Consider the following 48,966-nt stretch of genomic DNA (forward strand, 5'->3'; position numbering starts at 1 on the left):
CTCAGCACCGCGCCCACCGGCACGATCCCGCCACCGAGCGCCTTGGCGAGAGTAAGAATGTCCGGCACCACGCCGTCGTGCTCGGCTGCGAACATCCGGCCCGTCCGGCCGAGCCCGGTCTGCACCTCGTCGAGTGCCATCAGCACCCCGTGCCGATCGCAGATCTCCCGCACGCGGCGCAGGTATCCGTCGGGCGGGCACACCACTCCACCCTCACCCTGAATCGGCTCCACCAGAAACACTGCATAATGCCCGGGTGTCGCCGCCAGGGCCGCGTCGAGCGCATCCGAATCCCCGAACTCGATATGATCGAATCCCTCGACTGGAGCGCCGAAACCGTTCTGATACTTGATGTTTCCCGTCGCAGACAAGGCACCGAGGGTCTTACCGTGGAAGCTGTTCGCGGTGGTCAGCACACCCAGCCGCCCGGTGTGCGCTCGGGCGATCTTGAGCGCGACCTCCGTCGCCTCGGTACCACTGTTGACGAACGTCGTTCGCGTCAACCCCTCGGGGGCCATGCGCCCCAACCGATCTGCCAATTCTCCGGCCGCGCTCAGCACCGAGGGCTGCACGAAAATTGCCTCCCCGCTGCAGCGAACGTCGTTGACCGCCTGCCAAATCGGAGTGGGACCGTGCCCGAACGGAAGGGCTCCGTACGCCCCCGCGAAGTCGAGATAGCGTCGGCCCGAGGCGTCGAACAGGACCGTCCCGTCGCCGCGCACGTACTCGCGATCCAGGTTCAGCGCAGACAACAAGCGGTACAGTTCGGGATTGACGTGCTCGGCAAAGCCCGATCGACCGGACCGGGATTCCAGCACGGAAAAATCGATAGTTGTGTCAGTCATGACCAGCATGCTCCGTTTTCATCGGATCCACCCCTGGCTGTCCGAGCGTGAAAATGGTTGTCCCGAACAACCAGGGCTCGTCCCAACCAGGACGCAAACGCGATGGTAGCTCGGCCCGAAGTCGGTGAGAGATGGCCGAAAACGACACGAAAAAACCCCGTCCACGCAGGGCTGCTGCGTCGAACGGGGCTTGATCGAGCTACTGGTCGGAGCGACTATTGATCGTCGATGGCCGAGAGCTTCCAGGAGCCGTCGACCTTCTCCATGTTCACCGTCAACGGGCCCTCGGCGCTGCCCGACGCGACGCCGTTCTGCGTGGCGCTGATGTTCACATTGGCGAGCAGCTCGGCCTTGTCGTCCTCCAACCGCGTGACACCGATATCCGTCACCATGGCCTCGGTACCCGTACTCGTTTGCACCACAGCAGATTTGGTTGTCTCAGCGGTGGAGTTGAACTCGTCGAGCATCGACTGATTGAGAACAGCGCGGGCCGCATCGAAATCGGCATCGATCGTCTCGGCCTTGTACGTGTACAGGGTCTGCAGCGCATCGGTCGCAGCCGAGGTGACCTCCTGGGTGGCCGCGGAATCCACCCACGCCGCATTGTCGATCGTGGCGAACGGCTTGAACGCGGCAACGGCAGCGAACGCGCCGAGCACCACGGCAATCACCGCGACGACGATCACGTGCTTGTAGCCGATACCCGACACCGGTGCGGAGGACGAGGCGCTTGCGATGGAGTCGGCAGCAGGCTTGTCGACCGAAGGCTTCTCGGTTGCAGATTTGTCGGTTGCAGGCTTGTCGACCGAAGGCTTCTCGGTTGCAGACTTGTCGGTTGCAGGCTTGTCGACCGAAGACTTCGCGAGTGACGGCTTCTCGGTCACAGGCTTGTCGGTTGCGGGCTTGTCGAGAACCGGCTCGGTCGGCGTCGTAACGGCCTGCGACTCGGCGGCCGCCGATCCCTCGGCGTCGGTCGACGCCGTGTCGGTGTCGGCTGCAGTCGGCTTCCCGGTGCCGGCCACCTTGCGTCGAACCTTGCTGGTGGTGGTGGGTGGAACGATCTTGCGACGCTGGGGAGGCACTACAGAACTCCTTCGAAACTCACTTCGGTACAGACGGAAAACACCACTGCCAGATTCTCAGTTACCGCCGGAGTCCGGCTCGGGAGCAGGCGTCGCGTCCGTACCGGGGTCGGCCGCATTCGGATCGGCGGCATTCGGATCGGCGGGGCCGCCCGGTTCGTTCGGGATGACGGGGTTGGTGCTGGGGTTGTCGAGCGAGATCCGCGAACCGATCGGGTCGACCTTGTTGGTCTTCCACACCCCGTCGATCTCTTCCATGGCCAGGCTCATCGTCAGCTTGCTGCGCTCGATGCGGTCGGGCCAGGTAGTGGTCGTCGCGATGACCACGAGAGCGGTGGCGGTGTTCTCGTCCGTGCTCAGCTCGGTCAACGTTCCGTGCAGCACCTCGGCGTCGCTCTTGGCACCGGACTGACGAACCTGGTCGGTGATACCCGACCGCGTCTGCTCGAGGTCGTTGAGCATCAGGTCGCCGGTGATGGACGACTTCATGTTGTCGAACGACTGGTCGATGTTGGCCGCGTCGACAGTGTTGAGGTTGACGGCCGCTTGCTGAGCGCCGGTGAGAGCAGAGTCGCGGGTGTCCGCGGTGGGCTTCTGACTCAGCAACGCATTGCCCCAGCCGTATCCGAAGAACACGGCCGCTGCGAGGGCCGCCACGGCGATCACCGTGACGACGGCAAAGAGGATTTTCGCGGTCTTGTTACGCCCTGGAGTCGCTGAGGACTCCAGGGCTTCGGTGCTCGAGTTCACACTTTCCACCCTACTACTCGGTAATATCCGGCCGAACCACTCTCGGCCCGACGATAGTGCTGAGCAGCAGTTCCACCGATTTCACTACTTCGGCGTGACGCCGATCAGCGGTGCCAACTGGGTGGCAATGGGGTTGAGGTTCAGCTTCTCGGGATCGACCTTGGGCTTGAGGTCCCACGGCTGCGGCACGTCCGGATCGGCGAACACGATTCGGTTCGCGCTACGAACACCGGTGACGCTGCCCTGCGGCGTAGCGCAGTTCGCATCGAGGTTCAGCGGGTAGTTCTCCCGCGTCTCGTCGAAGTTCGGATTCTTCCGCTTCTCCTCGTCCAGGATCGCCTGGCTGCCCTCGTAGCCGACGGTGCACGGCGGCGGGTTGTTGGTTTCGAGCAACAGACCCTGATGGATCGTGCCGTCGTCCGGGACGATCGTCGAGATACCGGCACCGAGTGCAGGCAGGAACGTCAGGAACGGACGAAGCGCAACGTACCGAGGTTCGGCCTGAGCAGCAACCAGGGCCAGGTTGTTGATATCGGTCGTCAGAGCAGGACCCGCATCGGTGATGAGGCCACCGAGCTGGTCGCCCGCCGCAGTACCGGTATCGATCAGGCGACGGATGTCCGGATCGCTCGACTTCAGCTGAGCCGTCACCTCGTCCAGGCTGGTACTGAACTGTCGAATCAGGTCCGACTGCTCGGACTGCGTGTTCAGCACCGGCACCGCATCGCGAACCAACGCGAGCGTCTGCGGCAGGGCCTCGTTTCCAGCCTCGGAGATGTTCCCGAGCGAATCGACGAGAGAAGCGAGATCGTTGCCCTTACCGTCGAATGCGACGCCGAGCTCGTTGACGACTCGCGTCAACGTCTCCAGCGGTACCGACCGAACCAGCGTGTTCGTGTTGGCGAGAACCTCTTCCACCGGCACCGGCGTGGTGGTGTCGGCCTGCGCAATCTGTGACCCTTCGACCAGGAACGGGCCCTGATCGGTCTCGGGCTGCAGGTCGACGTACTGCTCACCGATTGCCGATCGGTTGGCCACGACGGCCTTGGTGTCGGCAGGGATGTCGGGGCCACCGTTGTCGAGCATGAGCGCGACTCGGATGCCGTCCTCGGTCAGTTCCAGATCTCCGACGGTTCCCACCGGGACACCTCGGTAGGTGACCTCGGCGTTGGAGAAGATGCCACCGGAATCGGCGAGGTTCAGATCGACCTGGTACTGCCCGAAGCCGAGCATGTTGTCAAGTCGCACGTACTTGGCACCGACATAGACCGACCCCAGTACGGCGACCACGACGAAGAGGACCAATTGAATGCGAACCAGTCTCGATCTCACTGTCCAACTCCGAATCGCTCGAGCAGATCGTTCAACGGTGCGAACGGATCGGCCGGTGCGGGCGCGGCGGCCGCCGCTGCCTGCTCGTTCGCAGGTGCACCAGGGCCGGGAACCGGTGACGGGATGATCGGCGGCAACGGCAGCAGCGAGATCGTCGGCCAACCCGGGCGCGGTCCGTTGCCGTTGTAGTACGGATTCGACGGGTCGACGACGGGCAGCGTGTTGCCGTACTTGGGCTGGATGTAGACCGGATCGCCCTCCCCGACGCCGAAGTTGCGCAACGCAGTTCCGATCGACAGGTCGAGCGAAAGGAACAGGTTCGCCGAGTTGCCCTCGATGATTTTCTCGGTGCCGTCCGCGAACGGCAGGGTGGGGATCACCGCGAGCGAGCTCACCACGTCGTCCGCCGAATCGGCCAGGGCCTGGAGCGTGGGGCGTAGTGCCCGCAGGTCCGCGATGAGATCGTCCTTGGAACGGTCGATCACGTCGGTGCCGACGGCTCCGAGACGGTCGAGCGCTCCGAGCATCTCGGTCAGCTGCGGGCGCTGCTGCTCGAGAACCTCGGTGGCGATCGGCAAATCCTTCAGCACTGCGTCGATCTTGTCGGTCTGCGTGTTGACGCGGCCGCTGAGAGTGTCCAGCCCGTCGATGGCGCGGGTGATGTCGTCACGCTGCTGGTTGAGGCCGTCGATGAGGGTGTTCGCTTGCTGCAGAAGCTCTTTGGTTCTGCCTTCGCGACCGTCGAACGCCGTGCTCAGTTCCTTGACGATCGGCGAGAGCTGCCCGACACCGCCGCCGTTGAGCAGCAGCGAGAGCGCACCGAGTACCTGTTCGATATCGGTGGCATGGCGGGTGCGATCGAGCGGGATCGTGGCCCCGTCCTGCAGACGCGCTGCTTCCTCGTCGCCAGGAGGTGCCGAGAGCTGCACGAACTTCTCGCCCAACAGGTTGGTCTGTTGCACCGATGCGATCGCGTTGGCCGGAAGGTCGACGTCGGAATTCAAGATGACGTTGACGTCGGCGGTCCAGCCGTCGTTCGGGACCGTTATCGAGTCGACGCGGCCGACCGAGACGCCGTCGACCTTCACGGTCGACTGCGGGACGAGGTCCAGTACGTCGTCGAACTGCACCGTCAGGTTCAACGGGTTCTCACCGACGTCGGCACCGCCGGGCAGCGGTATCGCGTAGATGCCGGCCGACGAGCATGCTCCGGCCGACAGCGCCACCACGCACGCACCGGCTCCGACCACCAAAGAACGCTTCACTCGAGCTCGATTCCGATTCACAGAGGCTCTCACTGTCCCCCACCTCCGATGTACGACTGCTCCAGTCCGGGCATCGAGCTGTTTCCGAGCCTGGGCGAGACGACGCCAGGCACGGTGCCCGGCACGGACACGTTCTGCTCGATGTCGTTGGTGAGAACGCCGAACGGCAGCACGATCCGGTTCTGGTCTTTGATCGGGGCCTGGATCATCGTGGTGATGTTGGAGCACTGATCGATGATCGGCTGAATCTGCGCACCGAGTGCTTCGAAGCGCGGATCACCGGGAACCAGCTTTCCGAGATCGATGAGCTGACACAGGGTGCCGAGCGGATCCTGGGTCTCGTTCTGGAGATTGGCGCGCGTGGCGAGCGTTCCCGACTCGGCGTCGTAGGCGTTTACCAGGTTGCTGATGGCCAGCGGCAGCAACGTGAGCGTTTGCACCAGCTGCTCGCGGTTGTCGGCGAGTGTCTGCGTCGGAACCGTGAGACCGTTCGCGGCATCGGTCAGTTGGGTCCGGTTGTCCGCGACGAACGTCGCCACGTCGCCGAGCGAGACCGACAGCTGTTGGAGTGCAGCTCCGAGGTCCTCTCGCTGCCCCGACAGGAAACCGGTCAGGTCGGCCAACTGGGTGTTGAAGTTGCGTACCTGCTGATCGTTGACGGCCAAGGCGCTGACGAACGTCTGCAGGTTCTTGATCGTGTCGAACACGTCGGTGCGCGAGTCACTCAACGTTCGACCGGCGGCCGAGAGCTGGGTGATGCTGTTGCCCAACGCTTCACCGTTGCCGTCGAGGTTGGCTGCACCGGTGTTGACCAGATCTGTGAGAGCGCCGTCCTTGTTCGCGCCGTCCGGACCGAGGGCGGTGGACAGGTCGTCGATGGACTTGTACAGCTCGTCGACCTCGACGGGTGTTGCGGTTCGATCGCGACCGATCGTCGCGCCGTCGGCCATGGTGTCGCCGCCGGTGTAGGCGGGTGAAACCTGGACGTAGCGGTCGGCGACGAGCGACGGGGTGACCTGCACGGCCTTTGCGTCCACAGGAATGTCGACCCCACGGTCGACGCGGAGGACGACCTCCACGTCTTCGCCTTGCGGCGTCACGGAGTCGACCGTACCGACCTTGACGCCAAGCACGCGCACCTCCGAGCCGGAATAGATGCCGATCGACTTGTCGAAGTAGGCGGTGATCTTGGTCGTTCCGGCCCTGGTGAACAGCCACCAGCCGGCGACCGCGAGGACGAGCGCCACGGTCACGACGACGGCGATCAGCGCGAGCTTGTTCTTGCTTCTCGGTGCTGTCTGCGTGTCTGTCATCAGTTCCCCGCCAACGTATCGAGCGAGGGCTGGCGGTAACCAGGTATCAACGGAACTCCGGGCGGTGTGAGGTTTGCCAGCGTGATGTCTATCCACCGGCCGTTGCCGGTCAGATTCGTGTACAGCCGAATGAACGGTTCGTACAGCTTCAGCGCACGGTCGAGGTTGTCGTTGTTGCGCTGCAGGATCTCGATGGTGCCGTTGAGCTGCTGCAACATCGGGTTGATGGTGGCCTCGTTGTCGCGAACCAGGCCGGTCAGCTCTTGCGACACTCGCTGAGTGCCGGTGAGCAGCTGCGAGATGGCCTGCTGCCGATTGTTGAGCTCTTCGAGAAGCGGGCCCGCGTCGGTGATCAGTTGGTTGAACTGCTCGTTGCGGTCGGCCAGCACCTTCGAGGTCTCGCCGGTGGCCTCGAACAGCTTCTTCAGTTCCTCGTCACGGCTGGCCACGGTCTGCGATAACCGAGTCACACCGTCGAGCGAGGCACGGATGTTCGCAGGCGTCTCGGAGAACGCCTCGGACAGGGTCCGCATGCTCGTCGCCAGCTGATCGGTGTCGATGTCGCTGATGGTCGAGGCCGCAGCGGAGAACGCGTCGATCACGTCGTACGGGGACGTGGTGCGCTCGAGCGGAATCGGGTCCTTGGGGCTCAACGTCTCCGGACCGCTCGGGTCGAGCGCCAGATATTTCTGCCCCAGCACAGTCTTGATGGCGATGGCCGCTCGCGACTCGTTGCCGACCCAGGCGTCCTTGACCGTGAAGTCCACGAGCACCCGGTCGCCGTCGAGACGCACATCGGTGACCTTGCCGACCTTCACGCCCGCGATACGGACCTCGTTGGGCGGCTTGAGCCCTGCTGCCTCGCTGAACTCGGCGGTGTACACCGAACCCGCACCGATGATCGGGAGCCGGTCGAGAAAGAAGACCGACATCGTGGCGAGCAGGATGATTGCGATACCTAGCGCACCGATGGTGGCCGGACTACGACGAGATTTCATTGCTTGATCCCCCCAGCTTTGCAACGCGCTGCGGAGTTCGTGTACAGCGGCTGGTTGACGGTCGGCAGCCCGGTCGGCAGATTCAGATTCGGCGAACTACCCGGTCCGGCGACGATGTCGATACCGCACAGATAGAAGGTGAACCAGGATCCCTGCTGGGCCGTGCGAATGAGCTTCTCGAGTTTGACGGGCAGAATTCCGAGGACCGTGTCCACGTCGTCGCTTCGTCGGTTGACTGTCTCGGCCAACGTGTTCAACGCAGTCACCGAACCCTGGATCGACGGCCTGGTCGGCTCGAGCAGGTCGGCGGTCGCGTTGGTCAGGCCGGCGAGCGACGTCACGGCGGAGCCGACGACACCACGGTCGGCCGACAGGCCCGAGACGAGCTGCTGCGTGTTGACGATCAGGCTGTCGAGCTGCCCGTCGTTCTGGTTCACCGTCTCCAACACGTTGTTCAGATTGGTGATGACCTGCCCGATGACCTGATCCTTGTCGGCGACGGTGTTGGTCAGGGTCGCCGTATTGGTGACCAGTTCGTTGATGGTGCCCGACTCCCCCTGGAACACCTGAATGATCTGGTACGACAGCTTGTTGACGTCATCGGAGCTGAGCGTGGTGAACAGCGGGCGGAAGCCGTCGAAGAGCGTGGTCAGGTTCACCGCAGGCTTGGTCCGCTCCAACGGAATGGTGGCACCGTCGGTGATCTTCCGACCCTGATCTCCCGAACCCTGCTCGATGGCGATGTAGCGCTGGCCCACCAGGTTCCGGAATCGGATGGTCGCCGTCGAACTGGCCGGGAGCCAATCACGACTGCTCAGAGTGAAGTCCACCTTGGCTTCGCGCTCGTTGGCGATCTCGATCTTGTCGACCTGGCCGACACGAACGCCCGCGATACGAATCTCGTCGCCCTCGTTGAGAGACGTGACGTCCGTGAACACAGCCGAGAACTTGGTGCCGCCGCCGCCGCTGGAATTGGCGATGGTGAAGGCAAGGGTGGCCGTAGCAATGATCGTAATCACGGCGAACACGACCAACTTGATGATCGGCGCGAGAAGGCCTCTCATGGCACGGTCACCTCCACTCCTCTCAGTGCCGGTGCGCCGATAGCGGCCGCCCACGACGGAATACTGTCCGGTGCAACACCACTCGCCTGTCCGTAGATCACGGCCAGAGTGTCGCGCTCGAAGTCGGAGCCCTCGTAGCTCGCCGGCTGCGCGGATGCGGAGACGGCGGGAACGATGGAACTCTGGGCAGACTTCGGTGGTCCCTGTCCTTCGATCACCTGCGGGCCCGGGTTCCGGGTCGGCACCTGGTAGGAACCGTCGTTGATCGAGCCTCCCGGATACTGCGGGAAGAACTCCCCCGGCGCCGCGGGCTCGAAACAGGTGGCTCCGCGATCGTCGAACAAGCGCGGCTCGTCCTGGTTCGGCAAGTAACGACCCTTCGGGTTGACGAACGGTGCGGAGACGTTGATGCCGGGGTACTCGTCGCCCTCACCGAGTACGACTTTTCCGCGCCTGGCACCTTCGGCGAAATAAGTGAACGTGCAGCCGAACGTCGGGGAGAACTCGGCCAGCAGCTCGAGCGCTTCCCGAGAGTTCGCGGCCAATCCGATCAGGTTCTCGGAGTTGGTCTGTAGAAAGTCCGCAGTGGTGTACGACGCCGAGGTCAGGGAGCCGTACAGCGTGTCGAGGCTGGACTGCCGCTCGACCACGGTGTTGCCCGTCGTCCGCAAGTTGTCCAGCGCCGAGACCAAGTCCGGTGCCGCGTCTGCGTAGGTCTGCGAGAAGTCGGCCAGCCCGACCAACGTCTGCTGGATGTTCGGCAACTCCGTGTTCAGACCCGACACGATGTTCGTCAGGTTGTCGATGGTCTGGCCCAGTTGCTCACCGCGCCCGCTGAGGCCCTGCGCCAACGACCCGAGGGTGTTCGCCAGATCCTGTGGCGGAATCGCCTGCAGCAGTGGAAGCAAGCCGTCGAGCAACTGCCCGACCTCGATGGCGTTTCCGCTGGTGTCCTGTTTGAGGACCGTGCCCTCGGAGATCGGCGACGCCGCATCGTTCTCGGGCACGATCAACGAGACGTAGCGCTCACCGAACAGTGTCTTGGGAAGCAACCGTGCCGTCACGTTCGACGGAATCAGCGGTGCCTTGTCCGGATCGATGGCGAGCTGCGAGGTCACGACGCCGTCGACGGTGGACGCCGAGCGCACCTCGCCGACGATCATTCCGCGCACCTTGACATCCGCGTTCATCGGCAGCGCGTTGCCGACCGAGTCGGTTTCGAGGCTGACTTTCACCACATCTTTGAACGTCTTGTTGTAGGACGTGATGCTCCACCCCAGGAACAGGATGAGCACCAGGAAGAACGCCAAACCGAGGAGTACTCGCTTCAGTCGCGACGGCGAGTCGATCATCCCGCAACCCTCACTGTGGTGGTCGTGCCCCAGATGGCGAGGCTCAAGAAGAAGTCCAGTACGGCGATCGTGACGATCGCGGTACGAACGGCACGGCCCACTGCGACGCCGACACCGGCAGGTCCGCCAGAGGCGTGGTAGCCGTAATAGCAGTGGATCATGATCAGGACGAAGGCGAATATCAGCACCTTCAAGAACGAATACAACACGTCTTCCGGAGGTAGGAAGAGGTTGAAGTAGTGGTCGTAGGACCCCGTGGACTGCCCGTTGAAAATGGTGCTGATCCCTCGGGATGCGACGTACGACGCCAACAGCCCGACGATGTACAGCGGGATGACGGCCACGAAGCCTGCGATCATGCGGGTGGTCACGAGGAACGGCACGCTGGGTACGGCCATCACCTCGAGCGCGTCGATCTCCTCGGAGATTCGCATGGCACCGAGCTGGGCGGTGAAACCACAGCCGACGGTGGCCGAGAGTGCCAGTCCTGCGACAATCGGCGCGATCTCACGGGTGTTGACGTACGCGGACAGGAATCCGGTGAGCACGGAGCTACCGAGCTGTTCGAGGGCTGCATAGCCCTGTAGACCGACGACGATGCCGGTGAAGCCGGACATCATCACGATCACGCCGATGGTCCCACCGATGACGGCGAGCGCACCGCTGCCGAAGGTGACCTCCGCCAGCAGGCGGAGCACCTCCTTCTTGTAATGCACTGCGGTCTTGGGAATCCACCCGATGGCCCGCAGGTAGAACGACATTTGCTCGCCTGCGCGGTCGAGCACGTTGAGCGGGGCGTTGCCGACGCGCTTGACGCGCATCAGCGTGCGGTCACCGCGACCTCTTGCGATCGTCATCGCGGTTACGCTCCCTTCGCTGGGACGACCTGGAGATAGACCAGGGTCAGGATGAGGTTGGCGAAGAAGAGCAGCAGGAACGTGATGACAACCGTCTGGTTCACTGCCTCGCCGACGCCCTTGGGTCCGGGGTTGGGATTGAGGCCCTTGTAGGAGGCGATGATGCCCGCGATGAGTCCGAAGATTGCTGCTTTCGCCTCGGCGACATACAGATCCGGCAGCTGGGCCAAAAACGAGAACGACGCCAGATATGCACCGGGGGTGCCGCCCTGAAGGATCACGTTGAAGAAGTAACCGCCGGCGATGCCGACGACCGAGACCAGGCCGTTGAGCAAAAGTGCGACGAGGATCATCGCGAGCACTCGGGGAACGACGAGACGATGTACCGGGTCGATACCCAGCACTCGCATGGCGTCGATCTCCTCGCGGATGGTGCGCGAGCCGAGGTCTGCAGTCACAGCAGAACCGGCAGCGCCGGCCACCAGCAGTGCGGTCACGATCGGACTGCCCTGCTGGATGACCGCGAGCACGCTGGCCGCACCCGTGAACGACTCGGCACCGAGCTGCTTGATGAGCGATCCGGTCTGCAGCGCCACGACCGCGCCGAACGGAATGGCGACGAGCGCCGTCGGCAGAATCGTGACGCTGGCGATGAACCAGGCCTGCTCGATGAACTCGCGGAACTGGAACGGCCTACGGAAGGTGTTGCGAACCACCTCGACGAACAGTTCGACGATATTGCCGGCTTGTGTCAGAGCGGCGCTCGCCGGAGCGAACGTGGACTTCTTCGATCCCCCCATGTCTGCTATTGACCCCGACCTTGTGTTGGAGCTTGGTAGCCCTGCTGATCATGACCTTGCCCGCTGTAACTCTGCTGGTCGTAACTCTGCTGGTCGTAACCCTGGTGGTCGTAACCCTGGTGGTCGTAACCCTGGTGGTCGTATCCCTGCTGGTCGTAACCCTGCTGGTCGTAACCCTGCTGCTGGTCTGCATACGCGGGGTAACGCTGACCCGGGTCGGTGGTGTCGAGGCTTTCCTGGATCGCAACCTGGGCATTGTGCGGCAGGGTGTGCATGATCTGGCGGACGCGCTCCTGCCTACGCCCGACGGCTTCGCGCACCGGAGTTCCGGGAGTGGCCTTCATCTGCGGCACGATGCCTTCGACGTCGTCGACGCCGCCGGCGTGGTGGCCGGCGTCGACCATGGCCTGCTCCTGCGCCATCTGCGCCTCGTCCTTCTCCTCCGACATGCCGATCGGACCGATCATCGTTCCGTTGAGGAACTGCTTGACTACCGGCTCGTCGCTCGTCAGGAGCACCTCGCGGGGGCCGAACATGACCAGCTGGCGACGGAAGAGCATGCCGATGTTGTCGGGCACCGTCCGAGCGAGGTTGATGTTGTGCGACACGATCAGGATCGTGGCGTCGATCTCGGCGTTGATGTCGATCAGGGTCTGCGAGATGTACGTAGTGCGAACGGGATCGAGGCCGGAGTCCGGCTCGTCGACCAGGATGATCTCGGGATCGAGAACCAGAGCGCGGGCGAGACCGGCGCGCTTACGCATACCGCCGGAGATCTCGCCGGGCAGCTTGTCCTCGGCACCGAGCAGACCCGTCAGTTCCAACTTCTCCATGACGATCTTGCGGATGTCGGACTCGGACTTCTTCGTGTGCTCGCGGAGCGGGAACGCGACATTGTCGTAGAGGTTCATCGAGCCGAACAGTGCGCCGTCCTGGAACAGCACCCCGAAGAGCTTCCTGATCTCGTAGAGCTCACGGGAGGAGCACTGCAGGATGTCGGTTCCGTCGATGAATATCTTGCCCTGTTCGGGACGCAGGAGGCCGATCAAGGACTTCAGGAAGACCGACTTGCCGGTACCGGAAGGACCGAGGAGCGCACTGACCTCACCCTTCGGCAGGGTCAACGTCACGTCCTGCCAGATCTTCTGTACCCCGAAAGACTTGGTCAATCCCTCGACCGAAACCTCGACTCCCACGCTGACCTCCACAATTCGTACACATCGACCCGGATGTGGGTTGTGTCACTGTATCCCATGCACGTGTCCGCACCGACACGGGAGCTTACCGCCCAGTAAGAACTTCCCCGAGTCAGGCTGTAGAGCTTGCATCAGTGTGGCTCATCTCACGCGACACGGTCGGCGACTCGCCAGAACTGTGACAAGTCCCTGCGTCACAAAGCTGTGACACGCCACAAACAATGACCGCCGAAACCCTTCGGAATGCTTTGGACTTCGGCGAAACCGAGTAAACAGGGGCACAAGGCCGGTGTCACGCGATTTGCAGGAGTCCGTGATCGATCACAACGGTGCACCCCGTGCGGTGTCCGAGAACAGAAGAAGGGCCGTCCCACCGAGGTGGGAACGGCCCTTCTTGCGCTCGTGCGTTCAGAGCACGAAGCACGACTGCAACGAAGCGGTCCTACTTGACGGAGATCTTCGCGCCGGCAGCTTCCAGCTTCTCCTTGGCGGCGTCGGCTGCGTCCTTGGCAACCTTCTCCAGAATTGCCTTCGGAGCGCTCTCGACGAGATCCTTGGCTTCCTTCAGGCCCAGGCCGGAAACGACCTCACGGACGACCTTGATGACCTGGATCTTCTTGTCGCCGGCCGACTCGAGGACGACGTCGAACTCGTCCTGCTCTTCAGCAGCCTCGGCGGGGGCTGCGCCGCCGCCTGCAGCAGCAACGGCGACGGGGGCAGCTGCGGTGACCTCGAAGGTCTCCTCGAATGCCTTCACGAACTCGCTGAGCTCGAGGAGAGTGAGCTCCTTGAACTGGTCGAGCAATTCTTCGGTGCTGAGCTTCGCCATGGTGGCGGGTCCTTCCTGTAAGTACCTAACCGCTGATCCGCGGCATGGTGTTGATGGTGTGGAGCTGAGCTGTACGCCAATACCAGCGGATCAGCTTTCGGCGGGAGCTTCCGCCGGTGCTTCTGTTTCTGCAGGTGCCTCGGCTGCGGCGGGTGCGCCGGCAGCCTTCTTCTCCTGCAACGCGAACGCCAGACGCGCGAACTGCGATGCGGGAGCGTTGAACAGGCCTGCAGCCTTCGACAAGTTGCCCTTCATGGCGCCGGCGAGCTTGGCCAACAGGATTTCGCGCGACTCGAGGTCTGCGATCTTGTTGATCTCTTCCACGGACAGCGTTGCGCCGTCCATGTAGCCGCCCTTGACGATCAAGGCCTTGTTGTCCTTCGCGAAGGCCTTGATGGCCTTCGCTGCGTCGACCGGCTCGCCCTTGATGAATGCAATGGCGGTCGGTCCGACGAACAACTCGTCGAGGCCGGTAATACCTGCCTCGGCCGCTGCGCGCTTGACCAGGGTGTTCTTGGCGACGGAGTACGTGGCACCTTCGCCGAGCGCACGCCGGAGCTGAGTCAGACCGGACACCGACAGGCCACGGTATTCCGTGACGACGGCAGCCGTCGAACCCTTGAACTGTTCGGTGATCTCCGATACTGCTGAGACCTTTTCGGGCTTTGCCATACTTCGCCTCCTCTCGTGGGAAGTTGTGTCGATCGCGAGAGGGCCGGAAAACGACGAACGCCCCGGCGCAAGAAGCACACGGGGCGTGAACGAGCAGGCAGTCGCGAGGACTGCAGACAGGTTCCCTACCTCGTTCTCCTGCGTGGGCCGTCCGACACGATCTCGGACCTTCAACCGCGCAACTCCCGGAAGTGAATCCTTCGAGAAGGCGGTGACCAACGGTCTTGGGTAGAACTTGATTGGGCGGTCTGGACCGGAGTGCGAGCACTCGTGATCCGAACCGTTGTTCAGGTTACAACATCCTCCGCGTCAACTCCAAAACGCTGGGCTATTGCCGCACTCCGTAGACGACGAGGTTGCGCTCGTAACTGCCCACCGAGGCGTCGAAGTCGCCCGAGCACGTGATCAGCCTGATCTCGTCGGTGGGCACCGCCCCGAAGACCTGCACCGTCGGGAACTCCACTTTGCCGTAGTCGCCGACCCGATCGATGCGGTAGTCGACTCGACCACCCGTCCCGTCCCCCACCGTCACGACATCTCCCGGTCGAAGCTCCGACAACCGATCGAACACTGCGGGACCGGTCGTGGAATCCACGTGCCCGGCCAGCACGGTAGGACTACCGATCACGCCCGGTCTGCCGCCGCCGGTGAACCACCCGACGTCGTCGTAGTCGCTCGGCACCTCCATCTCGCCGTTCTCGGTGAGATGGAGGCCGATCAACGGCTCGTCGAGGTCGATGGCCTCGACGCTGAGCCGGGTCGGTGCCTGCGCCGCGAAATCCGCCGTCGGGCCCGGTCCCGGCAAATCTCCAGCGGTCGAGGACTCGGTCGCTGGTGCGGCAGGTGGTACCGAGGTAGGTGTTGGTGCGGCAGGTGGTGATGGTGCGGCAGATGGCGGCGGTGCGGACGTACAGCCCGTCACCACCACCACTGCCGTAACAGCAACCAGGAGCCGAGATCTCAGCTGCGTGCCGTTCCGCTGCGGCGAGCAACCAACGTCACTCCCGCGATCGCCGTTGCACCCAGGACTACTGCGCCGAGGGCAACCGCGCCGACGACGGGCACCGCATTACTGGAGGCCGAATCGGACGCCGCGGCCAGAGCCGAACCGCCACCTCCGGTGGCGACGGAGCCGACCGGAATCTGCGTCAGCTGTCCGCGTACCGCTCCGGCCACGAAGTCGACGGTGTGGGTGTCGGCCGCGAAGCCCGCCGGATTTGCTTCGATCTGGTCCAGCGTGAATCCGGTTCCACTGTCGGCGTCGGCACCGGCCGGCGTCAGGCCGGTGGTGAACGGTCCCTGCATGCAGCCGGTGCTCGAACGTGGGCCGTCACCGATCGGCGTCGGGTTCGGGAACGCCAGACGCGGAGGTCCCGCAGCACCCGCCGCCGCCTCGTGAATGTGCGTGGCGGTCTTGGCCGGGCTCATGTAATCGCCGGTGACGCCGTCGAGCGCGATGTCGTAGCAGACGATGTCGAGATCGGAATTGATGCGCAGCGTGAACGTGCCCGTCGCGCCCGGCTGGCCCGGAGTGGCGACACCGTCGCCGTTCACCACCTGGTCGGGAGTTGCCATCGCGGTGAACGCGCTGGTGAACGAGTCCGGTTCGGCAACGGGGGTATCGGCACCGGCCGGGGCCGCGGTGAACAGCATCAGTGCAGCGGCCGTGCCGCCGACGACTGCGGTGGCGGTGCCGCGGACGGACATGGTCGGGCGGGTGATCGAGCGTCTGGTCATCTCGTGGGCCTTCCGTGGGAGCATCGGGCAGGCGAGCCCGTGCAGAGGTGTACGACGGTCGATGCCACGATGTTCAAAATTCGGTAAAGAAATACTCCAGTCTCGGATATGAACGTCCGGGGGTCCGTCGACGTAGTCACTGTCATGAGCATCGGGAGCGTGATCGAACTGCACTTCGACGTCGCTGCCGCGTACGACGAGCATGCGTCGGCCATGCTCGGTTTCGCCGTCAACGCACTGCGCGACCGAGCGCTTGCCGAGGACTGCGTCCAGGAGACGTTCCTTCGCGCATGGCGGGCCCGGTCCCGATTCGAGCCCAGCCGAGGAGCGCTGCGTACCTGGCTGTTCGCCATCGAGCGCAATGTGATCGTCGACGTCCAACGGTCTCTGAGCAGAATGCCGAAGCCGGCGTCGGAAAGGATCGAGGACCTCGACCGACGATCGGTCGCGATCTCGCGTGACACCAGTCCCGACGTGGACGAGCGACTGCGCATCATCGCCGCGCTCGCCCTTCTCTCTCCCGATCATCGGCAGGTCGTCGTTGCGGTGCACCTGGCGGGAACCACCTATGCGGAACTGTCCGAGTCGACGGGCGTTGCCGTACGAACATTGCGCACTCGCGCCTTCTACGCACTGAGGGCGCTGCGAGACCATCTCGACGGACAGGAGGAAGCATGAACGCCCGAGACGATCGCCGAGCCGAACTGATCGCCGCTGCCGTCGGCGACGACCTCGACGACACCGAGGCCGCCGAGCTACGCGAGCTCGCAGCATCCGATCCCACCGTCGACAGGGACATCGCCGAACTGCGCGCGCTGACCGGGACTCTCGGTCGTCGCGGTCCGACCGAACCGTGGCTCGAAGCATCGACGTCACCCGACCTCCGCGCCCGAGTTCTGGGTACGTCACCCGGCTCTGCGTGGCCACCCCAGCGGACACGTGGACCGCGCAGATCGGCCGGCCTGGCGGCCGCCGCCGCGATCGCGGGGCTGGTCGTCGGCAGCGGCGTCGTGCTCGGTATCGACGCCTCTCGACCGCAACCCGAGGATCCACCGGCCGCGATCACCGGACCTCCGGGAACCCTGGGTGCCTACGAGCAGGTCGCTTTCACCACGAGCATGCCGAGCGTGGACATCGAGGGCGGCCTCGTTGCGCACACGTGGGGCACCGAGACGTTCCTCGACATGGACGGCGTGTCCGATCGAGGCCCGTACGAGGTCGTCCTCGTCGATCGGTGGGGCACCGAACTCCCGTCCGGCACGTTTCTCGGTAGCGACGTCACCATCGAATGCCGCATGAACGCGGCGGTACTTCGCGGCGACGTCACCGAGATCGAGATCCGCGGCGCGGACGGCTCGCTGCTGGCGTCGGCTCAGTTGCCGACCACCTGACGATTCCGCGTACCGGGCCACCAGTTGCGCTCGCCGAAGAGCTTCATCATCGCCGGCACCAGCATCATGCGCACCAGCACGGCGTCGAACAGCACCGCGATGGCAAGAGCGAAGCCGAACTGTTTGAGCTCGAGCACGTCTGCGGTGAGGAAGCTGGCGAACACGGCGATCATGATTGCGGCGGCGGCGGTGATCGGCCTGGCGGTGTGTTCGATGCCGTCGACGACGGCGACGTCGTTGCTCGCTCCCCGCACGAACACTTCTCGCATACGGCCGATGAGGAACACCTCGTAGTCCATCGACAGACCGAAGACCACGGCGAACACCGTCACCGGTAGATACACCTGGATGTAACCCGGGCTCTCGAAGCCGAGAATGCTCGAACCCCAACCCCATTGGAAGACGGCGACGGTGGCACCCAGCGCTGCCCCGGTGACCAGCAGGTTCATGGCGACGGCCTTGAGCGGGATCACCACGCTGCGAAACACGACGGCCAAGTAACAGAGAGAAAAGGCCAGTACCGCGGCGACGACCCAGACGAACTTGCCGGAGATCTCCTCGGATGCGTCGACCACCAGCGCGGTGGTACCGCCCACGGACACGCTGGTGCCGTCCACGTCACCGGCGAGAACTGCCTGAGAACGCAGGGTTTCGACGAGGTCGGCGGCCTCCGTCGAGTCGATCGGGACCGACGGGACCACGATCAGCAACGACCGGCCGCCCTCGGGTTGCGCCAACGCGTAGGCGACGCGATCGTCTCCGCGCACGGAGTTCGCGAACGCGTCGACCGTGGCGATCTGCTGCGGTCCCAATGGACTGTCGTCCTCGCCGGTGAACACGATGGTGATGGGCGAGATGGTGCCGGGCGCGAACTTCTCGGTCAGGACCGTGTTGGCTCGTCCGGACGGTTCCGCGCTCAGCGCCTCGGCACCGAGATCGACCCCGTACGAGATCGAACCGATGGGAACCAGGCAGACGATGAGGACGGCGGCGGATGCGACCGTGTAACGCCAGGGGCGCTCGATGACGTGCTGCGCCCACCGCGACCACCACGTGGGAACTGCGGCGTCGTGCTCGTCGACCGAGGGAGGTTGGAATCGTCGCGGCAGCGACCAGGCCCCGATGCGCGTTCCCAGCACCGCGAGAAGTGCCGGCAGCAGGGTCCACGCGACCACGACGACGGTGGCGATGGTGAGCGCGACGACCAACGAGATGCTCTGCACCGCAGGGACATCGACGATCGCGAGGGCTCCGAGTGCGATCAACACGACCAGACCGGAGATGACGATGATGTGTCCGGCGGTGCCCATGGCCGCCCCCACCGCGCGCTCGGTCCTGTCCGAATCTTCACCGGGTCCGGCCCGCCCGATCTCCTCCCGGAACCGACTGACGATGAAGAGTGCGTAGTCGATTCCCAGACCCAGACCGAACATCGCCGCCACCGTGGTGACGAGAACATCGAAGGTCATCACGTTGGACAGCAACGCGAACATGCCGAACGCCGCCAGCACTCCGATTCCGGTGGTGACCAGCGGCACGATGCCCGCGACCACGGAACCCAGCGCCAGAACCAGCACCACGAAAGCGATGGGCAGACCGATGCTCTCGGCCCGCACGGCGTCCTCGGATTCGACGCGGGTGAGATCGACGGTCATCGGCGAGTAGCCCGTCACCGCCACCTCGACGCCATCACCGGACGCACCGCCGATCATCTCCTGCACGCGTTCGGCCACTGCGATCCGATCGCTGGCCTCTCCGCCGATGCCGACGAATGCGAGCGCCGAGGTCCCGTCGTCGGAGATCGTCGGGACGAATCCTGCGCTCTCGTAGGGGTCGACGACACGCAGTACGTCCGGTGACTGCCTCAGTGACGAGACGACCTCGGCCACCCGTGCGCGAAAGGCCGGGTTCCGGCTGTCCACCGAATCCGAGGTGAACGTGACGACGAGCTGTTCCGAGCCGAAGGACGCGAAATGCTGCTCGACCAGTTGGTCGGCGCGGCTGGATTCGGTTCCGGGAACGGAGAAGTTGGCCCCCACCAGGGAGTTCTGCAGCGCTGGGTACAGAATCGCGGATCCCACCGCCAGCAGCGTCCAGATCGCCAGCACCACCCAGCGTCGCCGCGCGACCAGTCGACCCCACCGGTCGCCGATGTTTCCGCAGCTCACCTGCGGGTCGATTCGCGAGATCGTGTCGGTCATCTACGTCAACTCCCGGCTGAAGATGCGGTACGTGCGGTGCGGAGCGAGTTTCGTCCGGGACAGGACCGAGCCCTTCATCCACGGACTGTCGTCGAGCACGGGAGCCGCTTCGACGCGCGTGAACCCGAGATCGCGCATACGCACCGACATCTCCATGATCAGCAGAGAGGACACGGCTCGATCGGGGCAATCCGGATCGACGAACAGCATGTCCACCCGCACTCCGTCGATGACCTCCGTGCGACCCGGACGCTTGACGTGCCACAGCGTCACCAGGTCTCGTGCCCAGCGCGACTTCAGGTGCGACGCCTTCGCGGCGGCCTGATTGACGTCCGGGATTCCCATCAGAAAGCCGACGGGCTTGCCGTCGAGTTCGGCCAGCAGGGTGAGCCGACGATCGATGACCGGAAGCATCATCTTCAGCAACTCGAACAGTTCCGTGTAGGACAGCGGCGAGAAGCCCCAGAAGTTCACGAACGTCTTGTTGTAGAGATCCCGCACGATGCTCGCGTCGCGTCGCAACGTCCGGTATTTCATCGACCGGAACGTCACCTCGGATCGCGCCTTGATCTTCTCGAAGATCTGCATGTGCCGCGCGTATTTGGGGTCGTTGTAGATGATGCACGGGTCGTCGAAAAGGTAACTGTAGAAGTCCTTGACCGCCATCAGACCCCACTTCTCGAAGTGGGCCGCGTAGTAGAGCGGATTGTGCGGCATCCCCACCAGGGGCAGCGCCGGGACCTCGTCGACGACGATGCCTGCGCTGTAGAACATCGACGGACCGAAGGGCCCGGAAATCGTCGCGAGTCCGCGCGCCGAAAGCCAGTGCGCCGCAGCGTCGAGCAGCGCTTCGGCGACGTCGTGATCGTCGACCGCCTCGTAGAAGCCGAAGAAGCCGATCGGCTCCCCCGTGTACTCGGTGAACGACAGATCGTGGATGGCCACGACGCGACCGACGGCAATCCCGTTCTCGCGAGCCAGAAATGCTTTCGTGACGCGGGTGGCGGCAACCGAGGGCGGCGGTGCGATGAGAATTCGGCCCAGGTCCATCGACTCGTCGGGTAGGCGGTACGGATCGCCCTGGTAGACCAGGTCCGAGACGGACTCGAATTCACGCCAACCGGCTTTGCCGTCGACCTCTTCGATCGTGATCATCGTTCCTCTTCGCTCGGTTGTCTGCCGTCGACGAGGATCGGTGAACGCACCACCGTCGTCTCGCCGGCGAACACGTAATTGCCTGGCCGGACAGTGATCTCGTCGACGAGTGCGTCGGGCACGAACACGTCGCACTGAGAACCGAAGCGGATCATTCCGTACTGCTCGCCGCGCTCGACGGTGTCGCCCACCGCGATGTGCGCAACGATGCGATTGACCCACAGGTCGGCTATCTGCGTCACCGTCACCACGGCTCCGCACGCGTGCTCGATCGACACGGTGAGTCGTTCGTTGGTGAGCAGGTAGTCGCAGCCCACGTCGTAGGGAGTTCGCCGCGTCAGCAGATTGGCCCCGACCCGGGCCATCGACTTGTTGAACGGTGCCGCAGATCGGTGTCGGCGCATCCTGACGATGCCCGAGATCGGAATTCGATTGCGGTGTACCGAGTATTCGGACATGTAGATGCCGATGAGGTACCCGCTGTCGGCTTCGGCGACGCCGGCGATCTCGTCGAGGGCAATGGTTCGCCCCTTCTTGACTGCGAACGCGGTACTGCCTGCCTCCACTCGTTTGACGTACGTGACGAAGCCGTCCGCAGGAGCCAGTACCGCTCGCGGATCGGCGGGCGGTACTCGATGCGGATCGCGAAAGAAGAACCGGGTTCGCCAGTAGACGAACAGCGCGAACGGAGCTGCCGTCGCGGCAGCGAGGCCGAGGGCCCACCGACACCACGACATCAGCTGTGCCGCTGTTCGTCGACGCTCTCCGACCAGGTCACGAAGGCATCCGCTGCCCAGTTCCGCACCGGGCCGGGCAGCAGTCCGATCAGCCCACACACCACGTAGAAGCCGAGCGAGAGAACGCCGTTGGTCACCTCGCGGCCGATGGGTACGTCCCGTAGGCGCACCGAGGTGGGCTCGAATCCGTCTGCCACGTCAGTTGACGGCGGCGGGCGTGAGCGTCTTGAGCTGTGCTTTCTCGAAATAGAGCTCGAACAGTCGGCGGTGGTCGCACCACGAGATGTCGTGGTCGAGTGGGAGTATCGCCTCGGGCTTGTGCACCAGGCGCATCAGCTGATCGATGTTGTCGGCCAGCATCGTCTCGGCAAATCGAGGCGAAATGCGCGAACTGACGCGCTCTTTGAACTCGTCCCAGCTCACCAGGTCGAGTCCGAGCAGCTCGGCGTAGAGGTCGTGGCCGTAACCGGTGGGGTTGCTCGGTAGGAGCCGCGTCAACGGGTGACTGCGCAGCGCATTGCCGGCCATGACGTCGCACATCACGTCCACCGGAACGTAGTTCATTCCCGGGCCGTCCCAGATGGCACCGGCGGCGATGGCCAGTTCGATGATGCGCCAGAAGCTGTACACCCGTCCGGGATCACGGCCGAGTTCGGTACTTCCGAGAATGTAGGGGGCCTCGCACAGGGTGACGGAGTAGGTGTCCGACATCGAGAGCCACCCGAGAAGCGTTGCGTTGACCCACTTCATCTGCGCGTAGCCCGAGTACCACCACGAATCCGGGCGGCGAAAATCCTCGGGCTTCTGGTAGAGGTGAGCTCCGATGCTGCCCACGTAGGTGAGGTGCTTACGCGTGGAGGTGATGCTGAATTCGAGAATGCGCAGGACGCTCACGAACCAGTCGTCGCGCAGATCGGCATAGCTCTCGGTGTAGTCGGTCGAGCTGGCGCAATTGAAGATCTGCCCCACTCCGGCAGCAAGATCGAAGTAGGCAGCCTTGTCGAGACCGAACCGGAACGTCGTGGGAGTGCCCTCGACGATGCGAATCTTGTCGGCGTCGACCTCGATCTCGTACTGGTCGAAGGTGCGCTGCAGGCGCTCGAACGCCGTCTCCTCCTCGGTGGGGCGCACCATCGCATAGACGACCTCGACGGCGGAATCACGAGTGAGTCGGCCGATCAGGTGCGCGCCGAGGAATCCGTTGGCTCCGAACACCAGCGCCGTGTCGGTGCGCGGCGGTGCCATGCTCGCCACCCGGCGTCGGGTGTCCTCGTCGACGAACGGCCGCAACGCGGTCGGATCACCGTTGCTCAGAGCGACGACGTCGGCGTACTTGCCGGCGAAGCGAAGCCCCGGGCATTCGCTGGTGATCAGTGCATCCGCGTGCGGCCAGACCGGACGCAACGAACCATCTCCGAACAGTGCTTCTACGTGCATTCTCGCTCCCCTGCAACGATCGGTGTCCCATGTCACTTCGGACCGGCAGAACGTAGCAATTTCGAGGGCTCGAGATCGGGTGACCGGGAAAGTCTGGTACGCCCCATAGCGTTGCTCAACTTTTGTTGAGAGGGTTCCCAACAGAACACAGTCGAACGGGCGGATTATTGGAGCAGATTACGACCGATTCGCGTTCCTCGTGTCAGTTTCAGAAGACGGCTGCACGATGTCAGAAGTGCACTGCAGTGCAACTCCGAGTTCTCGAGCACACGTCCGGCCGTATCCAGTGAGCGCTGCGATCCCTGACTGGATAGCGCATTGATGGTGAAATTTCGCATCAAGTTTTATTGGCCGTCGGTGAGCTGCGGGTCTAGCGTCGCGGCCGGCCGTGGACGGCTGTGGTCGCGCGAAGTGCTCGATCGGACACTTGCGGCATGGGCGGCGAGAAAGTTGTCGACGATTTGGATGCAGTCGTCGGCGTGGATGTGGCGCAGTCCTGTGAGGCGAGCGAACACTATCGGTCCGAGGAGCTGAATGAGGGCGAAGGTGGTGTCGATCTCGCCGAGTACAGCGCGAGCGTCAGGGGCCGTCAGGATCTGATCCAGGGACCTGCGGTATTGCTCTATGACACGGGCCCGAAGCGAGACCACCGCGCCAGGATCGAGATCGCGCCGGCTGGCGTCGCCGCTGTTGACGGGTCCCATTGCCAGCCAGGCCAGCGTGGTCATCTGCACCGGAGCTTGGTCGATGAGGTCGGCTTGGGTGGTGAGCAACGAAATCAGACGTTCACGTAGCGGACCGGTATCGATATCGGTGTCGACTGGGGGTAGTAGTCGCTCGAAGGTTGCAGCAAGCAGGTCAGTGGTACTTCCGAAGTGGCGGTACAGAGTGGCACGTGCAACCTTCGACATGCGGGTGACCGCCTCCACGGTGACCGCCTCGACACCGCCGGTGGACAGCAGCTGGCCCGCCGCTTCGAGCAACCGGTTACGTGAGCGCGCCAGCCGGGGGTCGGCCGGACCCTCGGCTGCAACGAGAGGGTCGACCATGAACGGGCTCCGCTCCATTTTGACTGACAAAACATGTCCTCGCTTGACCATTCTGTCACACCCGCAAAGTTATGATACTAATAGTCTCGTACCGAGACGATCAGTCTCTAACTGGGAGGCTGGCCGTTGAACGAACGTAGATCCGACTCTGCCAGCGTCGCTCGATGGAGCGGTGCCCAGTGGTGGATGTTGATTGTGTCGTGCATGGCGGTCGCGTTGGTGGTGGCCGCAATGGCGGCATTGTATTCAGCGTTGCCACAGATCGCGGTCGCGACAGGGGCGACGCAAGCTCAACTGACCTGGATAGTCGACGGTTATACGCTGGTATTGGCGTGCTTCGTTCTGCCTGCCGGTGCGATCGGTGACCGGTACGGTCGCCGCGGGGTGCTCGTGGCGGGGTTGGCGTTGTTCGCTTTCGCGTCGGCCTTGCCCTTGTTTCTCGCCGACCCGGCGTGGCTGATCGCTGCTCGCGCGTTGGCTGGGGCGGGTGCGGCGCTGGTCATGCCCTCGACGCTGTCGATACTGACCGCGGGATTTCCACCGGCGCATCGCGGCCGCGCTGTAGGTGTGTGGGCCGGGGTTGCTGGATCCGGGGCGGTCCTGGGCATCCTCGGGGCTGGTGTGCTGCTCGAACAGTGGTCGTGGACCTCGGTGTTCGTCGGGTTGACCGTCGCCGGAGCGGTTCTGGCCGGGTTGGCATGCAGTATCGCGGAGTCCCGCCAGCAGGAGCATCCACCGGTCGATTGGGTGGGCGCGGTGACCGTAGTTGTCGCGGTCGGGGCGATCGTCTTCGCTGTGATCGAGGTTCCGGCCCGTGGCTGGTCGGATTCGCTCGTCGCCATCAGCACTGCGGTGGGCTTGTTCGCAGTTGTGGTGTTCGTCGTCGTAGAACTACGTTCCTCGGCACCCCTACTCGATGTCCGGTTGTTCGCCCGCCGTGGCTTCGGTGCCGGCGCACTGTCGGTCTGTATCCAATTTCTGGTGACCTTCGGGGTGTTCTTGCTGTTGGTGCAGTATCTGCAGTTGATTCTCGGTTATGGACCGCTCACCGCCGCGTTGGCGTTGACCCCTATGGTCGTGCCGCTCATCGTGATCTCGGTGATTGCACCCTGGCTGTCGAACATTGTTGGCCTGCGGGTGATGACCACTGTAGGTCTGCTCACCATCGCGGCGGGACTGGTGATGGTGAGCAGATTGACCGTCGCGGCAACTTACCCTGACCTGCTGTGGCCCTTGCTCATCATGAGTGCGGGTTTGGGGTTGTGTACCGCCCCTGCGACTTTCGCCATCGTCTCGGACACTCCTGAGGCCAAGCACGGGGTGGCTGCCGCGGTCAACGACGCAGCTCGCGAAATCGGTGCCGCGATTGGGATTGCGGTAGCCGGTAGCGTGCTCGCGGCCGGTTACGTTCAGCACATTCAGCCGGCTCTGCCCCAGCTACCCGAGCCTGCCCGTGGTCCGGTGGCCGATTCTCTGGCCGCCGCGTTGCAGGTCGCCGACCGCGCAGGACCAGCTGGTCAGCCGCTGGCCGAGTTCGCCAGAGCCGCATTCGTACACGGAAGTGGTCAGGCGACGCTGTCGTTGGCGGCGCTGACCGCCGCTGGGGCACTCGTCCTCGCCGTCTTTGCGCCAGGTAGACGCAGCCGTACGACAGCCACCGCGGGTGACGGACGTCGGTGAAGGTCGGCCAGGGTGTCTATTCTTCGGTGTGATTCGTGTCTGTGGCCCGGAGTTGGGCTCGGGCTTGGGACTGCATGAAGTGTTCGACCTCGACCACCACGAACAGGGCAGTAGCGGTGGCTACCGAGCGGCCCTGCGCATCGTCCATCGTGGCCGTGAGATCCAGTTTGCGCCCATCACGAGACCGAACGGCAGCACGCAATACGTATGGAGTGCCGAGCAGAACCGGCGCTAGGTAGTCGAGCTCGAGACGCCGCGTCACGGCGAGCTCACCCACTGTGTAGAGCAGGAAGCCGAACAGATCGTCGAGAACGGTCGCCACCGCGCCGCCGTGTGCTATCCCGGGTGCCCCGACATGACGTTGATCGAACACATGGTGAGCCACCACGCCGTTCTCGTCACGCTGGACCGACAGGGCATGGCCGTGCGGGTTCTGCGGCCCACAACCAAGACAGTCGGGGTGGTGGGGCGGTAGATCAGGCGAATCGAAACTCGTGCTCCAGAACGAGCGCGCCCAGTTCTCGATAGCGGGGCCGGCCGACCCGCTGACCTCGTCTGGAATTCTTTTCATGGTCGGACCTCTCTGTCGTGAAAACATTGTGCCGAGTCTGTCGCGTCTTCGTGCGCTCGGCCTGCACCGCTGTTAGTTTCGAAAGATAAACTGCACTATGTCAGAAGTGAACCGCACTAAAGGATCGACCAAGCCGACATAGCTTTAAAGAGAGAAGTGATCTGCCGCGAGGATTTCGGACCTGGAGATGACTATTCTGAGGCCGCGTTTGCGGACTGCCCGTAACTGAGTTCTTGTCTAGGGAACATTCCAGCCACCACGAAGGGCATCTCGCGAATGCAACTATCTCACACCCGACCTGCCTCGGCCGAATGCTGCGACGACCCCAATCTCTGCCGCTCCGCGGCGGCAGGCGAGGCCCGCGCGCCTCGCATCAAGATGACCGCGCTCTGAGGTCGATTTGTTGCGCCCAACGCTTGAAGGAGCGCGTCCAGCGCGATGTCCTCGTTATCGAATATCAAGATTGCATGGAGGTCGTCGCGGAGTGCGCAGCGGGCGCAGAAACGGGATCGGTAGCGTTCGCCTTTCGTGGTTGCAGGCGTTCGCAGCGCAGGTCGAGCGCGATGCCGGGCGCACTCTTGGCGTTGATCGCGGAGTTGAACCGTCAGATCGGCGACCTCGAAGCCGATCTGACCCGCCATTTTGAAACACACCCGGACGCTGACACACAACGCCGCCATCTACCTCTCCCTGCCAGGAATCGGTGTCATCCTCGCCGCCCGGGGCTCGGTGAATTCAGCGACGACGTCGACCGCTACACCAACGTCAAGTCTCGCAAGAATTACGCCGGTACGTCACCCCTGACAGTTGCGTCGGGCAAGAAGCGGGCCGTACTGGCTCGACATATCCGCAACCGGCGGCTCTACGATGCCATCGACCGGTGGGCGTTCTGCGCCCTCAGCCAGAGTCCGGCCGCTCGCGCGTTCTACGAACAACACCGTGCTACCGGAGACCTCCACCACCAAGCGCTCCGCGCACTCGCCAACAGACTTGTCGGGCTCCTGCACGGGTGCGTACGCCACTGCACCGAATACGACGAACACACCGCTTGGGCACACCGCACCGCGCAACAACCCGACGCAGCTTGACAAGTTACAATTATTGGATATCTAGGGTGATTCAGTCCATTTTGTGGCGGGACGCGAAACCGGGATGGCTGAATGGCAGACTGCGTGAGAAGGCCACGCCTACGGTTGCGGCCGCGCCGTCGATGATTCCCCACGTCGTCTCTGATAGGTGTGCGGCGAAGAACGTATCATCCACCCCTTGCTCACGACCGTTGTCGATCCACCACTGAGTCGCAGATAGACCAGAACCCAGAATGGACGCCACGGCCAAGGGAATGACCGAAGTATCTGCGTGAACACGCTGAAGACTTTCAGTGAACCGATCGGCGACGACCTCCATCACCGACCTCAGTTCGTCAGCAACTCCGCCATTTCCCGATCCGGAGTACTGAAACAAGTGATTCGCCATAAGGAATCTGACGACAGTGGGATACTGCCCGACGAGCGCGACGTAGCTCTGGACGGACGAGCGAACCATGTCGTCAACCGAAAGATAATCTTGGTCGGCGAGAATAGTGACTTTCGCCGAATCCCACATCAACGCACCGAGTTTCGCCGCCACCGCCGCGTTCAAGCCCGCTTTGTCGCCAAAGTAGCGATACAGCTTTGGTTTAGATACACGGGCCTCCGCAGCGATGTCGTCCATGCTGACGCCTGCACCATACCGTTCGATGATCCGTATGGTCGCGTCGACCAGCTGCGCGCGTACCTCGACTCTATGCTCATCCCAGCGGGTGCTACGGGCATCGGCCACTCGACGCTGCACCTGAGATGGAGTAAATGAAACGCGGCGGACGAATGACATTATGGGGTTAACAATACCCTGAAGGGTCCTCTCAAGCGAGTCGGGCTGGAGAGCCGTTCGCTGAAACCTCTCGGTTCGCTCGCAGCGGTTCGGCACCCTCCCTCAAGCAGCCGATCGTCCGCCGGATCGCACCGTGTCGATCACATACACCGGCGGCACGACCGGAAAGCCGAAGGGAGCCATCGGAGGCTTCGGCAATGTTCACGATGACGCAGATTCAACTCTCCGGAGTGAGAATGGCCGGGTTCCCCAAATTCTCGATGTGCACCCCGCTGTCGCATGCTGGGGCCGCGTTCTTCGTGCCGACCCTGACGAAAGGCGGCCCGATGATGGTGCTGCCGAAGTTTTATCCGCCGAGGTGCTGCGCACCATCGACGCAAAAAAGATCACCGTGGCGATGCCATCGATGCTGTACGCCTCGATGGACCCCTCCCAACTCGGACACGCGCGGCCTGTCGACGATCGTGGCCGTCTCACGAGCTCATGTGTGTCCGGTCGACGGTTCAAAAGCCATCGCCTACCGTGGCTGCGTCCAATCGGGCCGCTGCTTCGTTGAAATAGTTTGGTGCCTCCATGTTGATCATGTGACCGATCTGTGGCAACGCCACGAACTCATGCAACCGGCGGCGCTGCTGCAGTCGGTCGGCGAGATCAATGGAATGAACCGCGGGTGTCAACTTGTCGGCCGAGCCCACGATCACGGTCGTCGGAACCGTAAGTGAGTCGATTCCTTTGCTCACATCGATGGTGGCCAGGACCCTGCCCCACATTCCCCGAACCGCAGGGGGGCACCGCAGTACTATGTCGGAACACTCAGCCACAACGTCTGCTGGCGCGTGTGGACCCATCGTCCCGTATTTCACCAACCGTCGGTTGAAGCGAGTGTCAAGCATCTCCGGTCCCGCGGTGGCGAGCCCGGCTGCGAATGCCCGCTCCAGTGAGGCGCGGAATCGACGTGGCGACCCAATTAGCGTCGATTTACTCACCAACTGCGAGGGGCCGGTACTCGCCAAGACGGCACCACGGGATAAGACGGGCACCGACTCCGGGTGCTCGGCAGCCCAACCCATGATGGACATCCCGCCCATACTATGACCGGTCACCAATGCCTTACGATTAGACGTGACGACAGCGCGCAAGACAGCCTCGAGATCGTCGCCGAGCACCGACGAAGAGAAGGGCGCGCGACCCCGGTCGCTCCAGCCATGCCCTCGTTGGTCATACACCACCACACGGTGTGTGGTGGCGAAGTGCTCGATCTGAGGTCTCCAGAACCGACCTTGGCAAGCCCACCCGTGGCTGAACACCAACAGCGGCGCATCATCACCGAGCCCGTACTCCTCGACAAACAGCCTCGTGCCGTCACTGGAGAGAACCTCCCGCGACCGCCGCGACAATAGGCCAGCTTTCGAGGAGTCAGAGGTCATCGAAACTCACCGTCACAGCGTCGGTGAGCGGAAGTGCCTGGCACGCGAGTCGCTCGCCGTCTTCAATGTCGTCGTCTACGAGGATGTTGTTCTGCACCATCTCGACATCGCCATCGATGAGCTTGCACACACACGCGCTGCATGCGCCCTCTCGGCACGAGTACGGTGCATTGTGCCCTCGCGAGAGCAGCACATCGAGCAGAGGCGTGTTACGTGGCCACTCCGTGGTGATGCACTCTCCGTTCAGGTAAACCGTGGCCGTAGCTACACCCTCGTCGTCACTGAGTCGACGCAGTGTTGCGGTGTCGAACGGGTCACCCGTCAGCGACTGGAATACCTCTCGATGTACATCCGAATGATCCACTCCGCATGCGGCGGCAGAGCTTTCCACAAGATCCATGAAAGGGGAAGGCCCGCAGGTGAAAATTGCCGATCCCTTGTGTTCACGAATAATCTTTTCTACAGCCTCTGATGTGGGAATCCCGTTCTCCGACTCAAGCCAGTCAACCAAAGTGAACCGCTCGGCGAATTCAGATCTAATCTGCTCAAGCCGGCACTTGTACATGATCGAATCGGAGTCACGGTTTGCGTAGAACAGGACAACTTCCCCACTGCCCGACACCAGAGCCGACTGCACCAGCGACAGAACCGGAGTGATGCCGCTTCCGCCAGCGAAGAAGAGCAAGTCGACGTCGAGGCTCTTAGCGGTAAACTTTCCCGATGGCGTGAGGACGGTCACCTCCATGCCGATGGAAACGTTGTCACACAACCAGTTCGACGCATACCCCCCAGCGGTGCGCTTCACCCCGATCTCGAGGCGGAAGTCATCGACATGAGGCGAACTGCTCAGCGAGTAGCATCGTGCGACGTGGCCCGTCTGGTCGGACGGGATCTTCAACGTAATGAACTGCCCGGGTAGATGCTTGAAATCGTCGACGATCTCGTCAGGCACTTCGAAGGCGATGCTCACGGAGTCCTTGGTCTCCTGCACGACCTCCGACACGGTCAGCGTTCGCGATCGCGCGGTGGTGCCCGGCCGATTCTCCTGTTCGAGGGTCATTTGATGATCCCCCGCTTACGAGCCAAGGCGTAGCCCGCGCGTGTGACAGGCGCAGAGATGTCCTGGTAGCGCGGACCGACAACGCGTGCGACAAAGTCGAAGCCACGTGCGTCTGCGCCGATCAGCACTCGGGGCTTCTTCTTGTCCATTCCCTTGAGGATGGCGCACGCAGCTTTCTCCGGAGTGGTCCTGGCGATGTTGTTGAACATCGAGGCAATGGTGGCGGTATCTGCCCCCATATCGGATACACCACGAGCGTTGTTGACGATATTAGTCTTGACGCCGCCGGGGTGAACGCATGTCACCGTGACCGGATGCCGACTGATTTTCATCTCTTGCCGAAGCGCTTCGGTGAAGCCACGCACACCGAACTTCGCGGCGTTGTAAGCGCTTTGACTGGGGATCCCGACCAGACCGAAGACGCTGGAGGTGTTTACCAGATGACCATCACCAGAGGCGATCAGATAAGGCAGGAACGCCTTGGTCCCGTTGACGACACCACCGAAGTTGATGCCCATCAGCCAGTCGAAATCCTCCCAGGACATGTCGACAACGTCGGCGCCGAGGGCGACGCCGGCATTGTTGAACACCATGTTGACGCGCCCGAAAGACGACTGCACGCTCTCTGCGTAAACCTGGAACGCAGCACGATCTGCCACGTCCAACACCGCGGTCTCCACGGTCGCACGATGCGCGGTACGGCACATGTCCGCCGTCTCCTCGAGATGCACTTCGTCGACGTCGGACAAGGCAAGGCTGGCCCCGCGTTCGGCCAGTTGGAGGGCAAGGGACCGACCGATCCCTGAGGCGGCTCCCGTGACGACTGCGACCTGGGTCGCGTAATTGCCTGCTGTCGAACTACTCACTGTCGGATACTCACTTCTCGATGACCTACGGTTGGATTGTCAGGCGATCTCGTACTCGGCGGGCTCGAAGTCTTTCGTCGCTCGCCAGTACTGCCAGGTGAACCCGGGCCACACCGTACGGTTGACACCTTGCGAGTCCAGATACCAACTCGTACATCCGCCGTTGGTCCACACGCCCTTGGCGAGCTTGTGTTGGATGCTCTTGTTGAAGTGTTCTTGAACCTCGGCCCGCACATCAACACGCTCCGCACCTCGACTGTCGACGGCGTCGATGGCCTTCATGATGTACTTGATCTGCTGCTCGATCATGAACACGACAGAGTTGTGCCCAAGACCCGTGTTAGGTCCGAGCAGGAAGAACAGGTTCGGGAAGCCCTCGGTGGTGATGCCGAGGTGGGTATTGATGCCCGTCCGGTGCCAGTGCGACGGCAAGTCCTCGCCCCGAGCGCCCTTGAGCGCGAGTTGATCGAACCCGTCCGTGACATGGAACCCTGTGGCGTAAATGATCACATCCACAGGGTGTGACACGCCGTCAGGGGTGACGATCGAATCGGCAGTGATCTTTTCGATCCGATCGCTGATCACTGTCGTGTTGGGGGCGGCGAGCGCAGGGTAGTAGTCGTTCGATCCCAGGATGCGCTTGCATCCGATGCGGTAGGACGGCATCAGCTTCCGGCGTAGCTCGGGGTCGGTGATAGAACGCTCGATGTTCCATTTCGCCACCTTTTCGATTGGTCGCATAAGGTTGGAGTGGCCGTTGAGCCCGAAGGCCAGGCTCTCTGCGCCCCAGTAGACCGACCACCGAGCGAGGCGGCGAGTAATGGGGATCTTGCTGAGCAGCGTCCGAAGTACCGGCGGCACCGCGAAGTTCTTGCGTGGAAGTACCCAAGCCGGGGTTCGCTGGAAGACCGTGAGTGTGCCGGCGTCCTTCTGCACGAACGGCACGAACTGAATCGCGCTGGCACCGGTGCCAATGACGGCCACCCGCTTGCCCTGGAGATCCACCGTGTGGTCCCACTGTGCCGAATGGAACGCCTGACCGGCGAACTCGTCGATTCCGGGGATATTCGGAAAATTCGGGATGTGCAGAGCGCCGACACCGGACACGATGTACTGCGCGACGTACTCCCGGCCCGACTCGGTACGCAGGTGCCACCGAGATTCGGACTCGCTCCAGTATCCGGAGACCAACTTCTGCCCGAAGTGGATCTTCTGAGTGACACCACGCTTGTTGGAGATATCTTTCAGGTACTGCTCGATTTCGGGCTGCGAGGACCACACCTTCGACCAGCTACCGCGACTCTCGAACGAGTAGGAGTACATCAGTGACGGTACGTCGCACGCGCATCCCGGATAGGTGTTGTCGCGCCACGTCCCACCGACGGAGTCGGCCTTTTCTAGAACGATGAAATCACTGTACCCGCGTCGGCGGAGCTGGACGGCCATACCGAGGCCAGAGAAGCCGCTGCCGATGATGAGAACTTTGGTAGTGATGGGCTCGGTTATTCCCGGGTCTGTCGCCGTGGCGGCGGACTTGGCGTTGGAGGACGGCATTGTGAAAATCTCCTGATCGAATGCAGAAAACGGACCCGCACGGCGCGCCGTGACGCGTGGCAGGTGTGGGAATGTCATCCGCCCAAGCCCACGAACCGAGGAATCCGGTCGTGGGGTCGAGGAATGGGCTGTGGGACGCGCGGACCGGGCCGGGCGTGTTAGCGCAGATCGTCGGGCAGGCTGCGCGTTGCGCGCCACATCGCCATCGTGAACTTCCCCTCCATCATTCCGGCCTCGTGGAAGAATCGGATCATCGGCTCGGACATGAACTGCAAGTTGACGCGATAGTTCGGGCTCGTCTGCTGCGCCCACAGGCCGCGCAGACGGCTGATTCCGACATCGGGATATACCTTCGGATTGATGAGCAACGGGTATGCAAAGTTCGCAATGGCCGCCAACGTGCCTCTATGCCAGGCGCGCGAGATGCGTCCGCGACGCTGCATCCCTTCCACCATTTCCAGCCGCGCGAACGTGATGTGACGGGCCTCTTCGAGAACGTGGATCTTCATGAGCTGGCGCAGCTGCGGCTGCATTTTCGGGTCATTCATCGCCTCGCGCTGAGCGCGGTCGAGGATCTCCTCGATGAGCAGAGTCGCGCCGGACACGGACGGGCCGAGAGGCACAAAGTGCAAGATCTTCGCGATGCTCAAGAACCCCTTCGGCAACTTGTACGGTGCCAGGCCCGTCTTGTTGATCAGTCGGGCGAACATCGTCGAGTGACGTGCCTCGTCGCCGATCTCGTTAAGGGCGTAGAGGGACCTTTGATCTGTCAGGGCGCCTTTGGCGGATGTTCGGAGCAGCGCCGAGCTGAGCAGATTCTCCGCGTAGATACCGAAGCTGAGGATGCTGACGATTTCGTGGCGCCCGAGTTCCGCCTTTTGCTCGTCGCTCATTCTCTCCCACAGCTTGGTGCCGTAGAGCGAGACCCGATGCTCTGGCAGGTAGTACTTTCCTTCCTCCCAGGGTGAGTCCCAATCGATGTCGATCTCCGCGTCATAGAATTTTTCGGCCGCCGCCCGCAGCAGTCGGCCGGCAGATCTCTGCATGTCGACGGGCTTGCGGGCGCTGACACGCGCAGCGCCTTCCGTTGAGACGTCGGGCTTGGTCTCCACATTTTGAACGGTCATGTGACACCTCCGTTGCGTTCCGGGCCGAGCTGAGTCTCGACTTCATACCCGTACTCCGGGTACCAGATACTGATAGTGTCTGCGCCAATGCGTTCTTTTGTCAATGTTTGATGTGAAGAAAGTGAGCCTTGCGTGTCTGACGACCACGATCTCGACTACTCCGGCGAGGGCACCTTGGTGTGCCGTGGCAAGGAGATTGCTGTCGGGGTGAAGATCAAAGGCTATTTCCAGCCCCTCAACGGCTTATACACCTGGTACGGAAGGATCGACAAGAATGATGCGCTCCACGCCGCCCTCTCGGGAAGGCGCACGGTTGCCGTCTTTGCGACACCAGAGGGACGCGCCGAGTGCGTCGTGGGCGACCCTGATTTCTGGGACCGCTATCGCATCTCGGGCACGAGCAGACCGCCGTACCACATCCCCACCACGCTCGAGGAAGTTGAGTCGATAGCAGAGAGTGAACATCAGGGTTGACCGACCCGCTTTGCGCCCTGGGGCGTTCCCCAGCATCCAGTCCGATAGCGCCCAGGCGGGTGAAGCAACGCCACCAGACGGCGCGCCGTGTCAGTGAACCGTCCCGGGTTTCTTGCCGCTCCTACGCTTGCAACATCTCCGGGCGGAGAGCCGATTCTTGACTGTGGTAGGCCTTCTCGAATTCGTCTGGTGTGAGGTAGTCGAGGGTGCTGTGGGAGGCGGCGTTGGTTGAACCAGTCGACCCATCCCATCGTGGCGAACTCGACATCGTCGATGGTCTTTAGCGGGCCGTTCAGGAACGGGCCTCTCTTCGATACTCCCTCGGTCTTGAACAACCCAATTGTGCTCTCGGCCAACGCATTGTCTTACACATCCCCGACGCTGCCGATCGGTGCCGCAATCCCCTCGAGCGCAAGCGTTTCCGCGAACGCGATCGACGTGTACTGACCAGGTTCAACCGGTCGACGCAACACCTCAAGGGATGGAGGGTGTTTCGATGGGACGACCACCAGAATGGGCGGCGACGTTGACTGGGCGGGCGGTGATGAAATCTCCGGGTCGTCCGCCGGTACGCCGAGATCTCGAACGCGAGTTCTGGGCGCAGATCGCGTTGGGGTTGACCAGTGAAGACGCGGCACCGCTTGCGGCGTGTCGGGGCCGGTGGGTTCACGGTGGTTCCGTCACGCTGGAGGTATGCCGCCGATTGACTTGGCCCCGCCCACGGGGAGGTATCTGACCTTCACGAACGTGAGGAGATTGCCCTGCTTCGCGCGAACGGTATGAGCATGCGAGATATCGCAGACCAGATCGGGGCGATCACCGTCGACGATCTCGCGAGAACTCCGCCGCAACGCTGCCACCCGCGGCGGCAAGGTCGAGTACCGCACATCAGTGGCGCAATGGAAGCCGATCTTGCGGCAAGGCGACCCAAGGTAGCCAAACTCGTTGAACACGAACCTCTTCGAGAGTACGTACAGGAAGTGCTCTCGGGCGTGATCCGCGACGAAAACGGTGAGGTTGTCGGCCCGTTCGCATCGTGGAAGGGACGCAACAAGGCACGGAGAGCGGACCGACGATGGGCCAGCGCATGAGCCCGGCACAGGTCGCCAACCGCCTGCCGATCGACTTCCCGGACGACGAGTCGATGCGCATTTCCCACGAAGCGATCTACCAATCCCTCTGCATCGAAGGACGTGGAGCGCAGGATAGAGAGTTGGTGGCGTGCCTGCGCACCGGACGAGCATTGCGCGAGCCGAGGGCGCGAGCGAAGAAGCTCCGCACCGGATTCATCACCGATGACGTCACCATCGGCTCGCGGCCAGACGAAGTCGCTGATCGCAAAACGCCAGGGCATTGGGAAGGAGGTCTGATCATCGGGCTGGGCAGGTCCACAGTGGGTACGCTTGTCGAACGCACCAGCAGATTCACCACGTTGCTGCATCTGCCACGTAAGGATGGGTACGGGGATGCGCCCCCGGTGAAGAACGGGCCGGCGTTGTCCGGTTACGGATCGGAGTCGGTGACGTGTAAAGGTTCAACACATCTTTGACGGAACGTCATCGGCACATATCTGACGCTTCACCAGCTTTGGTGATCGTTGGGTGTGCCTTCCCCTCAGCCCCTCGAATCCGATGCCAACATCGCCGAACGACTCACTGTCCAGGTCCGCTTTCCGAGCAATTACCGAGGTCAACGACGGCTCACCGGTCAGCGACGTCGCCGAGCGATTCGGCGTCTCCAGACAGACCGTCACAGCGTGGCGCAAGCGATACGAAAACTCGGGTATCGACGGACTTGTCGACTCGTCGAGACGACCACATGCGAGCCCGAACCGTATCCAGCCCGACATCGAAGCCCTCATCTGCGAGATGCGACGACATCACCGGCGGTGGGGCGCACGCCGCATCTGCTTCGAGCTAAGCAAAGAAATCGGAGACCGAACCCCATCTCGCGCGACCGTCCACCGAACGCTCGTCCGCAACGGCTTGGTCAATCATCAAGAGCAACAACATAAACGAGTCTACAAACGTTGGCAGCGCGAAGCGCCGATGCACCTATGGCAGCTCGACCTCGTCGGCGGAATGTTCCTCGTCGGCGGACGCGAGTGCAAAATGCTGACCGGAATCGACGACCACTCACGATTCATCGTGACCGCAACCGTCCTCGAGCACCCCTCCGGGAACGCAGTATGTGAAGCATTCATCGCTGCCATCCACAAGTGGGGTTCGCCGTTCGAGGTACTCACCGACAACGGGAAGCAATTCACCGGTAAACACACTCGGCCGCTGCCGGCCGAAGTGCTGTTCGAGCGAACATGCCGAGAATTCGGGATCACCGCACGACTGACCCGACGCCATTCACCCACCACAACTGGCAAGATCGAACGATTCCACAGAACCCTTCGTCGTGAATTCCTCGATGAGGCAGGCGCATTCGCCGACATCGCTGCTGCCCAAGCCGCCCTCGACGAATGGGTGCACGCCTACAACACCCTGCGGCCCCACCAGAGTCTGGACATGGCAACACCCGCGAGTTTGTTCCGTGCGCGAGCCCACCACGAGCATCACGACGGAACAACCGACAACGGCCAGTCCGATTCGTCATCAACTCTCACCGCTGCAAGCTCCAGCCTGACAACGGTGGGCCGTGAAAGAAGCAGCAGTGCAATCGAGCTCGACACCCAGGTACCACCGAGCGGCGTGACCAATGTCGCTGGAGCGCAACAATTGTGGATCGGAAGCAACCACGCCGGACGGACCGTCACCCTGTGGATCGACCTGGTCAGCATTCATGTCATCCTCGACGACACCGTGATCAAGACAGTGCGCTCGCGACTGACCCACACCGACCTCGAACGCCTCGCCATGCGCGGCACACGCCAGGGCCGACCATCTCCGGCAACAGCGGCAGTAGACACCGCAGTCCTGCCCACCAAACCGAGACCGATCGAGGTCGACCGAACCGCAGGACGAGACGGAACCGTCATCCTCGCCGGTCACCGACTTCACCTCGGAGCCGACAGAGCGGGAACACGAGTGACGCTGCGAATCGCCTCAGGGCTGATCCACGCCAGTGTCGACAACGTCCTGCTCGCGACACTGCCGAACCCGCTCGATGCCAGCCAGCTCGCGGGTCTGACCGGCGCACGGGAAGCTACGGGAACGTTGCCCGCGCCGCCGCCGGCCGGACCGCAGACCGTACAGCGACGCGTCCCGAAAGACGGCCGGGTCATGGTGACCGGTCAGCTGCTCAAGGTCGGCCGTACCCATGCCGGAACCATCGTGACTGTCGTGGTCGAAGACAACTACTTTCGGGTCCTCGACGGAACCACCGAGCTCGGCGTCTACGCGCGAACCTCAACCAAAGCCATTCGGAACTTCAACGCCCACCGCCCCAGAAGCGGGTAACGATGTGTCGATGACAATCGGTCAAAGATGTCCTGGGCCCATACATGTCAGTCGGTCTGCGATGCACTCCAGGCTGCGATGACACCGCTGCCGGAGCACCTGCGCAGATCGGTGACCTGGGACCGCGGCGGAGCTTGCACGTCATGCGGAGTTGACCGCAGAAACCGGGATCCGTGTGTACTTCTGCGACCCGTACAGCCCCTGGCAGCAGGGAACGAACGAAAACACCAATGGATTGTTGCGACAATACTTTCCGAAGGGAACCGATCTCGCTCGATACCGTCGAAGTGACGTTCAGGCCGTGACGGATGCACTCAACAACCGCCCGCGCAAAACACTTGGGTGGCGAACCCCAGCGGAAGTGCTTGCAGAGCAGATGAACTCGGCTTCACGGCACTGTGTTGCGACGACAGGTTAAATCCGCCCTGACTGCCGGCATCGCTGTGATGGATGAGCCCTGAGCCGACGCGGTGTCCACCGTGATCTCGTCGCCGCAACGCCGTCTTCAGCGCCGTGGTGACCATCGCTGTGTCTTCGACCGTCGGCACGGCGAGGAGGCCTGCAAAATCCCGACATTCCCGATTCTGTCGGTGTTCGACCACTCGCAAACTGTGATCCGTCCCGGCATTTCCGGAGGGCTCACTGCGTGAGTGCCTCCTCCGGATTGAGGGTGCGCGTGCGATCGTAGTGGAGTTGCTCGGCGTGGTCGGGCGTGAGGTCGTGGCAGTAGCTGTGGGGGCGTTCGCGGTTGTAGAACGCGACCCACTGTGCGGTGGCCAACGACAATTCCGCGGCACCGGGGAAGCGAGGGCCGTTGTCGACGAGCTCATTCTTGTAGTCGGCGTTCACCGATTCGGCAAGGGCATTGTCGTAACTGTCGCCGACCGTTCCGATCGACGCCGCGATGCCCTCCTGCGCCAAACGCTGCCCGAATGCGATCGCCGTGTACTGGGATCCAGCGCCACTGTGGTGGATCAGATTACTCAAAGCAGTTACACCAGAACGTTTTCGGGAATCAATCGCGTTAGTGATGGCGGTATCGACGAGGCTGGTGGTCATCTCCGATGCGACCTTCCACCCGACGATCTTCCGGGCGAACACATCGACGACGAACGCCGTGAACGCCCACCCCGACATCGTGCGGCATTAGGTGAAATCGGCGACCCACAGCCGGTTCGGTGCCACCGCGGTGAACCGGCGCTTCACCAGATCCTCGGCCCGCGGGTGGGTCGGATCGGCGACGGTGGTGCGGACCCGCTTTCTTTTTGAGCGCACCGTGCCACCTCATTTCCCGCATCAGTCGTTCGACGGTACATCGAGCTACCTCGATACCGCTGCTGCGCAACATAATCCAGGTCTTCCGCGAACCGAGAACCCGTGCGAGCGGTTGCCGCGTCCGGAGCATGTGAATGGCATCGATGACATGTGCATCGGACAGTATTCGGGCACACGGCACCCGAGTGACATGGTCGTAGTACGTGGACGGGGCGATGTGCATACCGTGCTCGGAGAGCACCGTGCACATCGAGTCGACACCCCAGACAAGACCATCGGCACCCACCCGGTTTCCCTGGTGAGTGCCGATGAAGTCCACAATTATCGGTGTGGCCGGTCGATTTCGGCCGCGAAAAAAGCTGACGCCGCCTTGAGTATCCCGTTGGCCCGTTTGAGTTCGGCGTTCTCCTGACGCAACTTCCTGATGACCTCGGCGTCGGCACGTAACTCGACAGTGCTGCCCGGGCCGTCGACGGGTACCTTCCGAACCCACTGACGAACGGTCTCAGCGGCGCCCACACCGAGCAAATCCGCGGTCTTGCGCATCGCCGCCCACTCGGTATCGCCCTGCGCCACCAACCGAGCCACCATGTCGACGGCATCCTTCTTCAACTCCGCCGAGTACCGCTTCGATCCTGCTGCCATGAGGTTTCATCTTTCCCTGAGACGAACCCTCCGGAAACACCGGGACGGATCACTGACCCGATCGAGGGGGCACCCGCCACCCGAAGAGATCACCCAACTCCTCACCGGCGTCGACCCCGCCGACATCTGCGACCGCGTCGAAGAATGAGTACCGTCCTGCATCTTGCTCTTCGTGGAACTCCTTCTGCGGAGCAGCCGTCTCATTCAGCTGGGCCATAGTCCTGAATCTGCCAGCCCTGGGCGGTTTTCGTCACGACCACCTTCAACAATGTCGGCAGTTCACTCGGTTGTGGATTCTGCACGTTCTGCGTCTTCTGGCTCGCGAAGACCATCACCGTGTATTCTCCGTCGGCGTCACCGGTTTCACCGGTGACGCTGGTGGCCAGAACGCGTCCCGACGCCTGCACCTGGGCCTGCTGGATAATCTGGGTCAGCGTCGGCCGAACCTCGTCGTACCGCTTGACTAGAGCCTCACCCGCGTCCTCTTTGACTGCCGCGAAAAAGGCGTCGGTGTTCTGGTAGCTGTAGGTCAGGGATCTGGTCGTGTAATCCGAGGCGGCCTTCGCCGCGGCGGCCCGTTGCGCGGCGTCGTTTTCCAATACCGACTTCGCTTCGTCGGCCTCGAGGTAGAGGTAGGCGAACACGCCGGCCAGCACAGCGAGCACCACGATCACGGCCGAAACCACCACGGCACGTGATCGCGGCGATGCTGACCAGCGGTGCCCACCTGGCGAGGGGGGGTCGACGTCGCTGTCTCCAGCCCCAGCCGTGGCTACGGCGGACGCGGCTGGGGCGTTTTCGTCCATCAGTAGATCGCCATCCGGCGTCGCTGCGGCCGCGCTGTCCTCGACTTCAGTGGGCTCGGGGTGCGGTTTCGTTCGGTCGTCATTTGTCATGTGGGACCTTCTGTGTAATAACGGTGACAGTCGCTTGCGGACGGGGCGTCACCGTAGTGGCGGCGACACGGTGACGGGGACCTCGGCGCGACCTGGTCGCGACGCCGGGAAAGTCCGGCCGAGGAGGTCGCCGATCGACCCGAAGTCGACGTATGTGTCGGCAACTTTCTCGGTCGCCGGTTTCACCGCCCGGGTGATCGTCAGCAGATCCGGCTGCAGGATCTGAATATAGCCGTTGAGCTTTTCCACAAGCTTCAACACGGGAGGCCACTTGTCGTACGAGGTGGTTGTGAACCTGATGAACGCCCGTTGAATCCGCGCCAGCCCGTTCACGGCGTCAGGGGTGCGTACAGATGCCGTACTGAGGACGTCCCCGGCATCGGCCAAGAGGCCGAGCAGGAACTCGGCGTTGTCTGCGGTCACCCGGACGGACCCATCTTTGCCGACGAAATCGACTACACGGTGCATCATGTCGCCGATCGTGTCGAGGTCGTCCTGCCGTCCGGCGACGGCCTCGGCGACGGTCTTGTTGATGGACTCGATCGATTCCGGGTCGAGCCCATCTGCCACTGCAGCCAACTTTGGCAACACCTGGGGAACCGATTGCGACACGTGCACCGCGTCCGCGGGCACCACGTCTCCGTTATCGAAGTACCCACCGGTTGCCGTGCCCGCGGGCACGAAGTTGATGTACTGTTCCCCCGCGAGCGACAGATTCTGGATAGACATCTCGCTGTCCTGGGGGATCTTGTGGTCGGAATCAATCGTCATCTCGACCTTAATTGCCGAATCCGCGACGTTGATCGAGGACACCTTTCCGACGGGTACCCCCCGCACCATCACCGGCGATGTGTCCAGCAGACCGCCTGAGCTGTCGATGATGGCGGTTAAGGAGTACTCGGAGCGGGTGGGGTTGATGTGTGCCACGCCGACGACGAGGTAGCCGAGCCCTACGACGAACACGACGGCGAGAGCCAGTATCGATATGAGCGTGCTGCTGCGGTTCACGGCATCATTCCGATTGATCTCAACACGGTTATGAAGGATTCGGCGTCACGCCGCGCTAGGTCCCGACCATCGATGGAGATGTCCGAGAGGTTAATGTCGGGCGACCGCACGAATGGAATGAGTTTGTCGCGGATGACGCTCGTTGCCTGCTCCGTGACGGACTTCGAGTAGATGTCGGAGTTGGCGATCGAATCGATCACCGGGGCGATCCCGGCCACTGACTCCTTTATCCGTAAGTACTCCGGATCCACGATCCTGCCCGCGGACACTGCGAAATCACGCAAGTTGGCGATGAGTAACGCGACCTCGATCAGGGAGTAGCCGAGGCCAGAAAAGTTGCGTCCGCCCTTGGTCAGCATCCGGTCGATTCCCGACGGATCGTCCAAGATCACTTTCAGAGTCTGATCCGCCGACCTCAACACTACGTCGAGTTTGTCGGTATTCGAGGAGACCTCCGAGACGGTCTCCAGCGTTGTCTGGTATAGGGCGTCGAATTGCTGCAAGTCCTTGGGGAACGTGGTGTTCAATGTCGAGATCGCGGTGTGGATCTTGTCGAGCTCACCGCCCCCGAGGACATTCGACATCCCGCGCATGACGTCCTCGACATTTGCTGCCGGCTCGGTCCGTGCCAACGGGATCACCGAACCCGACCGCAGCAAGGCACCCGTCGACGGCTCGGCTGGGGGAAGGATGGCAACGTAGATCTCACCAAGGAGAGTGTCCTGACGCAGCTCAGCCCGCGATTCCCCCGGCAGCTGAGTCGTGTTGTCGATGCGAGCTTTCACGACCGCATGCCCGTTCTCGTACGTGACATCTTCGACGAACCCGACGCTGATTCCCCCCGAGAGAACTTTTGCGAGGGCAGGCAAGTTGAGTGCGCTGGTGAACTCCATCTGGATGTCGTAACCGTCCGCGTCGGAGGTCGCTATCGTCGGCGGATTGTCGGCGTTGATCCCACACGATGTCACGAAAACTATCGTTGCCATCAGTGCGACCACCATGGGTCCGAGGCATGCGCGATTGACCGAGATCATCAGGCCCCTCCCCCCATCATCCCTGCGATCGTCCTCGATACATCGCTGGACCCGCAGACTCCGTTTGCCACCGGCGCGGCGCAGCCACCGACCAGGCTTCGCAAAGGCAGCGACACTGCGAACGCCTGCACAATTGACTTGGCATCGGGGTGTTTCACGATGAGGTCTGCCGTGCGGGCTGCGATCGCTACCACCATGTCCGGCTGCTCTCCCATGTCGGCGATGAGCGGAACGGCAGCATCACCGATCGCGAATATCGGGGGACCGAAATCTGTTGCGAACCTCGAGAGGATCGGAACGAACGTCCCCGCGTACTCGACTGCCGAGCCGAAGGTCTGGCCGAACGCGATGATGACCTCGATGGCACCTACGAAGTTGTCGAAGAGGGCGGTCACCTCTTTGTCGTTCTCGGTTGCCACCCCCGTCAGTGCGGCGAGGTTCCCGACGATGCTGCGAATCTGCATATCCCGCTTTGCCGGGTCGTCGATGAGCGTGGCTGAGTCCTTGATGATCCCGGCCACGTCACCCTGCGTTCCTTCTAGATTGCGGGAGACGAGCTCGAGGGACTGCAAGATCGCGTCGGTGTTCCTGCCGTTGTCCTTGACCAGGTCCTCGGACAAGTTGCTGATCGAGTCGAGCGTCTGACTGATTCCCAGCGGGGTTCTCGTCTTACTCAACGGAATGCACTGATCCGTCTCGTATCGGGCTCCATCAGAGTACGGCTTGGTGAACTCGATTTGACGTTCGGTCACGATGGATGTCGACACCAGAGTCGCGCCGACGTCGGCGGGCAGCGGAACGCTCTTGTCGATCCGCATGTCGATCCTTACACCGGACTGATCACTATTCTGGTGCACCCCGACGACGCTGCCTATCTTCTTGCCGAGCATGGCTACTGTGTTGCCTTCGAAGAGGCCCGATGCGTCGGTGAACTCGGCACACAGGGAGCGCGTGTCGTCGGACACCCTCCCCCCTATTTCCACACTAGCGACCACCACAACCACCACGGCGATCAGGAGCAACAGTCTTCGGATCCATGTAGTCAACATTTGTCGTCACCACTCGGAATGCACACACGAACCTCTGGTTCTGTGGTAGTCGACGCACCGACCGGCGCCTGGAGGAGGACGCCGAGGCGCTGAGTGATCTGATCAACCTGGGCCAGGGCATCGGAGTAGCCTGGCAGCTCTGACGACACCTTGTCGAGGAGCGTCTTGTATTGTTGGACAGACGGTTCGATTCCATCGCTGTAAGCCACGAGCGGCCTCGTGAGAAGTTTGAACAGACGACTGAGAAGGTCGAACCCGCCGCGGACGTTATCGATATCAGGTCCCAGCGTACTGGCAAGGAAGCTGAGTTGACGGAGAAAGTCGACCAGCACCTGTTTTTGATCGGCGAAAGCGTTGACGTATTCATCGGATAGAGCGACCGCTTTGTCGAGCTGACCGTACTGTCGCTCTAAGAGTTCCATCAAACTGCTGGTGTTCCTCAGTGCGTCGGGAATGTTTGTGTTGCCGTCGGAGAACGCATTCTGCAGCAGCGACGCAGTCTGACGGAGATCGACGCCCTTTACATCGCGGAACACCGGCGTCGTCGTCTCGAGCGTGTCCGAAATGTCGTAAGTACTCGATGTCTGAACAAGGGGGATCGCCCCCGACAGCGAGGTCGGTCCTGACCCTGGGTCCAGATCGAGAACTCGCCCGCCGATCGGCGTGATCAGGCGAACCGCTGCGGTGGCATCCGAACGGACTGGCACTGAGTCGTCGAGTCGAAATTCGACTGTGATAAACGTTCCCGCGAGGTCCACCGACGACACCGTTCCCTGTCTTATCCCCGCTATACGCACCTGATCACCCGACTCCAGCCCTCCGGTGTTGACCAGTTGAGCCGAGTACACCTTTTGGCCGGGCGGTGCGATATACACGGTCCCGGCGATTACCAGACCGACCACCACGGTCACCACCACCACAGCGGCGACGATGAGGTCGCGTCTGCGTTCGGACTGGTGATGCGGTCGATTTCGACTGAACAACCTCACTTACACACCACCAATCGTTGCCCCATAAGCGCAATCGTGGCTGTATCCGGCAGGGGCAGAAGGCCTTTCGAACATCGTGCCTCACTCGGCGTGGAATTCGTCGAAGCGTTCAGCGAGTCCATAAGGGGCTTGAGCAGTATCGCGCCATTCAGCAGCCCCTCCAACTCCCCGGGTTCTCGCGCCAGACGCTGATAGATCGTCGCGAAACTCTGGTCGTACGTTGAGTCAAGTTGCTCCCCGGCGATGACAGTTTTCTCCATGGACCGGTTGACCTCGCCCAGCGACTCCCGCAACCGGTCACTCACGCGGCTGAAGGCGTCGACGATCGATCCCAGCTGGTCGACGAGTTCGACCAGCTGCGCCGAGCGGCCTTCGAGTTGGTCGGAGACCTGGCCGAGACTCGTCACGATATTCGTGATGATCTCAGACCGCTGGTCCCCGTAGGCGGTGATGTTGGCGACCTGCTCCAGAACAGGCGATATACCCCTCCCATCACCTTGAGCAACGCGCAACAAGTCGGACTGCAGTTCATTGATCTCGTCGGCGTTAAGCGTGTCGAACACCGGCTTGAACCCGTTGAACAAGGTGGACACATCAAATGAGGGAACGGTCTTGTCGAGTGCCACCTGTGTGAGCGCCGCCCCCTGTGTCTTTCCCTGTGCCGCACCGATCAATTCGACATATCGCTGTCCGAGAAGATTCTGATAACGCACGGCGGCGGTGGTGCTCGACGTGATCGCGACGTCGTTGTTCAGTTGGAAATGAACGACCGCGGTGGGCCCTTTCAGGCCGATCGCCGTCACATAACCGACCTTTACTCCCGCCAAACGCACACCGTCGCGAGGCTTGAGCCCAGATGCATCGGAGAAGACCGCAGACCGTTCAGAACTCGCTCCGTCCGAGCTGGGTTCGAGGATGGCGATGATCACGTAGGTGAGAACGCCGATGACTGCGGCGAACGCGACGATCTTGACGATGGTGGGAATTAACGACTTGAGCTTCATCTTCTTGGTCCTCCTGCTGCAAGCGCGCTCTGCAGCGCAGGTGACGTCTGCACTACCAGGGCGACCTGAAGTTGTACTCGCTCGCCGACTTGCGGCGTGGCGTTGTCGATGCTGTCCAGGATCTGCGGGATGGTGTAAATGGTCTGCGCGAGTCCCGATGCCGATCTGGCGACCGGCCTCGCCAGATCGAGGCCGACGTCCAGTACCGAACTCAACGCCGGGTAGTTTTCGCTCAACAGTCCTCCCAGTCCCCCGAACAGAACCGCGCCGGTGCTGTTGAGGTTGCCTGTGGCCTGATTGATGGCCTCGTCGGTGGCGAAGAAGTCAGCGACGTCGACGTTTATGAGGATGCCCGGAACGAACGGCGTCATGAAGTCGGCAACGCCCTGGGACAGGTCTGCCGCGATCGCCAAATCCTGGCCCACTGGCCGCTGTTGAACGTCCCGAGTGAGCTGCGCGATCTGGAACATGAGCTGGCCGGCATCGGCAAACGTTTGGGAATCATCGACGACAAACTTCACCACAGAATTGAACGCCGGCTGATCGAGAGCATCGACCAGCTTCGAGAGTTTTCGAATCAGGGTCGATACCGAAGTGTGTTCGGACTGCAGCTTGCTCACATAGACGCTGCCGCCATCACGGATGAGGACTCCCCGCCCGGGGTCGACAATCTCCAGTGCCGTCGGCCCCAGCGCGCTGGCGGACGTGTAATTCACGGCCATGCCCTGACGCAACCGGATGTCGTCGTTCACTCCGGTGAGCTCGATTTTCACATTTACACTTTGGTCGCGCCCCGACACCGAGGACACCTTGCCCACCGTGAAGCCCCGATACTTCACCTCCGATCCGCCCTTCAACCCGTCACCAACCGCGTCGGTGGTGATCGTCACTGTCGTGTTGTCTTCATATTTTCCGGTCGCGTTGCCCGCCAGAAGATAGCCGGCAACCGTCACTACGACGAGAACCCCGATCCCGCGCAGGGTCAAGTTCGCCAGTGAGGGCGCGCGTCCTGATGGATCTTGAAATACAGCCACTTGAACTCCTAGCCCGAAATCTTGACGCCCGAATCGAAACCCCACATCAACAGGGTTAAGATCATGTCCTCCACGACGATGATGATGAGACTGCTGCGGATCGCTCGACCAGACGCGCGGCCGACGCCTTCTGCTCCGCCGCTGGCGTAGTAACCCTGGTAGCTGTGGATGATGACGACCGACACCACGAAAACGAGGACCTTGATTACTGAGAACGCCAAATCCTGCGGTTTGAGGAACGCATCGAAATAGAAGTCATAGGTGCCACCCGACTGGCCGTGTAAAAGGATGACGACCAGCTTGGCCGCGCCGAAACTGAGTATCAGCGTTACGATGTAGAGGGGGATGATGGTAGTGATCGCCGCGACCACACGCGTGCTGACGATGTACGGAATCGGCCGCACCGCCATCGACTCGAGCGCATCGATCTCTTCGGCGATACGCATCGAACCTATTTCCGCAGTGAGGCGACAGCCGGCCTGGGCTGCGAAACCGATCGCGGCGATCATCGGTGCCAACTCTCGAGTGTTGGCGTATGACGAAATGAATCCCGTAAGAGACCCCATCCCGACCAGGTCTAGCGAGGCGTAGCCCTGGATGCCGATGGACGCCCCGACAGCCATTCCGAGAATCACAAGCACGATCGCGGTACCCCCGCCGACCAGTACAGCGCCTCGTCCCCAGGCAAACTCCTGTATGAATAAAAACGTCTGTCGTCGATAGGTGGTTGCGACGTGCCGAATTCCGGCGACGGTGTCGATGGTGAATGTTGTAATGTGCCCGAGCTGCGCGGGGACCTCAGCGAGGGGTGTCACAGCACGCACGATCGGACGAGTAACAAAACTATAACGGGTGGATGGTACTGCGGTCACGTGTTCTCCGTCATCCGATGGTCTGCGGGACGAACATGATGGTCAGTTGGGTGATGAACACGTTGATGACGAAGCACGCCACTACCCCTAGGACCACGGTGGCGTTGACAGATGTGGCCACACCTTTGGGGCCACCTTTCGTGGACAGGCCCCGATGACACGCGATTGTCACGACCACGAGACCGAACACCACTGACTTGATCAGCGCTACAAGGATGTCCGCCGATGATGCGAACGATGCGAACGATGCGACGTAGCTCCCCGGCGTGATGCCCTGGACGTTGACGCTAAGGATGTAGCCGGCCACGAGACCGGTAAACACGATGAGCATGCATAACATCGGAGCGACGATGAGAACCGCGACGAATCGAGGTGCGACGAGTCGACGTGTCGAATTTAGTCCGAGCGTCTCCATGGCATCGATTTCTTCACGGACGGTGCGTGCGCCAAGGTCAGAGGCGATGGCCGACCCTGCCGCACCACCGAGCAGGAGCGCGGTGACGATCGGTGCCCCCTGCTGAATGATCCCGAGTCCACCGGCGGCTCCGGCGATAGATGTGGCCCCGACCTGCTGGGTTAGACTTCCGACCTGCACCGAGACGATAACGCCGAACGGGATCGCGACCAGGATCGCTGGCAACGTCGTTACGGTGATGACGAACCACGTCTGTGTGACAAACTCCCGAAACGGAAACCGTCCGGTGACAATATCGCGCACGGCCCACCGCAATGCCTGGCCGGCGAGGGCAATCGAATTTCCAAAGGTCACAAGACTGGCTGTCGCTCGACCAGCAATTTCTGTATAGATACCGGTCTCTCCTCTTCTGTCTGCGCAGCTCGTCGCGATAAGGTGTTCGCACAGTATCAGGTACGTGCAGTACCTGGTACATGGTTTCGGGTAATCCCCGTCGGATTAATCACCTGAGAGGTTGGCGTGTCCCCAAGTGAACGGAGCCATCTCGATTTAGAGCCTTGACCCGGATCGAGCCGGGAGCGATCTTCCACGGGTAAGTCCCGTGGGGTGGTGGACATTCGGTGAGGCGGCGTAGCCGCAGCTCGG

The 48,966-nt window shown here is 62.3% G+C and carries 45 protein-coding genes and 6 pseudogenes (1 of these 51 running past the window's edge); 10 read left to right on the forward strand and 41 right to left on the reverse strand.

All coding sequences use genetic code 11. The features are described 5' to 3' along the window. From QM615_RS16735 to QM615_RS16810, 16 genes are all read right to left on the reverse strand, one after another. Positions 1 to 845, reverse strand: the 5' end (the start) of a protein-coding gene (locus QM615_RS16735; RefSeq protein ID WP_149407505.1) for an aminotransferase class III-fold pyridoxal phosphate-dependent enzyme. Its footprint begins 1,732 nt before the window's first position; the window shows 845 of its 2,577 coding nt (coding positions 1-845); its start codon is at positions 843 to 845; the stop codon falls past the left edge of the window. Positions 846 to 1,060: 215 nt separating this feature from the next. Continuing rightward, a complete protein-coding gene (locus tag QM615_RS16740; protein ID WP_149407504.1) occupies positions 1,061 to 1,927 on the reverse strand; it encodes a hypothetical protein in 867 nt (288 codons plus the stop codon). 57 nt (positions 1,928 to 1,984) lie between these two features. Continuing rightward, the gene (locus tag QM615_RS16745) at positions 1,985 to 2,677 is read right to left on the reverse strand and encodes a hypothetical protein (RefSeq protein WP_094665725.1); all 693 of its coding nucleotides are present in this window, start codon (positions 2,675 to 2,677) and stop codon (positions 1,985 to 1,987) included. Between the two features lie 84 nt (positions 2,678 to 2,761). Then, positions 2,762 to 4,009, reverse strand: coding sequence for an MCE family protein (locus QM615_RS16750; protein WP_068283782.1), 1,248 nt, complete (start codon positions 4,007 to 4,009; stop codon positions 2,762 to 2,764). Further along, positions 4,006 to 5,274, reverse strand: a complete 1,269-nt coding sequence (locus QM615_RS16755) for an MCE family protein (RefSeq protein ID WP_027498220.1) — start codon at positions 5,272 to 5,274, stop codon at positions 4,006 to 4,008. The genes QM615_RS16750 and QM615_RS16755 overlap by 4 nt, the downstream gene beginning before the upstream one ends. 29 nt (positions 5,275 to 5,303) lie before the next feature. Then, the gene (locus QM615_RS16760; protein ID WP_027498221.1) at positions 5,304 to 6,587 is read right to left on the reverse strand and encodes an MCE family protein; all 1,284 of its coding nucleotides are present in this window, start codon (positions 6,585 to 6,587) and stop codon (positions 5,304 to 5,306) included. Further along, on the reverse strand, positions 6,587 to 7,585 hold the full coding sequence (locus tag QM615_RS16765) for an MCE family protein (RefSeq protein WP_008713869.1): 999 nt from the start codon (positions 7,583 to 7,585) through the stop codon (positions 6,587 to 6,589). The genes QM615_RS16760 and QM615_RS16765 overlap by 1 nt, the downstream gene beginning before the upstream one ends. After that, positions 7,582 to 8,649 carry an MCE family protein gene (locus QM615_RS16770; RefSeq protein WP_027498222.1) on the reverse strand — a complete coding sequence of 356 codons (1,068 nt, stop codon included), beginning with the start codon at positions 8,647 to 8,649 and terminating at the stop codon, positions 7,582 to 7,584. Before QM615_RS16770 ends, QM615_RS16765 begins: the two co-directional genes overlap by 4 nt. Beyond that, positions 8,646 to 10,001, reverse strand: a complete 1,356-nt coding sequence (locus tag QM615_RS16775; RefSeq protein ID WP_008713865.1) for an MCE family protein — start codon at positions 9,999 to 10,001, stop codon at positions 8,646 to 8,648. The genes QM615_RS16770 and QM615_RS16775 overlap by 4 nt, the downstream gene beginning before the upstream one ends. Continuing rightward, complete coding sequence (locus QM615_RS16780; protein ID WP_027498223.1) at positions 9,998 to 10,858, reverse strand: MlaE family ABC transporter permease; 861 nt, start codon at positions 10,856 to 10,858, stop codon at positions 9,998 to 10,000. The genes QM615_RS16775 and QM615_RS16780 overlap by 4 nt, the downstream gene beginning before the upstream one ends. A 5-nt stretch (positions 10,859 to 10,863) precedes the next feature. After that, positions 10,864 to 11,658 (reverse strand): MlaE family ABC transporter permease, encoded by a 795-nt coding sequence (locus QM615_RS16785; RefSeq protein WP_027498224.1) that lies wholly within the window; start codon positions 11,656 to 11,658, stop codon positions 10,864 to 10,866. Positions 11,659 to 11,663: 5 nt separating this feature from the next. Then, complete coding sequence (locus tag QM615_RS16790; RefSeq protein ID WP_094665774.1) at positions 11,664 to 12,854, reverse strand: ABC transporter ATP-binding protein; 1,191 nt, start codon at positions 12,852 to 12,854, stop codon at positions 11,664 to 11,666. Positions 12,855 to 13,296: 442 nt separating this feature from the next. After that, the gene (rplL, locus tag QM615_RS16795) at positions 13,297 to 13,683 is read right to left on the reverse strand and encodes a 50S ribosomal protein L7/L12 (RefSeq protein ID WP_008713856.1); all 387 of its coding nucleotides are present in this window, start codon (positions 13,681 to 13,683) and stop codon (positions 13,297 to 13,299) included. Positions 13,684 to 13,773: 90 nt separating this feature from the next. Next, a complete protein-coding gene (gene rplJ, locus QM615_RS16800) occupies positions 13,774 to 14,355 on the reverse strand; it encodes a 50S ribosomal protein L10 (protein WP_008713855.1) in 582 nt (193 codons plus the stop codon). 328 nt (positions 14,356 to 14,683) lie between these two features. After that, on the reverse strand, positions 14,684 to 15,160 hold the full coding sequence (locus QM615_RS16805; protein ID WP_231893840.1) for a class F sortase: 477 nt from the start codon (positions 15,158 to 15,160) through the stop codon (positions 14,684 to 14,686). Between the two features lie 155 nt (positions 15,161 to 15,315). Beyond that, a complete protein-coding gene (locus tag QM615_RS16810; protein ID WP_027498227.1) occupies positions 15,316 to 16,092 on the reverse strand; it encodes a CHRD domain-containing protein in 777 nt (258 codons plus the stop codon). A 144-nt stretch (positions 16,093 to 16,236) separates the two neighbouring features. Between QM615_RS16810 and QM615_RS16815 the strand changes: the two genes are divergently transcribed. Together QM615_RS16815 and QM615_RS16820 are read left to right on the forward strand one after the other, a co-directional pair. Further along, positions 16,237 to 16,770: an RNA polymerase sigma factor gene (locus QM615_RS16815; protein WP_045840763.1), complete on the forward strand. Its 534-nt coding sequence runs from the start codon at positions 16,237 to 16,239 to the stop codon at positions 16,768 to 16,770. After that, a complete protein-coding gene (locus tag QM615_RS16820) occupies positions 16,767 to 17,483 on the forward strand; it encodes a hypothetical protein (protein ID WP_027498229.1) in 717 nt (238 codons plus the stop codon). The genes QM615_RS16815 and QM615_RS16820 overlap by 4 nt, the downstream gene beginning before the upstream one ends. Here the strand turns inward: QM615_RS16820 and QM615_RS16825 are convergent. The 6 genes from QM615_RS16825 to QM615_RS16850 form a co-directional block, all read right to left on the reverse strand. Next, entirely contained in the window at positions 17,465 to 19,684 is a 2,220-nt protein-coding gene (locus QM615_RS16825; protein WP_094665724.1) for an MMPL family transporter, read from the reverse strand. The genes QM615_RS16820 and QM615_RS16825 overlap by 19 nt on opposite strands. Then, positions 19,685 to 20,839: a hypothetical protein gene (locus QM615_RS16830; protein WP_068053212.1), complete on the reverse strand. Its 1,155-nt coding sequence runs from the start codon at positions 20,837 to 20,839 to the stop codon at positions 19,685 to 19,687. After that, complete coding sequence (locus QM615_RS16835) at positions 20,836 to 21,576, reverse strand: phosphatidylserine decarboxylase (RefSeq protein ID WP_068053209.1); 741 nt, start codon at positions 21,574 to 21,576, stop codon at positions 20,836 to 20,838. Before QM615_RS16835 ends, QM615_RS16830 begins: the two co-directional genes overlap by 4 nt. Next, positions 21,576 to 21,773, reverse strand: a complete 198-nt coding sequence (locus QM615_RS16840; protein ID WP_027498233.1) for a hypothetical protein — start codon at positions 21,771 to 21,773, stop codon at positions 21,576 to 21,578. The genes QM615_RS16835 and QM615_RS16840 overlap by 1 nt, the downstream gene beginning before the upstream one ends. A 1-nt stretch (position 21,774) precedes the next feature. Next, positions 21,775 to 23,013, reverse strand: coding sequence for an SDR family oxidoreductase (locus QM615_RS16845; protein WP_094665723.1), 1,239 nt, complete (start codon positions 23,011 to 23,013; stop codon positions 21,775 to 21,777). Positions 23,014 to 23,357: 344 nt separating this feature from the next. Beyond that, the gene (locus tag QM615_RS16850) at positions 23,358 to 24,062 is read right to left on the reverse strand and encodes a TetR/AcrR family transcriptional regulator (RefSeq protein WP_027498235.1); all 705 of its coding nucleotides are present in this window, start codon (positions 24,060 to 24,062) and stop codon (positions 23,358 to 23,360) included. A gap of 204 nt (positions 24,063 to 24,266) precedes the next feature. Here QM615_RS16850 and QM615_RS16855 point away from each other — a divergent pair, with 204 nt between their 5' ends. Further along, complete coding sequence (locus QM615_RS16855; protein ID WP_371827903.1) at positions 24,267 to 25,742, forward strand: MFS transporter; 1,476 nt, start codon at positions 24,267 to 24,269, stop codon at positions 25,740 to 25,742. A gap of 16 nt (positions 25,743 to 25,758) precedes the next feature. Here QM615_RS16855 and QM615_RS16860 read toward each other — a convergent pair whose 3' ends face one another. Further along, complete coding sequence (locus tag QM615_RS16860) at positions 25,759 to 26,313, reverse strand: PaaI family thioesterase (protein WP_027498237.1); 555 nt, start codon at positions 26,311 to 26,313, stop codon at positions 25,759 to 25,761. 572 nt (positions 26,314 to 26,885) lie between these two features. Here QM615_RS16860 and QM615_RS16865 point away from each other — a divergent pair. Beyond that, positions 26,886 to 27,401, forward strand: a pseudogene (locus tag QM615_RS16865) (transposase); the annotation flags it as partial. Positions 27,402 to 27,432: 31 nt separating this feature from the next. Here QM615_RS16865 and QM615_RS16870 read toward each other — a convergent pair. Further along, the gene (locus QM615_RS16870; protein ID WP_068052725.1) at positions 27,433 to 28,185 is read right to left on the reverse strand and encodes a TetR/AcrR family transcriptional regulator; all 753 of its coding nucleotides are present in this window, start codon (positions 28,183 to 28,185) and stop codon (positions 27,433 to 27,435) included. Positions 28,186 to 28,291: 106 nt separating this feature from the next. Here QM615_RS16870 and QM615_RS16875 point away from each other — a divergent pair. Continuing rightward, positions 28,292 to 28,658, forward strand: a pseudogene (locus tag QM615_RS16875) (AMP-binding protein); the annotation flags it as partial. A 30-nt stretch (positions 28,659 to 28,688) separates the two neighbouring features. Here QM615_RS16875 and QM615_RS16880 read toward each other — a convergent pair. The 5 genes from QM615_RS16880 to QM615_RS16900 all read right to left on the reverse strand — a co-directional run bounded on the left by QM615_RS16880 (position 28,689) and on the right by QM615_RS16900 (position 34,219). Next, the gene (locus QM615_RS16880; RefSeq protein WP_027498239.1) at positions 28,689 to 29,612 is read right to left on the reverse strand and encodes an alpha/beta fold hydrolase; all 924 of its coding nucleotides are present in this window, start codon (positions 29,610 to 29,612) and stop codon (positions 28,689 to 28,691) included. Continuing rightward, a complete protein-coding gene (locus tag QM615_RS16885) occupies positions 29,602 to 30,672 on the reverse strand; it encodes a ferredoxin--NADP reductase (protein ID WP_027498240.1) in 1,071 nt (356 codons plus the stop codon). The genes QM615_RS16880 and QM615_RS16885 overlap by 11 nt, the downstream gene beginning before the upstream one ends. Further along, on the reverse strand, positions 30,669 to 31,538 hold the full coding sequence (locus tag QM615_RS16890) for an SDR family NAD(P)-dependent oxidoreductase (protein ID WP_027498241.1): 870 nt from the start codon (positions 31,536 to 31,538) through the stop codon (positions 30,669 to 30,671). The genes QM615_RS16885 and QM615_RS16890 overlap by 4 nt, the downstream gene beginning before the upstream one ends. A 39-nt stretch (positions 31,539 to 31,577) precedes the next feature. Further along, on the reverse strand, positions 31,578 to 33,092 hold the full coding sequence (locus tag QM615_RS16895) for a flavin-containing monooxygenase (protein WP_027498242.1): 1,515 nt from the start codon (positions 33,090 to 33,092) through the stop codon (positions 31,578 to 31,580). A gap of 158 nt (positions 33,093 to 33,250) precedes the next feature. Beyond that, positions 33,251 to 34,219, reverse strand: a complete 969-nt coding sequence (locus QM615_RS16900) for an AurF N-oxygenase family protein (protein ID WP_027498243.1) — start codon at positions 34,217 to 34,219, stop codon at positions 33,251 to 33,253. A 132-nt stretch (positions 34,220 to 34,351) separates the two neighbouring features. On the opposite strand from QM615_RS16900, the gene QM615_RS16905 reads away from it, so the two are divergent. Next, positions 34,352 to 34,693, forward strand: coding sequence for a DUF4873 domain-containing protein (locus tag QM615_RS16905; protein WP_027498244.1), 342 nt, complete (start codon positions 34,352 to 34,354; stop codon positions 34,691 to 34,693). A gap of 215 nt (positions 34,694 to 34,908) precedes the next feature. On the opposite strand, the pseudogene QM615_RS22465 reads toward QM615_RS16905, so the two are convergent. After that, a pseudogene (locus tag QM615_RS22465) lies at positions 34,909 to 35,058 on the reverse strand (IS3-like element ISMyma10 family transposase); the annotation flags it as partial. Between the two features lie 372 nt (positions 35,059 to 35,430). Here QM615_RS22465 and QM615_RS22470 point away from each other — a divergent pair. The 4 genes and pseudogenes from QM615_RS22470 to QM615_RS16925 form a co-directional block, all read left to right on the forward strand. Continuing rightward, positions 35,431 to 35,590, forward strand: a pseudogene (locus QM615_RS22470) (helix-turn-helix domain-containing protein); the annotation flags it as partial. Positions 35,591 to 35,780: 190 nt separating this feature from the next. Next, entirely contained in the window at positions 35,781 to 36,242 is a 462-nt protein-coding gene (locus QM615_RS22475) for an IS30 family transposase (protein WP_441346991.1), read from the forward strand. Between the two features lie 82 nt (positions 36,243 to 36,324). Then, positions 36,325 to 38,100 (forward strand): IS481 family transposase, encoded by a 1,776-nt coding sequence (locus QM615_RS16920; protein ID WP_068052714.1) that lies wholly within the window; start codon positions 36,325 to 36,327, stop codon positions 38,098 to 38,100. Between the two features lie 63 nt (positions 38,101 to 38,163). Next, positions 38,164 to 38,518: pseudogene (locus tag QM615_RS16925) on the forward strand (IS30 family transposase); the annotation flags it as partial. Between the two features lie 221 nt (positions 38,519 to 38,739). On the opposite strand, the pseudogene QM615_RS16930 reads toward QM615_RS16925, so the two are convergent. The 11 genes and pseudogenes from QM615_RS16930 to QM615_RS16980 all read right to left on the reverse strand — a co-directional run bounded on the left by QM615_RS16930 (position 38,740) and on the right by QM615_RS16980 (position 48,675). After that, a pseudogene (locus tag QM615_RS16930) lies at positions 38,740 to 40,020 on the reverse strand (IS3 family transposase). Positions 40,021 to 40,069: 49 nt separating this feature from the next. Continuing rightward, a complete protein-coding gene (locus tag QM615_RS16935) occupies positions 40,070 to 40,237 on the reverse strand; it encodes a hypothetical protein (RefSeq protein WP_155288583.1) in 168 nt (55 codons plus the stop codon). Continuing rightward, the gene (locus tag QM615_RS16940) at positions 40,221 to 40,916 is read right to left on the reverse strand and encodes a hypothetical protein (RefSeq protein WP_027498250.1); all 696 of its coding nucleotides are present in this window, start codon (positions 40,914 to 40,916) and stop codon (positions 40,221 to 40,223) included. Before QM615_RS16940 ends, QM615_RS16935 begins: the two co-directional genes overlap by 17 nt. 48 nt (positions 40,917 to 40,964) lie before the next feature. Next, positions 40,965 to 41,924 (reverse strand): MlaD family protein, encoded by a 960-nt coding sequence (locus QM615_RS16945; protein WP_027498251.1) that lies wholly within the window; start codon positions 41,922 to 41,924, stop codon positions 40,965 to 40,967. Further along, positions 41,921 to 42,958 carry an MlaD family protein gene (locus QM615_RS16950; RefSeq protein ID WP_032370850.1) on the reverse strand — a complete coding sequence of 346 codons (1,038 nt, stop codon included), beginning with the start codon at positions 42,956 to 42,958 and terminating at the stop codon, positions 41,921 to 41,923. Before QM615_RS16950 ends, QM615_RS16945 begins: the two co-directional genes overlap by 4 nt. Then, positions 42,958 to 44,007, reverse strand: coding sequence for an MlaD family protein (locus tag QM615_RS16955; RefSeq protein ID WP_027498253.1), 1,050 nt, complete (start codon positions 44,005 to 44,007; stop codon positions 42,958 to 42,960). The genes QM615_RS16950 and QM615_RS16955 overlap by 1 nt, the downstream gene beginning before the upstream one ends. Next, positions 44,001 to 44,996: an MlaD family protein gene (locus QM615_RS16960; protein ID WP_027498254.1), complete on the reverse strand. Its 996-nt coding sequence runs from the start codon at positions 44,994 to 44,996 to the stop codon at positions 44,001 to 44,003. The genes QM615_RS16955 and QM615_RS16960 overlap by 7 nt, the downstream gene beginning before the upstream one ends. Continuing rightward, positions 44,993 to 46,000, reverse strand: coding sequence for an MlaD family protein (locus tag QM615_RS16965; protein WP_283347684.1), 1,008 nt, complete (start codon positions 45,998 to 46,000; stop codon positions 44,993 to 44,995). Before QM615_RS16965 ends, QM615_RS16960 begins: the two co-directional genes overlap by 4 nt. Further along, a complete protein-coding gene (locus tag QM615_RS16970; protein WP_068052708.1) occupies positions 45,997 to 47,034 on the reverse strand; it encodes an MlaD family protein in 1,038 nt (345 codons plus the stop codon). The genes QM615_RS16965 and QM615_RS16970 overlap by 4 nt, the downstream gene beginning before the upstream one ends. A gap of 8 nt (positions 47,035 to 47,042) precedes the next feature. Beyond that, the gene (locus QM615_RS16975; RefSeq protein WP_027498257.1) at positions 47,043 to 47,906 is read right to left on the reverse strand and encodes an ABC transporter permease; all 864 of its coding nucleotides are present in this window, start codon (positions 47,904 to 47,906) and stop codon (positions 47,043 to 47,045) included. A gap of 10 nt (positions 47,907 to 47,916) precedes the next feature. Then, on the reverse strand, positions 47,917 to 48,675 hold the full coding sequence (locus QM615_RS16980) for an MlaE family ABC transporter permease (protein WP_027498258.1): 759 nt from the start codon (positions 48,673 to 48,675) through the stop codon (positions 47,917 to 47,919). Between the last annotated feature and the right edge of the window lie 291 nt (positions 48,676 to 48,966).

The organism is Rhodococcus sp. IEGM 1341 (assembly GCF_030056895.1).
GTDB lineage: Bacteria > Actinomycetota > Actinomycetes > Mycobacteriales > Mycobacteriaceae > Rhodococcoides.

Coding starts and splice junctions, on each gene's coding strand:
- QM615_RS16760 (WP_027498221.1), bottom strand. CDS start 6,587: ATGACAGACACGCAGACAGCACCGAGAAGCAAGAACAAGCTCGCGCTG.
- QM615_RS16765 (WP_008713869.1), bottom strand. CDS start 7,585: ATGAAATCTCGTCGTAGTCCGGCCACCATCGGTGCGCTAGGTATCGCA.
- QM615_RS16770 (WP_027498222.1), bottom strand. CDS start 8,649: ATGAGAGGCCTTCTCGCGCCGATCATCAAGTTGGTCGTGTTCGCCGTG.
- QM615_RS16775 (WP_008713865.1), bottom strand. CDS start 10,001: ATGATCGACTCGCCGTCGCGACTGAAGCGAGTACTCCTCGGTTTGGCG.
- QM615_RS16780 (WP_027498223.1), bottom strand. CDS start 10,858: ATGACGATCGCAAGAGGTCGCGGTGACCGCACGCTGATGCGCGTCAAG.
- QM615_RS16785 (WP_027498224.1), bottom strand. CDS start 11,658: ATGGGGGGATCGAAGAAGTCCACGTTCGCTCCGGCGAGCGCCGCTCTG.
- rplL (WP_008713856.1), bottom strand. CDS start 13,683: ATGGCGAAGCTCAGCACCGAAGAATTGCTCGACCAGTTCAAGGAGCTC.
- rplJ (WP_008713855.1), bottom strand. CDS start 14,355: ATGGCAAAGCCCGAAAAGGTCTCAGCAGTATCGGAGATCACCGAACAG.
- QM615_RS16810 (WP_027498227.1), bottom strand. CDS start 16,092: ATGACCAGACGCTCGATCACCCGCCCGACCATGTCCGTCCGCGGCACC.
- QM615_RS16815 (WP_045840763.1), top strand. CDS start 16,237: ATGAGCATCGGGAGCGTGATCGAACTGCACTTCGACGTCGCTGCCGCG.
- QM615_RS16820 (WP_027498229.1), top strand. CDS start 16,767: ATGAACGCCCGAGACGATCGCCGAGCCGAACTGATCGCCGCTGCCGTC.
- QM615_RS16825 (WP_094665724.1), bottom strand. CDS start 19,684: ATGACCGACACGATCTCGCGAATCGACCCGCAGGTGAGCTGCGGAAAC.
- QM615_RS16830 (WP_068053212.1), bottom strand. CDS start 20,839: ATGATCACGATCGAAGAGGTCGACGGCAAAGCCGGTTGGCGTGAATTC.
- QM615_RS16835 (WP_068053209.1), bottom strand. CDS start 21,576: ATGTCGTGGTGTCGGTGGGCCCTCGGCCTCGCTGCCGCGACGGCAGCT.
- QM615_RS16845 (WP_094665723.1), bottom strand. CDS start 23,013: ATGCACGTAGAAGCACTGTTCGGAGATGGTTCGTTGCGTCCGGTCTGG.
- QM615_RS16850 (WP_027498235.1), bottom strand. CDS start 24,062: ATGGTCGACCCTCTCGTTGCAGCCGAGGGTCCGGCCGACCCCCGGCTG.
- QM615_RS16855 (WP_371827903.1), top strand. CDS start 24,267: ATGGCGGTCGCGTTGGTGGTGGCCGCAATGGCGGCATTGTATTCAGCG.
- QM615_RS16860 (WP_027498237.1), bottom strand. CDS start 26,313: ATGAAAAGAATTCCAGACGAGGTCAGCGGGTCGGCCGGCCCCGCTATC.
- QM615_RS16870 (WP_068052725.1), bottom strand. CDS start 28,185: ATGTCATTCGTCCGCCGCGTTTCATTTACTCCATCTCAGGTGCAGCGT.
- QM615_RS16880 (WP_027498239.1), bottom strand. CDS start 29,612: ATGACCTCTGACTCCTCGAAAGCTGGCCTATTGTCGCGGCGGTCGCGG.
- QM615_RS16885 (WP_027498240.1), bottom strand. CDS start 30,672: ATGACCCTCGAACAGGAGAATCGGCCGGGCACCACCGCGCGATCGCGA.
- QM615_RS16895 (WP_027498242.1), bottom strand. CDS start 33,092: ATGCCGTCCTCCAACGCCAAGTCCGCCGCCACGGCGACAGACCCGGGA.
- QM615_RS16900 (WP_027498243.1), bottom strand. CDS start 34,219: ATGACCGTTCAAAATGTGGAGACCAAGCCCGACGTCTCAACGGAAGGC.
- QM615_RS22475 (WP_441346991.1), top strand. CDS start 35,781: ATGAGCCCGGCACAGGTCGCCAACCGCCTGCCGATCGACTTCCCGGAC.
- QM615_RS16920 (WP_068052714.1), top strand. CDS start 36,325: ATGCCAACATCGCCGAACGACTCACTGTCCAGGTCCGCTTTCCGAGCA.
- QM615_RS16935 (WP_155288583.1), bottom strand. CDS start 40,237: ATGGCCCAGCTGAATGAGACGGCTGCTCCGCAGAAGGAGTTCCACGAA.
- QM615_RS16940 (WP_027498250.1), bottom strand. CDS start 40,916: ATGACAAATGACGACCGAACGAAACCGCACCCCGAGCCCACTGAAGTC.
- QM615_RS16950 (WP_032370850.1), bottom strand. CDS start 42,958: ATGATCTCGGTCAATCGCGCATGCCTCGGACCCATGGTGGTCGCACTG.
- QM615_RS16955 (WP_027498253.1), bottom strand. CDS start 44,007: ATGTTGACTACATGGATCCGAAGACTGTTGCTCCTGATCGCCGTGGTG.
- QM615_RS16965 (WP_283347684.1), bottom strand. CDS start 46,000: ATGAAGCTCAAGTCGTTAATTCCCACCATCGTCAAGATCGTCGCGTTC.